Origin of the sequence: Promicromonospora sp. MEB111 (assembly GCF_030209445.1) — a bacterium.
In the GTDB taxonomy this organism is placed as follows: domain Bacteria; phylum Actinomycetota; class Actinomycetes; order Actinomycetales; family Cellulomonadaceae; genus Promicromonospora.
On the sequence record NZ_JARVSD010000027.1, the window covers coordinates 1 to 46,438 of the forward strand.

At 74.9% G+C, this 46,438-nt stretch carries 43 protein-coding genes and 1 pseudogene; 21 read left to right on the forward strand and 23 right to left on the reverse strand.

Annotation, left to right across the window (positions count from 1 at the left end; genetic code table 11):
- Window positions 1-884: pseudogene (locus QRN56_RS25695) on the forward strand (hypothetical protein); the annotation flags it as partial.
- A gap of 35 nt (window positions 885-919) precedes the next feature.
- On the opposite strand, the gene QRN56_RS25700 reads toward QRN56_RS25695, so the two are convergent.
- Window positions 920-2,227, reverse strand: coding sequence for a glycosyltransferase (locus QRN56_RS25700; RefSeq protein ID WP_285108101.1), 1,308 nt, complete (start codon window positions 2,225-2,227; stop codon window positions 920-922).
- Between the two features lie 53 nt (window positions 2,228-2,280).
- Here QRN56_RS25700 and QRN56_RS25705 point away from each other — a divergent pair, with 53 nt between their 5' ends.
- A complete protein-coding gene (locus tag QRN56_RS25705) occupies window positions 2,281-3,747 on the forward strand; it encodes a non-ribosomal peptide synthetase (protein WP_285108102.1) in 1,467 nt (488 codons plus the stop codon).
- An 18-nt stretch (window positions 3,748-3,765) separates the two neighbouring features.
- Here the strand turns inward: QRN56_RS25705 and QRN56_RS25710 are convergent, their stop codons facing one another.
- From QRN56_RS25710 to QRN56_RS25730, 5 genes are all read right to left on the reverse strand, one after another.
- A complete protein-coding gene (locus tag QRN56_RS25710) occupies window positions 3,766-4,659 on the reverse strand; it encodes a ketopantoate reductase family protein (protein ID WP_285108103.1) in 894 nt (297 codons plus the stop codon).
- Window positions 4,656-5,066 carry a hypothetical protein gene (locus QRN56_RS25715; protein WP_285108105.1) on the reverse strand — a complete coding sequence of 137 codons (411 nt, stop codon included), beginning with the start codon at window positions 5,064-5,066 and terminating at the stop codon, window positions 4,656-4,658. Before QRN56_RS25715 ends, QRN56_RS25710 begins: the two co-directional genes overlap by 4 nt.
- A 174-nt stretch (window positions 5,067-5,240) precedes the next feature.
- Window positions 5,241-6,677, reverse strand: coding sequence for a Re/Si-specific NAD(P)(+) transhydrogenase subunit beta (gene pntB, locus QRN56_RS25720; RefSeq protein ID WP_285108107.1), 1,437 nt, complete (start codon window positions 6,675-6,677; stop codon window positions 5,241-5,243).
- Window positions 6,674-8,269: a Re/Si-specific NAD(P)(+) transhydrogenase subunit alpha gene (locus QRN56_RS25725; protein ID WP_285108108.1), complete on the reverse strand. Its 1,596-nt coding sequence runs from the start codon at window positions 8,267-8,269 to the stop codon at window positions 6,674-6,676. The genes pntB and QRN56_RS25725 overlap by 4 nt, the downstream gene beginning before the upstream one ends.
- Window positions 8,270-8,348: 79 nt before the next feature.
- Complete coding sequence (locus QRN56_RS25730) at window positions 8,349-9,647, reverse strand: cytochrome P450 family protein (RefSeq protein ID WP_285108110.1); 1,299 nt, start codon at window positions 9,645-9,647, stop codon at window positions 8,349-8,351.
- 336 nt (window positions 9,648-9,983) lie between these two features.
- Between QRN56_RS25730 and QRN56_RS25735 the strand changes: the two genes are divergently transcribed.
- On the forward strand, window positions 9,984-10,745 hold the full coding sequence (locus QRN56_RS25735) for an IclR family transcriptional regulator (protein ID WP_285108112.1): 762 nt from the start codon (window positions 9,984-9,986) through the stop codon (window positions 10,743-10,745).
- A gap of 14 nt (window positions 10,746-10,759) precedes the next feature.
- Here the strand turns inward: QRN56_RS25735 and sigJ are convergent, their stop codons facing one another.
- The 4 genes from sigJ to QRN56_RS25755 all read right to left on the reverse strand — a co-directional run bounded on the left by sigJ (window position 10,760) and on the right by QRN56_RS25755 (window position 15,192).
- Entirely contained in the window at window positions 10,760-11,647 is an 888-nt protein-coding gene (gene sigJ / locus QRN56_RS25740) for an RNA polymerase sigma factor SigJ (protein ID WP_285108113.1), read from the reverse strand.
- On the reverse strand, window positions 11,647-12,282 hold the full coding sequence (locus tag QRN56_RS25745) for a carboxymuconolactone decarboxylase family protein (RefSeq protein ID WP_285108115.1): 636 nt from the start codon (window positions 12,280-12,282) through the stop codon (window positions 11,647-11,649). Before QRN56_RS25745 ends, sigJ begins: the two co-directional genes overlap by 1 nt.
- Before the next feature lie 297 nt (window positions 12,283-12,579).
- Window positions 12,580-13,551, reverse strand: coding sequence for a diacylglycerol kinase family protein (locus QRN56_RS25750; RefSeq protein ID WP_285108117.1), 972 nt, complete (start codon window positions 13,549-13,551; stop codon window positions 12,580-12,582).
- 9 nt (window positions 13,552-13,560) lie between these two features.
- Window positions 13,561-15,192, reverse strand: coding sequence for an FAD-binding oxidoreductase (locus QRN56_RS25755; RefSeq protein ID WP_285108120.1), 1,632 nt, complete (start codon window positions 15,190-15,192; stop codon window positions 13,561-13,563).
- A 90-nt stretch (window positions 15,193-15,282) separates the two neighbouring features.
- Here QRN56_RS25755 and QRN56_RS25760 point away from each other — a divergent pair, with 90 nt between their 5' ends.
- Both QRN56_RS25760 and QRN56_RS25765 read left to right on the forward strand, forming a co-directional pair.
- Window positions 15,283-15,927: a TetR/AcrR family transcriptional regulator gene (locus QRN56_RS25760; RefSeq protein ID WP_285108122.1), complete on the forward strand. Its 645-nt coding sequence runs from the start codon at window positions 15,283-15,285 to the stop codon at window positions 15,925-15,927.
- 59 nt (window positions 15,928-15,986) lie between these two features.
- Window positions 15,987-17,603 carry a glycerol-3-phosphate dehydrogenase/oxidase gene (locus QRN56_RS25765; RefSeq protein WP_285108124.1) on the forward strand — a complete coding sequence of 539 codons (1,617 nt, stop codon included), beginning with the start codon at window positions 15,987-15,989 and terminating at the stop codon, window positions 17,601-17,603.
- Between the two features lie 44 nt (window positions 17,604-17,647).
- Here QRN56_RS25765 and QRN56_RS25770 read toward each other — a convergent pair whose 3' ends face one another.
- Together QRN56_RS25770 and QRN56_RS25775 are read right to left on the reverse strand one after the other, a co-directional pair.
- Window positions 17,648-18,406 carry a phosphatase PAP2 family protein gene (locus tag QRN56_RS25770; protein WP_285108126.1) on the reverse strand — a complete coding sequence of 253 codons (759 nt, stop codon included), beginning with the start codon at window positions 18,404-18,406 and terminating at the stop codon, window positions 17,648-17,650.
- 292 nt (window positions 18,407-18,698) lie between these two features.
- Entirely contained in the window at window positions 18,699-19,736 is a 1,038-nt protein-coding gene (locus tag QRN56_RS25775; protein ID WP_285108127.1) for a LacI family DNA-binding transcriptional regulator, read from the reverse strand.
- A 97-nt stretch (window positions 19,737-19,833) separates the two neighbouring features.
- Here QRN56_RS25775 and QRN56_RS25780 point away from each other — a divergent pair, with 97 nt between their 5' ends.
- The 4 genes from QRN56_RS25780 to QRN56_RS25795 all read left to right on the forward strand — a co-directional run bounded on the left by QRN56_RS25780 (window position 19,834) and on the right by QRN56_RS25795 (window position 25,074).
- On the forward strand, window positions 19,834-20,784 hold the full coding sequence (locus QRN56_RS25780) for a carbohydrate ABC transporter permease (RefSeq protein ID WP_502928840.1): 951 nt from the start codon (window positions 19,834-19,836) through the stop codon (window positions 20,782-20,784).
- Window positions 20,785-20,787: 3 nt separating this feature from the next.
- Complete coding sequence (locus QRN56_RS25785; protein WP_285108132.1) at window positions 20,788-21,717, forward strand: carbohydrate ABC transporter permease; 930 nt, start codon at window positions 20,788-20,790, stop codon at window positions 21,715-21,717.
- Window positions 21,718-21,803: 86 nt separating this feature from the next.
- Entirely contained in the window at window positions 21,804-23,144 is a 1,341-nt protein-coding gene (locus tag QRN56_RS25790) for an ABC transporter substrate-binding protein (RefSeq protein ID WP_285108134.1), read from the forward strand.
- A 121-nt stretch (window positions 23,145-23,265) separates the two neighbouring features.
- Window positions 23,266-25,074 carry a glycoside hydrolase family 35 protein gene (locus QRN56_RS25795; protein ID WP_285108136.1) on the forward strand — a complete coding sequence of 603 codons (1,809 nt, stop codon included), beginning with the start codon at window positions 23,266-23,268 and terminating at the stop codon, window positions 25,072-25,074.
- 201 nt (window positions 25,075-25,275) lie between these two features.
- Here the strand turns inward: QRN56_RS25795 and hutI are convergent, their stop codons facing one another.
- The 5 genes from hutI to hutH all read right to left on the reverse strand — a co-directional run bounded on the left by hutI (window position 25,276) and on the right by hutH (window position 33,173).
- Window positions 25,276-26,538 (reverse strand): imidazolonepropionase, encoded by a 1,263-nt coding sequence (gene hutI / locus QRN56_RS25800; RefSeq protein WP_285108138.1) that lies wholly within the window; start codon window positions 26,536-26,538, stop codon window positions 25,276-25,278.
- On the reverse strand, window positions 26,535-28,133 hold the full coding sequence (locus tag QRN56_RS25805; protein WP_285108140.1) for a formimidoylglutamate deiminase: 1,599 nt from the start codon (window positions 28,131-28,133) through the stop codon (window positions 26,535-26,537). Before QRN56_RS25805 ends, hutI begins: the two co-directional genes overlap by 4 nt.
- A gap of 135 nt (window positions 28,134-28,268) precedes the next feature.
- Window positions 28,269-29,849 carry an allantoate amidohydrolase gene (locus QRN56_RS25810; RefSeq protein WP_285108142.1) on the reverse strand — a complete coding sequence of 527 codons (1,581 nt, stop codon included), beginning with the start codon at window positions 29,847-29,849 and terminating at the stop codon, window positions 28,269-28,271.
- Window positions 29,846-31,522, reverse strand: coding sequence for a urocanate hydratase (gene hutU, locus QRN56_RS25815; RefSeq protein WP_285108144.1), 1,677 nt, complete (start codon window positions 31,520-31,522; stop codon window positions 29,846-29,848). Before hutU ends, QRN56_RS25810 begins: the two co-directional genes overlap by 4 nt.
- Before the next feature lie 40 nt (window positions 31,523-31,562).
- Window positions 31,563-33,173, reverse strand: a complete 1,611-nt coding sequence (gene hutH, locus QRN56_RS25820) for a histidine ammonia-lyase (RefSeq protein ID WP_285108146.1) — start codon at window positions 33,171-33,173, stop codon at window positions 31,563-31,565.
- Between the two features lie 90 nt (window positions 33,174-33,263).
- On the opposite strand from hutH, the gene QRN56_RS25825 reads away from it, so the two are divergent.
- Complete coding sequence (locus tag QRN56_RS25825; protein WP_285108148.1) at window positions 33,264-34,031, forward strand: IclR family transcriptional regulator; 768 nt, start codon at window positions 33,264-33,266, stop codon at window positions 34,029-34,031.
- On the opposite strand, the gene QRN56_RS25830 is transcribed toward QRN56_RS25825, so the two are convergent.
- Complete coding sequence (locus QRN56_RS25830) at window positions 34,006-34,479, reverse strand: hypothetical protein (protein ID WP_285108149.1); 474 nt, start codon at window positions 34,477-34,479, stop codon at window positions 34,006-34,008. The two genes, QRN56_RS25825 and QRN56_RS25830, sit on opposite strands and share 26 nt — an antisense overlap.
- Window positions 34,480-34,861: 382 nt before the next feature.
- Between QRN56_RS25830 and QRN56_RS25835 the strand changes: the two genes are divergently transcribed.
- A complete protein-coding gene (locus tag QRN56_RS25835) occupies window positions 34,862-36,034 on the forward strand; it encodes a UDP-N-acetylglucosamine--N-acetylmuramyl-(pentapeptide) pyrophosphoryl-undecaprenol N-acetylglucosamine transferase (protein ID WP_285108151.1) in 1,173 nt (390 codons plus the stop codon).
- Window positions 36,035-36,063: 29 nt separating this feature from the next.
- On the opposite strand, the gene QRN56_RS25840 is transcribed toward QRN56_RS25835, so the two are convergent.
- Complete coding sequence (locus QRN56_RS25840; RefSeq protein ID WP_285108153.1) at window positions 36,064-36,516, reverse strand: MarR family winged helix-turn-helix transcriptional regulator; 453 nt, start codon at window positions 36,514-36,516, stop codon at window positions 36,064-36,066.
- Between the two features lie 92 nt (window positions 36,517-36,608).
- Between QRN56_RS25840 and QRN56_RS25845 the strand changes: the two genes are divergently transcribed.
- Window positions 36,609-37,418, forward strand: a complete 810-nt coding sequence (locus QRN56_RS25845; RefSeq protein ID WP_285108155.1) for an SDR family NAD(P)-dependent oxidoreductase — start codon at window positions 36,609-36,611, stop codon at window positions 37,416-37,418.
- Between the two features lie 40 nt (window positions 37,419-37,458).
- Here the strand turns inward: QRN56_RS25845 and QRN56_RS25850 are convergent, their stop codons facing one another.
- The gene (locus QRN56_RS25850) at window positions 37,459-38,289 is read right to left on the reverse strand and encodes a phosphotransferase (protein WP_285108157.1); all 831 of its coding nucleotides are present in this window, start codon (window positions 38,287-38,289) and stop codon (window positions 37,459-37,461) included.
- Between the two features lie 104 nt (window positions 38,290-38,393).
- On the opposite strand from QRN56_RS25850, the gene def reads away from it, so the two are divergent.
- Window positions 38,394-38,960: a peptide deformylase gene (gene def, locus QRN56_RS25855; RefSeq protein ID WP_285108158.1), complete on the forward strand. Its 567-nt coding sequence runs from the start codon at window positions 38,394-38,396 to the stop codon at window positions 38,958-38,960.
- A gap of 7 nt (window positions 38,961-38,967) precedes the next feature.
- Here the strand turns inward: def and QRN56_RS25860 are convergent, their stop codons facing one another.
- Entirely contained in the window at window positions 38,968-39,645 is a 678-nt protein-coding gene (locus QRN56_RS25860; RefSeq protein WP_285108159.1) for a DUF429 domain-containing protein, read from the reverse strand.
- A gap of 128 nt (window positions 39,646-39,773) precedes the next feature.
- Between QRN56_RS25860 and QRN56_RS25865 the strand changes: the two genes are divergently transcribed.
- On the forward strand, window positions 39,774-40,349 hold the full coding sequence (locus QRN56_RS25865) for a shikimate kinase (RefSeq protein ID WP_285108161.1): 576 nt from the start codon (window positions 39,774-39,776) through the stop codon (window positions 40,347-40,349).
- 70 nt (window positions 40,350-40,419) lie between these two features.
- Here QRN56_RS25865 and QRN56_RS25870 read toward each other — a convergent pair whose 3' ends face one another.
- On the reverse strand, window positions 40,420-41,331 hold the full coding sequence (locus QRN56_RS25870; RefSeq protein WP_285108162.1) for an aminoglycoside phosphotransferase family protein: 912 nt from the start codon (window positions 41,329-41,331) through the stop codon (window positions 40,420-40,422).
- A gap of 56 nt (window positions 41,332-41,387) precedes the next feature.
- Here QRN56_RS25870 and QRN56_RS25875 point away from each other — a divergent pair, with 56 nt between their 5' ends.
- From QRN56_RS25875 to QRN56_RS25890, 4 genes are all read left to right on the forward strand, one after another.
- Entirely contained in the window at window positions 41,388-41,807 is a 420-nt protein-coding gene (locus QRN56_RS25875; RefSeq protein WP_285108163.1) for a GNAT family N-acetyltransferase, read from the forward strand.
- Window positions 41,808-41,885: 78 nt separating this feature from the next.
- On the forward strand, window positions 41,886-42,230 hold the full coding sequence (locus QRN56_RS25880) for a hypothetical protein (RefSeq protein ID WP_285108165.1): 345 nt from the start codon (window positions 41,886-41,888) through the stop codon (window positions 42,228-42,230).
- Window positions 42,227-42,772 (forward strand): cysteine hydrolase family protein, encoded by a 546-nt coding sequence (locus QRN56_RS25885; RefSeq protein WP_285108166.1) that lies wholly within the window; start codon window positions 42,227-42,229, stop codon window positions 42,770-42,772. Before QRN56_RS25880 ends, QRN56_RS25885 begins: the two co-directional genes overlap by 4 nt.
- A gap of 203 nt (window positions 42,773-42,975) precedes the next feature.
- Window positions 42,976-44,175: an MFS transporter gene (locus QRN56_RS25890; protein ID WP_285108167.1), complete on the forward strand. Its 1,200-nt coding sequence runs from the start codon at window positions 42,976-42,978 to the stop codon at window positions 44,173-44,175.
- Between the two features lie 17 nt (window positions 44,176-44,192).
- Here QRN56_RS25890 and QRN56_RS25895 read toward each other — a convergent pair whose 3' ends face one another.
- On the reverse strand, window positions 44,193-44,669 hold the full coding sequence (locus QRN56_RS25895) for an SRPBCC family protein (RefSeq protein ID WP_285108168.1): 477 nt from the start codon (window positions 44,667-44,669) through the stop codon (window positions 44,193-44,195).
- A 231-nt stretch (window positions 44,670-44,900) separates the two neighbouring features.
- Here QRN56_RS25895 and QRN56_RS25900 point away from each other — a divergent pair, with 231 nt between their 5' ends.
- The 3 genes from QRN56_RS25900 to QRN56_RS25910 all read left to right on the forward strand — a co-directional run.
- The gene (locus QRN56_RS25900; protein WP_285108169.1) at window positions 44,901-45,584 is read left to right on the forward strand and encodes a YceI family protein; all 684 of its coding nucleotides are present in this window, start codon (window positions 44,901-44,903) and stop codon (window positions 45,582-45,584) included.
- A 49-nt stretch (window positions 45,585-45,633) separates the two neighbouring features.
- Window positions 45,634-46,137, forward strand: coding sequence for a sigma-70 family RNA polymerase sigma factor (locus QRN56_RS25905; protein ID WP_285108170.1), 504 nt, complete (start codon window positions 45,634-45,636; stop codon window positions 46,135-46,137).
- Window positions 46,134-46,438: anti-sigma factor family protein (locus tag QRN56_RS25910; RefSeq protein ID WP_285108172.1), on the forward strand; the 305-nt coding region annotated here is incomplete at its 3' end. The genes QRN56_RS25905 and QRN56_RS25910, both read left to right, overlap by 4 nt.

Sequence of the window (46,438 nt, forward strand, 5' to 3'; positions counted from 1 at the left end):
AGGCCGCCGCCGTCGCGCGCTGGGCCCGGGACAAGGCCCGGGCGAAGGCGCAGGCCGCCGCGCAGGAGGCCGCCCCGCAGATCGAGGCCGGGGCGCCGGGCACGCGGCACGAGCCCGTGCCGCCCCCGCCGGACGAGCCCGCTCCCGGCGTTCCCGCCGGGGTGCCGGACCCGGCACGCCCGGCTCCCGCGCCCGCCGACGACGCCGGCTGGCGCGTGCCCGTGCTGCACGTCGAGCTCCCGGCCGACCAGGTGACCCAGGCCGCCGCCGCCCACGGCGGCACGCCCAACACCTGGTTCGTCGCGTTCCTCGCCCGCCTGGTGCACGCCACCGGCCGGTTCCCGGGCGAGCCCGTGCCCGTGGCGCTGCCGGTCTCGACCCGCGGCGCCGACGACCCGCGGGCCAACTCGACCAAGATCGCACGCGTCACCATCCCCGCCGACGTGCTGGCCCACCGCGACCTCGGCTGGGTCCGGGCGGCGGCCAAGGAGGCGTACACCGCCGTCGGGCAGGCGGAGCCCGGGGTGGCCCCGGTGCCGCTCGAGCTGGTGCAGATGCTGCCGGACACCCTGGTCAGCCGCCTGCCGCAGCCGCCGGTCGCCGCCGCGCTGGCGTCCAACCTGGGCCGCCCGCCCGAGGGCTACACGCAGGCGGCGGGCGGCCCGGTCCGCGCCGTCGCCACGCTGTCGCACTACCAGGGCGCGTCCGCCGCCGAGCTGCGCGCCGCGGGTGGCGGGCTGGTCGCCTTCTGCACCACGGCGGGCCGCACGACGACGCTCAGCGTCGCCGCACTCGACCCCGACCGCGTGGCCGACGCCGACACCCTGCGCCGCCTGGTGCTGGCCGAGGCCGAGGCCTGGAAGCTGCCGGCGGCCCCGTGGTGAGAGGCCGCACGTGGCGCTGCGGGGACGACGCCGGCTCAGGCCCGGTCGTCCGACAGCCGGGTCAACGCGTCCGCCGCCGCCGCGACCGCCCGGTCCGCGGGCACCAGCCGCGCCCCGAGCGCGGCGGCGCGGGCCGCGGTGGCGTCGTCGAGCACCTCGGCCAGCGCGCCCGCGAGCACGCCGGGCCGCGTCAGCGTGCTCGCGCGGCGGGCCACGCCGACGCCCGCGCCGCGCAGCAGGTCGCCCCACATCGGCTGGTCCGCGGAGTACCAGCCGACGACGGCGGGCAGGCCCGCCCGCAGCGCCGCCGCCGTCGTCCCGGCACCGCCGTGGTGCACGGCCGCCCGACAGCGGGGCAGCACCGCCGCGTGGTCGACGGCGCCGACCACGCGCACGCGCTTCGCGTCGGGCCCGGGGCCGGCAGCCCCCGAGAAGTCGTTCCAGCCCGCGCTGACCAGCGCCCGCACCCCGAGGTCGGCGCACGCGGCGTCGACGGCGGCGACCAGCGCGGCCGGGTCCGCCACCGGCATGGAGCCGAAGCCCACGTAGACGGGCGGCTCGCCGTCGTCCAGCCACCCGTCGAGCCCCGCGTCGAGGCCGCCGCCCGACCCCGCGCCGGCCTCCCCGAGCCGGGCGCGGGCGTCGTCGTCCAGGGCGAGGAAGCCCGTCAGCGGGCGGCCCGACCCCCACTCGTCGGCGAGCCCGGGCGCGAGCGCCGGGTCGTAGGCCTGGACCTCCACCGCCCCGGCGTCGCGCAGCCGGGTGGGCAGGTGCACGCGCGTGCCGCCGAGCCCGAGCTCGGCGCGCTGGGCGTTCTCCGCCCGGCGGGTCAGGCCCCAGCGCACCCGCTCCCCCAGCGCCCAGACGGCGCGGGTCGCGCCCGGTCCGCGCACGCCGCTCACGGGCGACACCACGCCGTTGGCCCGCACCGGGCAGTAGTGCAGCGCCGCCATGGCCAGGCCCCGCCGCTCGGCCACCGCGGCGGCCACCTCCTGGCCCAGCAGGCCCGTCACCACGGTGTCCGCGCCGCCGACGTCGTCGAGCAGTGCCAGCAGGCCGGTGCGGAGCTCGTCCCAGCCGGCCGACGCCACGGCACGCAGCGCCCGCACCCGGCGCACCGGGTGCGCGGACCGCATGTCGCGCCGCACCAGGTCGGACCCCAGGAGGGCCGCGGAGTCGATGCCGAGCGGCACCGGGTCCAGGCCCAGCCGGCCGGCCAGCGGCACGAGGTTCGGCGCCACGCCGGTGACCACCTCGTGCCCGCGCCGGCGCAGCTCCAGGGCGACCGCGAGAGCCGGCTGGACATCTCCTCGACTGCCCACCAGGGCCATGACATGACGCACGCGCGCAACCTACACGCCCGCCGACCACCCGCCCGCCCGGCACCGGAGAACCAGTGACCAGCCCTGTGACCAGCCCGCCCGCCATCCCGCCCGCCATCCCGCCGACCACGAGCTCCCCCGCCGCGAGCAACCGCCTGACCTACGACGACGACCTGTTCCTGCGCACCCGCCGGGTGCTCGGCGTGGCCGTGGTCAACCAGACCGTCTGGCGGCTGCCCGCGCCGCTCGACCTCGACGCGCTGCGCGCCCTGCACCGCGGGCTGGCCGAGGGTCCGCTGCAGCGCGTGGTGCGGCCCGGCCGGCTCCCGGGCGCCCGCGCGCGGTGGTCGGCGTCCACCAGGCTGCCCGACCTGCTCATCGGGTCCGCGCCGGTGCCCGAGGCCTACGTGCTCGCCTGGGCGGACGAGCAGGCCCAGGTGAGCCTGGACCCGGAGCACGGTCCCACCTGGGCGCTGTCCGCCGCGCCGACGACGAGCGGCGGGAGCCTGCTCAGCCTCGTCACCTCGCACGTGGTGGCCGACGGCGGGATGCACGTGGGCGCCCTGGAGGCGGCCGTCGCGGCAGCCGCGGCGCGGGGTGCCTTCGCGGGCGGGTACGCCGAGGGCGCGCCGTCGTCCGACAGCCGGCGCCTGCCCAAGGAGGGCGAGCGGATCCGCACGGGCCTCGTGGCCGACCTGCGCGACGCGACCTACCAGGCGCGCGCCGCCGTGGGCGGCCTGCGCCGGATGGCGCGGCAGGGACCGGTACCGCCGCTCATGGCGCAGCAGTCCGGGGACCGGCCCCGGCCCGCCCCGCGGCCCGACGACGCCGAGCTCGCCCACCCACCGATCGTCGTCGTGGACACGGACGCCTCCACCTGGCACCGCGCGGCCCATGCCGCGGGGGGCACGGCGAACAGCCTGCTCATCGCGGTGTGCACGGAGATCCTGCTCGCCGCGGGCGCCGCGAGCGCGGGCATGCCGGTGCGCGTGTCGCTGCCCGTGAGCCTGCGGCAGCCGGGCGACCTGCGGTCCAACGCGACGTCCGGGGTGTCCATCGCCGTGGACACCACCGTGACGCCGGCACCCGAGCGGGCCGGCGTGGTGGCCGACATGGCGCAGATCCGGGCCCGCTCCAAGGCCGAGTTCGCGGCACTGACCTCCGGCACGCGGGTGGACACCCTGGGCCCGCTCAAGCCGCTCATGCAGATGGTGCCGGACGCCGTCGCGAAGCTGGCGGCGCGCGACGGCACCGCGCCGCTGTGCCTGGCCTCGAACCTGGGCCGGCTGCCGACGGCGTTCGCCGCGCCGCTCGGCACGCCCGCCTCCGGCGTGCTCATGCGCGGCGTGACGCAGGGGCTCACGCGCGGGCGGCTGCGGCAGATGCGCGGTGGCCTGGACTCCTGGTGGTCCGAGCACAACGGCATCGCGACGCTGGCGGTGCTCGGGCTGGACGACGAGCGGCTGGGCACCCCCGCGCAGGTGCGCGCGGCGGTCGAGAGCGTGTACGCGCGGCACCGGCTGCCGGTCCGGTTCTGGTGAGCCCCTTCGAGGCCGGGCCTAGCGGCCGACCGATGCCGCCAGCTTGTCCACCGTCGCGGTGAGCACCGGCATCACGATCCCGCGGCGTGCGCCCGCGCGCAGGATCGCTCCCCCGATCGCGTCGAGCTCGCCGGGCCGCCCCGCCGACAGGTCGGCCTCCAGCGAGCCGACGGTCAGCGGCGGCATCCCGGCCAGCAGGCCGCGCAGGTCCGCACCCGTGGAGGGCACGCCCTCGGCGGAGGCGACGGCGGCGATCTCGTCCAGGAGCCCGGCGGTGAGCGCCGGGTCGCGGTCCAGCGCGTCGGCGATCCCGGTCTTCCACGTGGAGGTCAGCAGCGACAGGGCGGCGAGGAACCGCAGCTTCTTCCAGAGCACCTCGGCCTCGGTGCCGCCGGTCTGCAGCACGGCCCCGGTGTCCCGGAGGGCGGCGGTCAGGCCGAGGTCGGCGGCGGCGTCGGGCACCACGACCGTGAGCAGGTCGAACGAGTGGGTGACGGTCGCCGGGCCGGGGCCCTCGGCGGGCGTGCGTCGCGTCTGGCCCGCGATCGTCGCGCCGAACACGGCCGCACCCGGAGCCGCCGCACGCAGCGGCACCATGTGCTCGACGCCGTTGAGCAGCGCGATCACCTCGACCGGGTCGGCCGCACGCAGCAGGTCCGCCGCGGCGGCCACGCCGTCCGACTTGACCGCGACGAGCACGCGCGCGCCCGGCGGCACCGTGGTGGACGCCGCCAGGGGCGCGTGCCAGCTCCCGAAGAGGTCGGAGACGACGTCGAGCCCGTGCTCGGCGATGTGCGCGGCGGTCCGCTCGCGCGCGACGACCGTGACGTCGTGCCCCGCGCGCTGCATGAGGGCGGCCATGAGACCGCCGATCGCGCCGGGGCCGACCACCGCGACCGGCGCGTCGCTCACGCGGCCATCCGCACCGGAGGGTGCCCCTTCGACCCGGGGATCGCGGTGGGGCGGGCCGCCTTGCGACGGCGGATCGTCACCAGCACGCCCGCGGACGCCGCCGCGAACGCCAGCACACCGAAGCCGGTGGACCACGCGTCCAGGTCGACCGAGAGGGTGAAGGCGATGATCGCGCCGACCGGGGCCACCATGCCCACGAGCACGGAGATGCGGGCCAGGCGCAGGGCGCGGGCGATCCGGGCGACGGACCAGCCGACGACCGCCCAGGTGAGGACGGTGAGGGTGGCACCGCCGACGGAGGCGAAGATCTCGCCGGCGTTGTGCGCGCCGGACGGAGGCCCGAACCAGAAGAGCTCGGTGGTCGCCACAAGCACCAGGAACCCCACGATCGCGGCCGTTCCGGTCACGAGAGAGCGTGTCAACACTCGGCCTCCGCACTGAGGGAACTACGCCGGACTTTCCTGGCGCGCCCCTTTATACCAACTCGTTACCGCGCGGTGTGAGCGCGTCACCCTCAATTCACCCACACATGACCACCGGAATGCAAAAGGCGCAGGCCGGAACCAGGGTGCCCGACGCCGTCAGAGGGCCTGGACGATCAGCTCCACCTGGTCCTTCGCGTCCCCGAACAGCATCGCGGTGTTCTCGCGGAAGAACAACGGGTTCTGCACGCCCGCGTAGCCCGTGGCCATCGACCGCTTGAAGACCACCACCTCCCGAGCCTGCCACACCTCCAGGACGGGCATGCCCGCGATGGGCGAGGCCGGGTCGTCCTGGGCGGCCGGGTTCACGGTGTCGTTGGCCCCGATCACCAGCACGACGTCGGTCGTGGCGAAGTCGTCGTTGATCTCGTCCATGCCCAGCACCTGGTCGTAGGGCACCTTCGCCTCGGCGAGCAGCACGTTCATGTGGCCCGGCAGCCGGCCGGCCACGGGGTGGATGCCGAACCGCACGGTGGTGCCGCGCGCCGTGAGCCGGGCGACGAGGTCCGCGACCGGGTACTGGGCCTTCGCCACCGCCATGCCGTAGCCCGGCACCACGATCACCGACCGGGCGGCGGTCAGGCGGTCGGCGACCTCCAGCGCCGTCGTCTCCCGGTAGGTGCCCTGCTCGGCCGGGGCGCCCTGCGCGACGACCCCGGGCTCGGCGCCGAACCCGCCCAGGATCACGCTCACGAACGACCGGTTCATCGCGCGGCACATGAGGTAGCTGAGGATCGCACCCGAGGACCCGACCAGCGCGCCCGTGATGATGAGCAGGTCGTTGCCCAGCATGAACCCCGCCGCGGCGGCCGCCCACCCGGAGTAGGAGTTGAGCATCGAGACGACGACGGGCATGTCGCCGCCGCCGATCGCCGCCACCAGGTGCCAGCCGAGAGCCAGCGCGACCACGGTCATGAGCAGCAGCGGCACCAGGCCGGACTCCCCCGCCGTGAGGAACCACCAGAGCAGTCCCCCGCAGGCCAGGAGGGCGGCGAGGTTGAGCCAGTTGCGGCCCGGCAGCAGCAGGGGCGAGGAGCGGAGCCGGGCCGACAGCTTGCCGAAGGCCACCACGGAACCCGTGAACGTCACGGCGCCGATCAGCACGCCCAGGAACACCTCGACCAGGTGCACGGTGGCCCCGGCGCCGTCCGCCCCGGCCGTGCCATCGGACCCGGCCGACCCGGGGTCGGTCAGGTAGGAGCCGAAACCCACCAGCACGGCTGCCGCGCCGACGAACGAGTGCAGCAGCGCGATGAGCTCGGGCATCTGGGTCATCTCGACGGTCCGCGCCCGCCAGGTGCCGACCGCCGCGCCCACCAGGAGCACGAGCAGGATCAGCCCGGCCGTCACGCCCACCGGCCGCTCGGACCGGTCCAGGGCCAGCGCGACGGTCGCCACCAGCGCGAGCCCCATGCCGGTCATGCCGAGCAGCACACCGCGCCGCGCCGTCTCCTGCTTCGACAGCCCGGCGAGCGACAGCACGAACAGCACCGCCGCGACCAGGTACACGGCCTGGACCACCGACTCGACGCTCATCGGCGGTCCCCCTCGCCCGGGCTGTGGTGGAACATGCCGAGCATGCGGTGGGTCACGAGGAACCCGCCGAAGATGTTGATGCTCGCGACCGCCGAGGCCAGCACGGCCAGCGTGGTCACCACCGGGTCCGCCGAGCCGATCTGGAGCATCCCGCCCACGAGGATGATCCCGGAGATCGCGTTGGTCTGGGACATGAGCGGAGTGTGCAGGGCGTGGCTGACGTGCGAGATCACGTAGAACCCGACCACCACGGCCAGCGCCAGCACGGTGAAGTGGGCCGCCTGGTCCGGCGGGGAGGCCGCCACGGCCAGCGCCGCCAGCACGGCGCCGAGGGCGACCAGCACCCAGCGCGCGAACGACGGCGCGGGGCGCGCCCCGCCGGCCGCCCGAGCCCCGCCCGCCGCCCGGGCCGGGGTCCCGGCGGGCTCGCCCGGCTCCTCGGCCGACGGCACGGGCGCGGCGGGCGCCGACACCGCCACCGGGGGCGGCGGCCACAGCACCTCGCCGCCGGCGGCGACGGTCATGCCGCGCACGACGACGTCGTCCGGGTCGAGCGCGAGGCGGCCGTCGCGTTCCGGCGTGCCGAGCTGGACGAGGTTGGCGACGGCCGTGCCGAGCAGCTCCGAGGTGTGCCGGGGCATGCGGTCGGGCAGGTCGGTGTATCCCAGGACCACGACGCCGTTGTCGCTGACCACGCGCTCCCCCGGCACGGTCAGCTCGCAGTTGCCGCCGCCGGGCGCGGCGAGGTCGACGACCACGCCGCCGGGCCGCATCCGCGCGACCATCTCGGCCGTGATCGTGGTGGGCGCGGTCCCGCGCACCAGCGCGGTGGTGACGACGATGTCGGCCCGCGCCGTCTCGACGGCGTACGCCCGCAGGGCCGCCGCCTCCTGGTCGGCCGTCAGGGCCTGGGCGTACCCGTCGGCGCTGACCTGCTGCGCGGCGTCGTCGGCCCGGACCACCGTGGCGCCCATGGACTCGATCTGCTCCGCCACCTCGGGGCGCACGTCGAAGGCGCGCACCTGCGCGCCGAGGCTGCCGGCCGCGCCGATGGCCGCGAGGCCGGCCACGCCGGCGCCGATGACGAAGACGTTCGCGGGCGGGGTGGTGCCCGCCGCCGTGACCTGGCCGGAGAACATGCCGCCGAACTCGGCGGCGGCCTCGACGACGGCCCGGTACCCCGCGACGTTCGACAGCGCGCTCAGCACGTCGAGCGACTGCGCGCGGGAGATGCGCGGCACGGCGTCGAGCGCCAGGGCGGTGACGCCGCGGGCCGCGAGCTCGCGCACCAGGTCCGGCCGGGCGGCGGGCGCGATCTGGGCGATCAGCACCGCCCCGGGCCGCAGCGCCGCCGGGCCGGGCGCGGTGAGGTGCTCCGGCGCCCGGGTGACCGCCACGACGTCGGCGGCCCACGCCTCGCCGCCGGGCACCACGGCGGCTCCCGCGGCCGCGTAGGCGGCGTCGGGGAAGCCCGCCCCCGCGCCCGCTCCCGCCGCCACGACCACGTCGTAGCCCAGGCCGACCAGCCGGCCGGCGGTCGCGGGGGTGGCGGGCACGAGCGGCCCGCCGTCGTCCGGTATGCCGATGCGCATGTGACCCTCCTTGCTCACAGGCGCAACCTACCTCCGCGACGCCCGGCCCGGGCACTACCACCTGCGCAGGGGTCGCGTGCTATGCCTGCTCGGCGGGGGTGGCCTTCTCGACCCGCACCGGGAAGGTGACCGGGATGCTCACCGGCTGGCGCATCCACAGCGACCGGTCCCACGTGACGTCGGCGGCGGGGATCCGCAGCACGACCTCCAGGCGGCGCAGCACCGTCTCGACGGCGATCCGCGCGATCACGCGCGCCGTGCGGGGCGCCGGGCACGCGTGCGGGCCGGTGCCGAAGGAGACGTGGGCCCGGCTGCCCACGTGGTCCCACGGGTCGCCGGTGTCCATGCGCGGGTCCGTGTTCGCCGCGTGGATCGCCAGGACGAGCGGGTCGCCCGCCGCGACGAGCTTGTCGTCGAGCACGACGTCCTGCCGGGCGAAGCGGGGCAGGCTGTGGATCGTCGGCGTGGAGCGCCACAGCACCTCGTCCATCGCGCTGTCCAGGTCGATGCGGCCGCCGTGCAGCCGCCCCGAGAACCGCGCGTCCGCCAGGGTCAGCAGCAGGGTCTGCGCCACCCAGGCGGTCAGCGTCAGGTTGCCCGAGTAGGCCACGGCGAGCAGGGTGTGGGTGACCTCGACGTCGTCCCGCATGTTCGGGTGGGCCACCAGCGAGCTCGCCAGGTCGCGCCGCGGGTGCTCCCGGCGCACCGCCACGAGGTCGCCGAGCATCCGGTCCATCTCGTGCACGGCGTCGGCGGAGTCGGTGCCACCCCCGGCCATCCGGCGCGTCAGGTCGAACAGGCGCTGCCCGTCCTCCGGGTCGAGGCCGATCATGTCGGCGACCACGAGGAGCGGGATCACCGACGCGTACTCCAGCATCAGGTCCGCGCGGCCGCGGTCCTCGAAGCGGTCGATGAGCAGGTTGCAGAAGGACCGCACCTTCGCCGCCGTGAGCGGCTCGGAGAGCTGCTCGAACGCGTCGTCGAGGGGCACGCGCAGGCGCTGCCGGAGGGCGCCGTCGGCGTGGTTGGCGGAGAACCGCTGGTGCGACGTGAGCACGGGGCGCAGGCCCGACGTCCGCGACAGACCGCCGCGCGCGTGCCCGTTCCAGAGCTGCGGGTCGGTGGCGAACACGTGCTCGTTGCGCATGATGTCGTAGACGAGCCGCTGCCCCATGACCAGCCACGCGGGCACCCCGGGCTCCAGCTCGACCGGGGCCACCTCGCCCCACTGCGCCTCGAGCTCGTCGTAGAGCTCGCGCGGGTCGGCCAGCCCCGACGCCCGGACCAGCGGCGTCAGGTGCGTGACGGCGTCGAGCCGCAGCGGCCGCGTGCCTCGCCAGGGGCGGTGGTCCTGGGTGTCGGACAGGTCGTCGAGCACGGTTGCGGGCCTCTCGCGGGACGGCTCCGGCCCGCGCGGACGGCTCGGATGCCTCGGGGGGACTTGTCGGATATCACCCAGTTCGTGTATTTTCATTGATTCACCGTATCTGTGCAGTCGTCCTCGATCGCCCAGGGTGAACCCACCCACGTTGCCGTCTTGTACCGTGACCTCGGCCACACCCGTGGCTACCATGTCTGCGAGGGCAGACAAACTGTTGCACCCTCGAACCACCCTGTCGAGTCTTCCCGGACCACGTTCACCCTCGACAGAGCACAGTCGAAAGGCAGCGTCACACAGGTACCGTCGGCCTCCTCCGACGAGCAAGGGGGACACGTGACACTGGACTCCGAGCGGGAGCGCCCGGACGACCTGGTACAGAGCGTTGCCCGCGCCTTCCGTGTCCTCGAGGTCGTCACCCGCTTTCCGGGCCTGCCCGTCAAGGCGATCGCACGCCGCAGCGGCCTCAACCTCTCCACGACGTACCACCTCGTGCGCACGCTCGCCTACGAGGGCTACGTGACCCGGCTCAAGGACGGCACCTACGACGTCGGCGAGCAGGTGAGCCACCGGTTCTACGAGCAGCTCGGCTCGCTCGGCCGCGGCCCCGACACCCGCGAGGTGCTGCGCCACCTCGCGCAGAGCAGCGGCTACAGCGCGTACCTGGGCCGCATCAGCGCGGGCCGGGTGGTCGTGGTCGACTACGCGGAGGCCCCCGGCTCCCCGTACATCGAGGACCTGGAGCGCGGGCTCGACGTCTCGGCGCACGCCACCGCGCTCGGCAAGGCGCTGCTGCTGGGCATGTCCCGCCGCGAGCGCCACGAGCTGGTGGTCGACGCCGGGATGCGCAAGTTCACGCCGCGGACCGCGGCCGACATGACGGCGCTCGACGCCCAGCTCGCCCGCCTGCGCCCCGACGCCGTCGTCGAGGAGCACGGGGAGTTCCGCAACGACATCGCCTGCGCCGCCCATCTCGTCCCCCGCCGTGCGGGTGACGACACGACGTGGGCCGTCGGGCTGAGCATCCCGGGCGAGGTGGTGCCGCCGCACGCCCGCCGGGAGCTGAGCCTGGTGGCGGGAGACCTCGCGGGGGCCTGACCCCCGCGGGCTACTCAGCCCGGCTGCCGGCGTAGGCCGGCCAGGCGCTCCGGATTGCGGAACACCATGACGCGCGCCAGCAGGCCGTCCTGGTCGCCGGTGCCGTACTCGGCGACGGTCGCCATGGCGGGCGCGCCGTCGAGCAGCGCGAGCATGCCCGACGCCCCGTTGATCTCCACGGGGACCCACTCCATGCACCCCACGGTCGTGTCACCGGCGAAGGCGACCAGGGCGCGCGAGACCTTGTCGGCTCCGCGGATGATCCGGCGCGCGGCGCGGACGACGCCGCCGCCGTCGGTCACGAGCTCCACCTCGGGGGCGAGCGCCGCGAGCACGCCCGCGACGTCGCCGGTGAAGCACGCCGTGAGAAACCGTTCGGTCGCCTCGGCGTGCTGGGGTCCCGCGGGCGTGTACCGCGGCCGCCGGGCGCGCACGTGCTCGCGGGCCCGGTGGGCGGTCTGCCGCACGGTGGCGACCTCGCGGTCGAGCGCCCCGGCGATCTCCTGGTAGGGCAGGTCGAACACCTCGCGCAGCACGAACACCGCGCGCTCCACGGGCGACAGCGTCTCCAGCACCACGAGCAGCGCCAGCGACACCTCCTCGGCGCGCTCGACCGGCAGGGCGGCGTCGGGCGTGGTGAGGATCGGGTCGGGCAGCCACGGCCCCACGTACGTCTCGCGCACCCGGCGCAGCGTGCGCAGCCGGTTCAGCGCGAGGCGCGTGGTGATCCGCACCAGATAGGCCCGCGGGTCGAGGACGTCGGAGCGGTCCTTCGCCGACCAGCGCAGCCAGGCCTCCTGCACCACGTCCTCGGCGTCGGCGGCCGCGCCGAGCATCTCGTAGGCGACGGTGAACAGGAGACGGCGGTTGTCGGTGAAGGCCAGGGTGGCGTCGTCCCCCACTAGCCCTCACCCACCTGGGCGAGCGGACCGCCCATCGGCACCTCGCACCGGTCGCTGAAGCCCTGCGCGCTCAGCCCCATCGCGGCGTTGATCCGGCTGCGCAGGTTCTCCACGGCCACGATCGCGACGAGCTCGGTGAACGCCTCCTGCCCGAGGGCGTCGGTCAGGCGCGCGGCCAGCTCGTCGTCGACGGTGGGCGGCGTGGCCGTCTCGGCCTCCGCGAGCGCCAGCACGTCGCGCTCCAGGTCGGTGAAGCGCTCGCTCGTCCGCCAGACGGGGACGTCGTGCAGCTTCGAGGGGTCCATGTGCTGATGCTGCGCCTCCCAGTACCCGAAGTCCACGCACCACGTGCAGCCGATCTGGACGGACGTGGCCATGACGGCCAGTGACTTCAGGCCCGGGTCGAGCGCCTTCCAGCCGCCCACGCCGAGCTCGGTCAGGGCGTACGTGTGGGTCACCTTCCCGTGGTGCCCGACGGCGACCAGCGGGTCGAGCACCGCGCCGTACCGCAGGCGGGAGAACGCGGCCATGGCCCGGTTGGTCAGGGTGCGCGGCAGGACGCCGCCGACCCGGGTACTGATGCTGCGCCCGGTGCTGTCGGCGCTGCGCCCGGTGCTCCTCGGCGTGCTGGACATGATCGGCTCCGTTCGACGGCTCGGCTAGGACCCATCCAGACACCGCCCGAGCGGCGGACGTGACATCGCCGGACGGTGACCCAGGTCACAGCCCGCCGCCGGCCCGCAGGCCGGCCGCTGTCGGCCCACTGTCGGCCCGCCGTCGCCCCGCCGTCGCCCCGCCGTCGGAGGTTCTCTTCGAGGCCCGACTTTCTTCGCTTTGAGCTGCCTCAAAGCGAAGAAACTTAGGCCTCAAAGAGGAGCTGCGAGGGCAGCCCGACCGGAACGACGTCGGCGGGCAGGCCGGACGGCACCGCGTCAGGCCGGGACGCAGAGGGTCAGCGACTCGCGGTGGGCCGCCACCGTCACCGGGACCGGGCCCATGGGCTCGCCGTCCGCGTACGTGACCAGGCCCTCGGGAGCCGTCAGGCGGACGGCGGTCGCGCGCAGCGTCGTGACCTCCGGCCGCTCGACGTGCGTGCCGGCCTTGATCAGCGAGTCGAACGCGAGGAGCCGGAACCGGCCCATCGCCTGGACGAGCGTGACGTCGAGCAGGCCGTCGGCCGGGTCCGCGCCGGGGCAGATCGGCACGCCGCCGCCGTAGGTCCTGGTCAGACCGATCGCGAGCATGTACCCGTCCTGCTCCAGCACCCGCAGGCCGGACGCCGGTGCCCCGCCCGGCGCGGGCAGGTCCGGCGCGGCCGCACCAGGGCCCGGCTCCCCCGTCAGCTCCAGCCGGTACCCGAACCGCCGCAGCCGTAGCCACTCGATGTAGACGGCGGCCAGGTACCGGGCGGGCCCCCGGGGCCACGTCATCCGGTTGGTGCGCTCGTTGGTGCGCGAGTCCAGGCCCGCGCACAGCACGGTGACGAAGTGCCGCACCGTGCCGTCGGCGGCCGTGACGGTGCCCGTGTCGACGCGGCGGCGGGCGCCGTCGAGCGCGAGGTCGGCGGCGGCCGCGGCGTCGTCCAGCGGGATGCCGTGCTCGCGGGCCAGGTCGTTGCCCGTGCCGCCGGGGATCACGGCCAGCGGGATGCCCGAGGCCAGCACAGGCCCCAGCACCGACGAGACCGTGCCGTCGCCGCCGACCACGACGACGACGTCGGGCCGCTCGTCGACGGCCTGCCGCCCGAGCTCGACGGTCTCGCGCTCGTCCGCGCCCTGGTAGACCTTGACGTGTGCGCCCCGGGCCCGCAGCCGGTCGACGGCGACGTGCCCGCTGTCCGCCCCGACACCGTGGCCCGAGGCGGGGTTCACGAGCACCGCGATGTGCCCGACCTGCTCAGTCATGGCCGCAACCTATCCGAGGGTGTCTCCGAGCAGGGCGCCCGGGTTCATGATCCCGGCCGGGTCCAGCTCGGCCCGCACCGCACGGAGCATGCGCAGGCCCGTCGCCCCGATCTCCTGCTCCAGCCAGGGCGCGTGGTCGGCGCCGACGCCGTGGTGGTGGCTGATGGTGCCGCCCGCCGCCATGATCGCGTCGTTCACGCCGGACTTGACCCGGTCCCACGGCTCCAGCGGGTCGGTACCCAGCCCGGCGATCACCGTGAAGTACAGCGAGGCGCCCGTCGGGTAGACGTGCGAGATGTGGCACAGGATGCGGTGCTTCGCGTGCTCCCGGTCGAACCCCTCGGCCAGCGCCGCGGTGACGGCCGCCTTGAGCGCGCGCAGGTTCGACCAGGTGGTGGCGGTCTCCAGCGTCTCGCAGAAGACGCCGGCGGCGAGCAGCGCGTCGCGCAGGTACGGCGCCCGGAACCGGCCGTGGTCCCAGGACGCGGCGAGCTTCTCGGCGGCGGGCCGGCCGCCCGCCTCGCGCAGCACGCGCGTGGTGGCCTCCCGGCGCGCGGCGGCGAGGTCCGCGGGCCCCTCGTGCAGCACGACGGCGGAGCAGCCCCGGGTCAGCGCCTTGCCGATGTTGCCGACCTGGGCCAGGGAGACGGCGGTCTCCTCCTCGTCGGACAGGCGGATCACCGTGGGGCCCGTGCCGAGCTGCGCCACGCGGCGCAGGCCGTCGGCGCCCGCGGCGAAGTCGCGGAAGGTCCAGGCGTCGAAGAGGCGCGCCTCGGGCGCGGGGTGCACCCGCAGGCGCACCCGGGTGATCACGCCGAACGTGCCCTCCGAGCCGAGGAACCAGCGCACCAGGTCGGGCCCGGCCGCCGAGCCGGGCGCCCGGCCCAGGTCGAGCGTGCCCGTGGGCGTGACCACGCGCAGGCCGGTCACCATGGCGTCGAACCGCCCGTACCCGGCGGAGTTCTGGCCGGAGGAGCGCATGGCGGCGAACCCGCCGAGGGTCGCGAACTCGAAGCTCTGCGGAAAGTGCCCCAGCTCGAAGCCCCGGCGGGCCAGCGCGGCCTCGGCGGCGGGCGCCGTCGTGCCGGCGTGGAAGGTCGCCTCGTGGGAGACGTCGTCCAGGGCGACCAGGCCGGTGAGCCGGCGCAGGTCGAGGCTGACCACGCCCCGGTGCGTCCCGGCGTCCGGCGTCAGGCCGCCGGTCACGGCGGTGCCGCCGCCGAACGGCACGACGGCGAGGCCGCGCCCCACCGCGACGGCCAGCACGGCGGCGACGTCGTCCTCCGAGCCGGGCCGCACCACGGCGCCCGGCGCCGCCTGCTCCGCGTGCCGGCGCCGCAGCAGGTCCGGCGTGGACTTGCCGCCCGCGTGCAGCAGCCGTACGTCGTGGCCGGTGTCCACGTGCTCGGCGCCGACGACCGCGGCGAGCGCCGCGACGTCGTCCCCGGGCAGGGGCGGGGTGCTGATCGTGACGTCGGCGAGGTCCGGGCCGGGCGGCGGGGCGGGCGTGCGGCCGAGCACGGCCGTGAGCAGGAGCTTCACGCCGCCCGGCAGCCCGTGGGCGCGGGCCGGGTCGCCCCAGCCGTCCCACCGCATGTCGATGCGCTCGTCCTGCGGCGGCTTCTCCGGCAGCGTGCTCACGCGTCCTCCGTGTCGTGTCGACGGCCATGTCGTGGTCGACGGCGTCCGGTGTTGGCCACCGACCGGCGTCGCGTTACAGTGTTACACAAGATGACAATTCGTAATGCACTCCCCGAGGGGATCTCGCCCGCACCGGACGCGTTCGGCGACGGCCCGGGCGGCGACCCCGACGCCGCCCCCGACCGCACCGAGGCGCGCCTGCTGGAGGCCGCCGCCCGGCTCGTCGCCACGCGCGGCACCCGCGGCCTGTCCGTCACGGAGCTCGCCCGCGCGGCCGGCGTCTCGCGGCCCACGGTCTACCGCCGGTGGGAGTCCGCCGACGACGTGCTGCGCGCCCTGCTCGCGCACCGCGCCCAGCTCGTGATCACCGCCGTCGGTCCCCGGGCCGCCGACCGCGCGACGATCGTCGACAAGGTGGTGCGGTTCGGCGAGCTGCTGCGGGCCGACCCGGTCTACGGGCACCTCCTGACCGAGGAGCCCGAGGTCTTCACGCGGTACGCCTTCGAGCGGATCGGCCGGTCGCAGCGCGTGATCCTCGAGTGGCTCGCCGCCGCGGTCGCGGCGGCCCAGCGGGGCGGCACGGTCCGGGCCGGGTCCGCCACGGACATGGCGGTCATGGTCCTGCTGATCTCCCAGTCGGCGGTGCTCTCGCACCGGACCGTCACCACCGTGATCGACGACGCCGCCCTGCGGGCCGAGCTCGCGCACTCCCTGGACGGGTACCTCCGCCCCTGACCGGCGCGCCGGCCCGGCGTCCGCCACCCCAGAAGCCGACCCGACCAGGGAGCAGAACGATGCAGCGCACCGCCCTCACCGCCCGGCGCCGCGAGCGCGAGCTCGACGAGCTCGCCTCCGAGCCGGTGGACCTGCTCGTGGTCGGCGGCGGGGTGACCGGCGCCGGCGTGGCGCTGGACGCCGCGGCGCGCGGCCTGTCGGTCGCCCTCGTCGAGGCGCGGGACCTGGCGTGGGGCACCTCCCGGTGGAGCTCCAAGCTGGCGCACGGAGGCCTGCGGTACCTGGCCACGGGCGACGTCGGCGTGGCCCGCGAGAGCGCGCGCGAACGGCACGTGCTGATGACCCGCACCGCGCCGCACCTGGTCCGGGCGCTGCCGCAGGTGCTGCCGCTCACCCAGGGCGTGGGGCCGCGGCAGGGCCTCACGGCGGGCATCGGGTTCGGGCTGGGCGACCTGCTGCGGCGCGACGCCGGGACGTCGTCGGACGTGCTGCCCGCGCCGCGCCTGGCCCGGCCGGGCGAGGCCGCCCGGCTCGTGCCGGCGGTCGCGCGCGAGCACCTGCACGGGGCGTGGGTGGCGCACGACGGCCAGCTCGTCGACGACGCGCGGCTCGTCGTCGCCCTGGCGCGCACTGCCGCCGGGCGCGGGGCGCGGATCCTGACGCGCGTCCGGGCCACGGAGCTGCACGGGGACGGCGCGACCCTCCAGGACACGCTGACCGGCGCCGGTCTGCGGGTGCGGGCCCGCGTCGTCGTGAACGCCACGGGCGTGTGGGCCGGGACCGTGGACCCGTCGGTGCGCCTGCGGCCGAGCCGCGGCACGCACGTCGTGGTGCCCGCCGCGCGGCTGGGCGACCCGGCGGGCGCCCTCATGGTGCCGGTGCCCGGGTCCGCCTCCCGGTTCGTGTTCGCGCTGCCGGCCCAGCTCGGGCGCGTGATCATCGGCCTCACCGACGAGGAGGCCCCCGGCCCCGTCCCGGACGTGCCCGTGCCCACACGGCCCGAGATCGACTTCCTGCTGGCCACGGTCTCCCGCGTGCTGGACCACCCCCTGCTGCCCGACGACGTCGTGGGCGCCTTCGCCGGGCTGCGGCCCCTCGTGGACTCCGCCGGGCCGGGCGACGGCCCGGGGCTCGGCTCGTCCGACGTCTCCCGCAGGCACCTCGTGGCGGTCTCCTCCGCGACGGGCGCGGTGAACGTGCTGGGCGGCAAGCTGACGACCTACCGGACCATGGCCGAGGACGCCGTCGACCTGGCCGTCAAGCACGCCGGGCTCACCGCGGGGCCGTGCTGGACGGCGGACCTGCCCCTGGTCGGCGCGCCGCCGCGGGCGGTGCCGCCGGCCGATGCCCTGGCGCGGGCGGGGGCGCGGGCCACGCAGGTCGCGCCCCCGCCCCTCGCCCCCGCCCTCGTCGCGCGCTACGGCGCCGAGGCCCCCGACGTGCTGGCCGCCGCCGCGCTGCCGGGCGCGTCGGACGTCGTCGGGCAGGGCATCCCGGGCACCGGGCACCTGGACGTCACGCGCGCCGAGATCGAGTGGGCGGTCACCCACGAGGGCGCGCTCGACGCGGACGACGTGCTGGACCGTCGGACCCGGATCGGGCTGGTGCCGGCGGACCGGGCCGCGGTGGGCGACGTCGTCGGGGAGCTGGTCGAGGACGCGCTGAAGCGGATCTGAGCCGCCCCGCCGCGAAGGCGCGGCCCCGACCGACAGGCGCGGTCCTAGGCCGGGGGCGCGGGCGCACCCGGCGGCGCGGGCGCGGGTTCTCGTTCCCGGCGCGGGGCGCGCAGCACGGAGAGCGCCACCATGCAGGCGATGAACCCGAGCAGCCAGCCGCCCGGGATGTCGCTCAGCCAGTGGTAGTCCAGCCAGGACATGAGGGCGCCCGCGATCATCACGATCACGGCGACCACGGGGATCATCTTGCGCAGCCGGGACACGCTCGGATACAGGCCGTTCTGGGTGAACAGCAGGCACAGGATGAAGAAGCCGGTGAAGAACGTGTTCGCCGCGTGCCCCGACGGGAACGCCTGGCCACCGGCGTGCAGCACGTCCATGTTGTGGTGGGGGCCGGTCCGCCCCAGGCCGAACTTGGTGCCGTAGCCGATCAGCGCGATGGTCGCGAGGCCCGCCACCACGGCGAGCACCGGGCGGCGCGTGCCGATCTCCCGGAGCGAGCCCGGGCCGCCCTGCTTGCGGGCCACGTACAGGGCCGTGCCGCCCACCATCGGGATGGTGAACATGCGCTCGCCCGTGATGCTCGCGACGATGTCGAGGAAGATCTTCTCCCAGCCCACGGGGTGGTGGGAGTCCACGTAGTAGTGGAACTGCCAGTCCCAGGCGATGAACGGCCCGCGGACGACGACCTGCCAGATGCAGAGGGCGAAGACCAGCACGGCGATGACGGCGGCGACCACGGAGCTGCGCCAGGTCGGACGGGTCGACGGGTCGAGCAGAGCCCCTGTCGTGTGTGACTCCACTCGGGTAACACCCCTGCCCTCTGATTGCGCCATCGAGCCGATCCTACGGGTTTCGGGGTGAATGTTCGGTGCCGGATACGTGTCCGGCAGGGGCTCCGGGTAACGATCCCGGCACGGTCACACCGACCCAGGGGTGACCGTATACCGTCCGCCTGGGACAGCGTCCCAGGCCAGGCGCACGCGGCCCGACGACGCCGGCCCGCCGGGGCCCGTCACGACCGCTCGTCCCGCCGCGTCGCGGACACGACGGACGTGCTCAGCGTCACCTCGACGTTCACCCGCCGGCGCCGGCTCACGCCCGCGGCGGCGCCGTGCTCTCGCGGATCTTGAGCTCCACCGGGACCACCTCGTGCAGGTCGGCATCCTCGCCGTGACCGTCGGCACCACCCGCACCGGCCCGGACCTCGCTCACCAGCCGGGCCACCAGGCGCCGGCCGATCTCGCCGAAGTCCTGCACCACCGTCGTCAGCGGCGGCCAGAGGTACTCGGCCAGCAGGATGCCGTCGAACCCCACCACGGACACGTCGCCCGGCACCGAGCGGCCGGCCTCGTGCAGCGCGCGGAGCACGCCCGCGGCCATCTCGTCGTTGGCGCAGAACACCGCGGTGACCCCGGGGTCCGCGGCGAGGCGGCGTCCGGCGTCGTACCCGGAACCCGCCGTCCAGTCCCCCGGCACCACCTCGGGGACGGGGCGGCCGGCCGCGACGAGCGTGGCGCGCCAGGACTCCTCACGGAGCTGCGCGGGAGCCGACCCGGCCGGCCCGCGCACGTGGTGCACCGTGCGGTGCCCCAGGTCCAGGAGGTGCTGGGTGGCCTGCCGGGCGCCGTCGACCTGGTCCGCGCCGACGGCGGGGTGGTGGCCCACGAACCGCGAGTCCGACACCACCACGGGCAGCCGGGACGGCAGCGCGAGCCGGTCAGGAGTGACGGTCTCGGCCCGGACGATCACCAGCCCGTCGATGGCCTGGTGGGAGAGCCGGGTCGCCGCGGCGGAGACGACGTCGGACGACGGGTTCTCGACGTCGATCAGCGTGACCGTGTAGCCCTCGTTGCGCGCCGCCTCGACCACCGCCTCGATGGTGCGCGACTCGCCGGTCCGGGCGAGCCCGTGCGCGATCATGCCGATGGTCCGGAAGCTCCCGTACCGCAGCGCCCGGGCCGCGGTGTTCGGGGCGTAGCCGAGCTGCGCCATCGCGGCGAGCACCTTGTCCCGCGTCGCGGGACGCACGTTGTCGAGCCCCATCGACACCCGGGACACGGTCTGGGTCGACACTCCCGCCAGCACCGCGACATCGCCCAGGGACGGACCTCTGCCCTCCACGGCATCCACCTCCTCGTGATGTGCCTCGCACCGGTGTGCGCTTGACACCTCCGGTAACTCACGAGCACCCTAGTCCGCGTCACCATGTTTACGTCAACACGACGACATGCTGACCTCACTCGTGAAGGAGCGACTTCCCTTGACCACGCTCGCATCGCCGCCGGCCGTGCCCAAGACCCTGGGGCGTGCACGACGCCGCTCCCGCTGGACCGGATGGGGGTTCGTCGGACCCTTCATGGCCGTGTTCGCCCTGGTCTTCCTCGCGCCGATCGTCTACTCGCTCTGGTTGAGCCTGTTCCAGACGCAGCTCGTGGGCGGCACGTCGTTCGTAGGATTCGACAACTACGCCCGGGTGCTCAGCGACCCGCAGTTCTGGGACGGCGCCGGCCGCGTGACGCTGTTCCTGCTGGTCCAGGTACCGGTGATGCTCGGCATCTCGCTGCTGGTCGCCCTCGCGATCGACAGCGGCCGCCTGTACGGGCGCGACTTCTTCCGCCTGACGATCTTCCTGCCGTACGCCGTGCCCGGCGTCGTCGCCGCCCTGATGTGGGGCTTCATGTACGGCGAGCGGTTCGGCCTGGTCGGCAACATCAACGACCTGTTCGGCACGAGCATCCCCGACCCGCTGGCGTCCGCACTGGTGCTCCCCGCGATCGGCAACATCGTGACCTGGGAGTTCGTCGGCTACAACATGCTGATCTTCTACTCGGCGCTGCGCGTGGTCCCCGCCTCGCTGTACGAGGCCGCGGAGATCGACGGCGCCGGCCCGTGGCGGGTGATCTCGGCGATCAAGCTGCCCGCGATCCGCGGCGCCCTGGTGGTCGCGACGATCTTCTCGATCATCGGCTCGTTCCAGCTCTTCAACGAGCCGAGCATCCTGCAGCCGCTGTCGCCCAACTACATCTCGACGCACTACACCCCGAACCTGTACGCCTACTCGCTGTCCTTCTCCGGCCAGCAGTACAACTACTCGGCCACGGTGGCGATCATCATGGGCGTGCTCACGATGCTCGTGGCCTACGTGGTGCAGCTGCGCGGCATGCGCAAGGAGGCCTGAGCCATGACGAACGTCCTGATGACCGCGCCCACCGTGCGCCCCCGCAAGTCCCCTCCGCGCCTGCGCAACAACCGCCGCACCTCGCACGCCCGGCCCACGCGCAGCGTCCTGCTGACGGTGCTGACCGCCCTGATCGGCCTGTACGCGCTGATCCCGCTGGTGTGGCTGCTGATCAACGCGACCAAGACGCAGCCCGACCTGTTCAGCTCGTTCGGCCTGTGGTTCAGCGGCGACTTCGCCCTGTGGGACAACATCACCGGCGTCCTGACCTACGACGGCGGCGTCTTCGGGCGCTGGTTCCTCAACACGCTGCTCTACGTGGTGGTCGGTGCGGGCGGTGCCACGCTGCTGGCCCTGCTCGGGGGCTACGGCCTGGCCAAGTTCGACTTCCCCGGCAAGCGCGCCGTGTTCGCCGTCGTCATCGGCGCCGTGGCCGTGCCCGGCACCGCCCTGGCGGTGCCCACGTTCCTCATGTTCGCCAACCTCGGCCTGACCAACACGCCCTGGTCGGTGATCATCCCGTCGCTCATCTCGCCGTTCGGGCTCTACCTCATGTGGACCTTCGCGGCCGACGCCGTGCCCGACGAGATCATGGAGGCCGCCCGGATCGACGGCGCCAGCGAGGCCCGCACCTTCTTCCAGGTGTGCCTGCCGATGATGGCCCCCGGCATCGTCACGGTGCTGCTGTTCACCGTGGTGGCGACGTGGAACAACTACTTCCTGCCGCTGATCATGCTGCGCGACCCGGACTGGTACCCGCTGACGCTGGGCCTGAACGCGTGGAACGCCCAGGCGACGACGGCGGGCGGCGAGGCCATCTTCAACCTCGTCATCGCCGGCTCGCTCCTGACGATCCTGCCGCTGATCGTGGCCTTCCTGCTCCTGCAGCGCTACTGGCAGTCGGGTCTGGCCGCCGGCAGCGTCAAGGAGTGACCCGAGCCGGGCGGCTCGTGCCGCCCGGCTCCCCAGAGCCTTCCCCCCAGACAGATCCGACTGACGATGAAGTGAGAGGAACCACCATGACCATCCGCCACCACCGCGCCCTGGGCGTGCTCGCCGCGGCGAGCGCCCTGGCGCTCACCCTGACCGCGTGCGGTTCAGGGTCCGACGGCGGCGACGCCGCGGAGACCGTCTCCCCCGAGGACGTCTCCGCGGCCCTCGAGGAGGGCGGCGACCTGCTGGTCTGGGCCTGGGAGCCCACGCTGGACCAGGTCGTCAAGGACTTCGAGGCCGAGTACCCCAACGTGAACGTCGAGCTGGCGAACGTCGGTACCGGCAACGACCACTACGTGGCCCTGCAGAACGCGATCAGCGCGGGCTCGGGCGTGCCCGACGTCGCGCAGATGGAGTACTACGCCCTGCCGCAGTTCTCCATCGGCGAGTCGCTGGCCGACCTCGCGCCGTACGGTGCGAGCGAGCTCGACGGCACCTACTCCCCCGGCCCGTGGGGCGCCGTGACCAGCGGTGACGCCGTGTACGGCCTGCCGATGGACTCCGGCCCGATGGCCCTGTTCTACAACGCGAAGACGTTCGAGAAGGCCGGCGTCGAGGTGCCGGCGACGTGGGACGAGTTCGTCGACGCCGCCAAGAAGCTCCACGAGTCCGACCCGAACACGTACATCACCGCGGACAACGGCGACGCCGGCTTCGCGACGTCGATGATCTGGCAGGCCGGCGGCCACCCCTTCGCGGTGGACGGCACGGACGTGACCGTGGACCTGGCCGACGAGGGCTCGACCAAGTTCGCCGAGATGTGGCAGCAGCTGCTCGACGACGACCTCGTCGCCGACGTGCCGGCCTGGTCCGACGAGTGGTTCCAGGGCCTGGGCAGCGGCGAGATCGCGGCCCTGGTGACGGGCGCCTGGATGCCCGCGAACCTGGAGTCCGGCGCCGCCCCGGCGTCCGGCGACTGGCGCGTCGCGCCCATGCCGCAGTGGACGGCGGGCGCCACCGAGACCGCCGAGAACGGCGGCTCCGCGCTGTCGATCACCCAGGCGAGCGAGAAGAAGGCGCTGGCCTACGGGTTCCTCCAGTACGCGAACGCCGGTGACGGCGTCGCCACCCGCCTGGAGGGCGGCAACTTCCCGGCGACGCTCGCCGACCTCACCGACGAGAAGTTCCTCGCCGAGGAGTCCGAGTACTTCGGCGGGCAGAAGATCAACGAGGTGCTCTCGGCGTCGGCCACCGGCGTCGTCCCCGGCTGGCAGTACCTGCCCTACCAGGTCTACGCCAACAGCATCTTCCCCGACACCGTGGGCCAGGCCTACACGGGCTCGACGCCGCTGACCGACGGCCTGGGCGCCTGGCAGGAGTCGATCGTCAAGTACGGCAACGAGCAGGGCTTCACCGTCTCCGAGTGAGCCGCGGCTGAGCTGACCGGACGACGGCGGGGGGCCTTCCCCCCGCCGTCGTCCCGTGTCCCCACCCAACCCCCACGCCTCGTGCCTCTGCCGCACGACCGCACCCCCCGAGGAACCACACATGGCCACGTTCGAGATCGGACCCGAGGACTTTCTGCTCGACGGCGAGCGGATGCAGGTCGTCAGCGGCGCGCTGCACTACTTCCGCGTGCACCCCGACCAGTGGGCCGACCGGATCCGCAAGGCCCGGCTCATGGGCCTGAACACCATCGAGACGTACGTGCCGTGGAACTTCCACGCGCCCGACCCGGACACGTTCGACCTGACGGGACGACGCGACCTCGGCCGGTTCCTCGACCTGGTGGCCGCCGAGGGCCTGCACGCCATCGTGCGGCCGGGTCCCTACATCTGCGCGGAGTGGGACGGCGGCGGGCTGCCCGGCTGGCTGTTCGCCGACCGGGCCGTGGGCGTGCGCCGGCACGAGCCGCGGTTCCTCGCGGCGATCGGCACGTACTTCGCCAACCTGCTGCCGCTGGTGGCCGAGCGTCAGGTGACGCGCGGCGGGCCCGTGCTCATGGTGCAGGTGGAGAACGAGTACGGGGCCTACGGGAACGACCCGGTGCCGGAGCGCCAGAAGTACCTGCGCGCGCTCGTGGACCTCACGCGCGAGCAGGGCATCGACGTGCCGCTGTTCACCTGCGACCAGGCGGACGACGAGATGCTCGCCCGCGGCGGCCTGCCGGAGCTGCACAAGACCGCGACGTTCGGCTCGCGCAGCACGGAACGGCTGGAGATCCTGCGGCGGCACCAGCCGACCGGCCCGCTGATGTGCATGGAGTTCTGGAACGGCTGGTTCGACTCCTGGGGCCTGGAGCACCACATCGCCCCGGCCGAGGCGAACGCCGCCGACCTGGACGACCTGCTCGCGGCCGGCGGGTCCGTGAACCTCTACATGTTCCACGGCGGCACCAACTTCGGGCTGACCAGCGGCGCCAACGACAAGGGCATCTACCGGCCCATCACGACGTCCTACGACTACGACGCGCCGCTCGCCGAGGACGGCACGCCCACCGCCAAGTACCACGCGATGCGCGAGGTCATCGCCCGGCACCTGCCGGTCCCGGACGCCGGGACGCCGGATGCCGACGGGCCGGCCGCGGCGCCGGTGCTGGACGTCGACCTGTCCGCCCAGGTGCCGCTGACCCACGCGCTGCCGAGCCTGCTGCGCGAGGACCTTGCTGCGTTCACGTCGACGCCCACCACCGACGACCTGCGGCTGTGGTCGGGTTTCGCCGTCTACCGCACCCGGATCCAGGCCGACGACCTCGTGCTGACCGTCACCGAGGTGCGCGACCGCGCCGTCGTGCTGGTCGACGACGAGCAGGTGGGGGTGCTCGACCGCGCGTCCCACACCTTCGCCGTCGCGCTGCCCGCCCGCGCGGGCGACCTCACGCTCCTGGTGGAGGACCAGGGCCGGGTCAACTACGGGCCCCGGATCGGCGAGCCCAAGGGCCTCGTCGGCCCGGTGCGCACGGCGACCCGCACCCTGGACGAGTGGGAGGCCGGTGCGCTGCGCGTCGAGGACGCCCCGGAGCTGCTGCGCGCGGCGCTCGACGCGCCGGGGCGTGCGCTGCCGGTCGCGGCTCGTGGTGTGCGGCCGGTCGGGGCCGGGCTCTACCGCGCCACGTTCGACTCGGTCGGCGGGGCCGACCACTTCCTCCGGCTCGACGGCTGGACCAAGGGCCTGGCCTGGGTCAACGGCGAGCTGCTGGGCCGGTACTGGAGCCTCGGCCCCACGCACACGCTGTACGTGCCGGGCCCGGTGGTGCGCGACGCCGGCAACGAGCTGGTGCTCCTGGAGCTCCACGGCGCGGCCGACGCGCGGGCAGGCTTCGTGGCGGCGCCGGCCCTGGGCATCACGGAGCAGTAGGCCGCGCCGCCGGCCGTTCCGGCGGCCGGCGTCGACCAGCCCCCGCAGGTCGGCATCCTCTTCGAGACCTAAGTTTCTTCGCTTTCGGGTCGCCCAAAGCCAAGAAACTTAGGTCTCGAAGGGGAGTATCCCCGCGGCAGATCGGACAAGTCCGTCGGCCGAGTCAGCCCGTCAGGTGGTCGGCCTGGACCGGCTGCTTCGTCAGACGGCGCGGGCGCCCGCCTGCCAGACCTGGTGGATCAGCGGGACGCCCGGGCGGTACGCGAGGTAGGTGTGGCTCGGGGCGTCCAGCACGGTCAGGTCGGCGCGGGCGCCCACGCCCAGGTGTCCGACGTCGTCCCGGCGGAGCGCCAGGGCCCCGCCCGCCGTCGCCGACCAGAGGGCTTCTGCCGGGCTCATCCGCATCTCGCGCACCGCGAGCGCCACCACGAACGGCATGGACGACGAGTAGCCGGAGCCCGGGTTGCAGTCCGTGGCCAGGGCGACGGGCACGCCCGCGGCGAGCAGCCGGCGGGCGTCGGGGTACGGGGACCGGGTGGAGAACTCGATCGCGGGCAGCAGGGTCGCGACGGTGCCGTGCCCGGTGCCCGGCCCGCCGTCCGCCGGGCTCCACGAGTCCGCCAGCGCGGCGACGTCGGCGTCGGTCAGGTGGGTGCAGTGGTCCACGCTCGCCGCCCCGACCTCGACCGCGAGCCGCACCCCCGGACCGGCCGAGAGCTGGTTGCCGTGCACCCGCGCGCCCAGCCCCGCGCGCAGCCCGGCCTGGAGGACGGCGCGCGCCTCGTCCTCGTCGAACGCCGTGGGCGCGGCGGGCTCGCAGAACACGTCGACCCAGCGGGCGTGCGGCGCGCAGGCGGCGAGCATCGGGCCGGTCACGAGGCCGACGTACCCGGCGCGGTCGGCGGTGTACTCGGCGGGGACGGTGTGGGCGCCGAGGTACGTCGTCTCGGGCGTGAGCTCGCGGGCGATCCGCAGCGTGCGAGCCTCGGTGGCGACGTCCTGGCCGTAGCCGCTCTTGATCTCGACGGTCGTGGTGCCCTGCGCGAGCATCTCGCGCACGAGCGCCCGGCCGCGCGCCCGGAGCTCGTCCTCGCTCGCGGCGCGGGTCGCGGCCACCGTCGTCGCGATGCCGCCGCCGGTGTAGGGCTCGCCGGTCATGCGCGCGGCGAACTCGGCGGCCCGGTCTCCCGCGAACACGGTGTGCGAGTGCGAGTCCACGAACCCGGGCAGCACGCAGCGCCCCTCGAGGTCGACGACGACGTCCGCCGCCGGGGCCGACGCCGCCGGCCCCGTCCACGCGATGCGCCCGTCCTCGACGATCACGGCGGCGTCCGGCACGACGCCGATCCCGTCGGCCGCGGTTCCCCGCCCGCCCGGCACGGTCCCGCCCTCGGCCGGCCCCGACCCGTCGTGCGCCGGGTCGTTGGTGACCAGCTCGCCGATGTTCGTCAGCAGCACGCTCATGCGTCGCTCCCCCTGGTGATGTCGTGTGCGGTGTTCCTCGCGGTGTCGCGCCCGCGTACGGGTGCCCCCGCGGGCCGACCCGCGCCGTGCCCCCGCTCCGCCGCGGCCCAGATCTCGTCGACCGCCTCGGCGAGCATCCGTGCCACGTCGCCGGCCCGGTGCGCGCCGTCGCGCACCACCAGCTCGCCGCCCGCCACGACGTCCGACACGTCCGCCGCGCCCGCGACCAGGGCGACCTGCGCGGGGTCGGTCCCGGCCGTGCGGGCCGTGTCGAGGCGCACCGCGACGAGGTCGGCGGGCGCGCCCACCGCGATCCGGCCCGCGTCGGGCCGGCCGAGCGCCGCGTGCCCGGCCGACGTCGCCATCCCGATCAGGGTCGCCGGGTCGAACGCGCCGCGCCGGCCGCCCGCGAGGCGCTCGTGCTCCTCGACGCCGCGCGCCTCCGCGAGCACGTCGGCGCCCACGTGCTGGTCCGTGCCGACCGACAGCGGGCTGCCCGCGCGCAGCAGCCGGAGACCGGGGGCGATGCCGTCGGCGAGGTCGCGCTCCGTCGTCGGGCAGAGGCAGACGCCCGTGCCCGAGGCGCCGAGCAGCGCGACGTCGTCGTCGGTCAGGTGCACCGCGTGCACCGCGGTGGTGCCCGGACCGAGCGCCCCGGCGTCGTGCAGCAGCCGCGTCGGGGTGACGCCGAAGGCCGCGAGCGCCGCCTCGTTCTCCCCGGGCTGCTCGGACAGGTGGACGTGCAGCGGCGCGCCGGCGTCCCGGGACCAGCGGGCGACCGCGGCGAGCTCGGCCGGCGCGACGGCGCGCACGGAGTGGGCGGCGGCGCCGACGAGCACGCGGTCGTCGTCGGCCCAGGCGGCGCGCAGCGCGTCCACGCGCCCCGCCCACCGCTCGACCGTACCGTCGCCGAACCGGGCCTGCTCCGGCGCGAGCGGTTCGTGCCCGCGGGGGCCGAGACCGCCGTGCAGGTAGCAGGTGTCGAGCAGCGTGAGGTGCACGCCGGCGTCGCGGGCCCCTCGACGCAGGGCCTCGGCCATGGCGTTCGGGCCGCCCTGCGCCGCGGAGTACGGCGCCCCGTCAGGGCGGTGGTGCACGTAGTGGAACTCGCCGACGGCGGTGGTCCCGCCGAGCGCCAGCTCCGCGAGGACGGCGCGGGCCAGGCGTTCGTACCGGTCGGGCGTCAGGGCCGCGGCCAGGGCGTACATGCCCTGGCGCCACGTCCAGAACGATCCGCCGTCGGCGTGGGTGCGACCGCGCAGCGCGCGGTGGAAGGCGTGCGAGTGGGCGTCCGCGAGCCCAGGGAGCACGATGCCGCGCAGCAGCACGTCGCCGTCCGACGCCGGGGCACCGGGCTCGACCGCGACGATCCGCCCGCCGGCGGTCTCGACCCGAACGGACCCGACGACGTGGCCGGGGGCGCCGGACCCGGCCGACACGGCGCCGGTTCCGTCGCCGGGACCGCCGCCGGTGACGCCGTCGGGCGCACCGCCGGGCGCGCCGCCCGGTGCACCGCAGGGCGCCTCGCCCGGTGCACCGCCGGGCGCCTCGCCCGGCGCCGGCAGCCAGGCCCGCTCGCACCAGAAGCTCGTCACGGCTCTCCTCTCACGTTCCACGCTCTCTCGCTGTTCGGTGATCCTCTTCGAGGCCTATGTTTCTTCGCTTTCGGCCCTGTCAAAGCGAAGAAACTCAGGCCTCGAAGGGGATCATGGCGGGCCCGGTCGGCCTGGTCAGCCCGGTCGGCCCGGCGGGGCGACTCGGCCCGGCGGCAGGGCCGGGTCCGTCAGCAGGTCCGGGTCCGTCAGCAGGTCCGGGTCCGTCAGCAGGTCCGGGTCCGTCAGCGGGTCCGGGTCCGTCAGCAGGTCCGGGTCCGTCAGCAGGTCCGCCAGGACGGCGGTCAGGGCCTCGACCCCGGCGTCGCAGTCGGCCTGCTCGGCGTACTCCACCGGAGAGTGGGACACCCCCGTCGGGTTGCGCACGAACAGCATCGCGGTGGGTACGCCGGCCGCGGCGAGGATGCCGGCGTCGTGCCCGGCGCCCGTGCCGATCACCGGCGCGGGGAGGGCGGAGCCCGGCCTCCCGACGACGTCGGCGAGCCGCGCCGCGAGCGCCGGGTCGAATACCGTGGCCGGCGTCCAGGACTCCTCGACGGGCCGCCACCCGGCCAGCCCCCGCCCGCCAACGCGGGTCCAGCCCCTCTCACCGACCCCAGCCCCGCCGTCGGCCGTCGAACGTAGGGTTGCTCGCTCCGTGAGCCCTGATGCGCCGACGACTCCTACGCTCGGCGGCTCGCTGCCCGACAGCTCGCCGCCCGACAGCTCGCTGCTCGGCGGATCACCGATCACCGAACGGACGGCCCGTTCCGTTTCCGCGCGGGCGTCGATCCAGGCGCGCACCCGGGACGGGATCGCGTTGACGCCGTTCGGCTCGACCTCGACCTTGGCCAGCGTCGCGAGCGCCCCGGCCGGCTCGGCGGCGGCGCGGACGTCGGTGATCAGGCGCGCGAGGTCGAGCATCGGGTCGTGCCGGTGGGCCAGCGGTGTGGTGCCGGCGTGGTTGGCCTCGCCCGCGAGGTCGACGCGCCAGCGGCCGTGCGGCCAGATCGCGGCGCCGACGGCGACCGGTGCCGCCTCGTCGGCGGGCAGGTCGGCGAGGTACCGACCCTGTTCCACGTGCAGCTCGACGAAGACGCCGATCCGCGCCAGGGCCTCGTCGTCGCGGCCGTAGTGGTCGAGCCGCGCACCGCCGTCCGAAGCCCCGCTCGTCCGGCCCACCCCGCCCGTCCGGCCCACCCCGCCGGTCGGGCCGACCCGTCCGAGCACGTCCGCGAGGCTGTCCCCCGCCCGGTCCCGCAGCGCGAGCAGCCGGTCGGCCCCGACGGTGCCGGTGACCGCCCGCGAGCCGAGGCAGGCGAGCCCGAACCGGGCGCCCTCCTCGTCGGAGAAGTTCACGATCCCGAGCGGCCGAGCGGGCACGACGCCGTCGGCCCGCAGCGCGTCGAGCGCCGCGAACGCGCTCGCCACGCCCAGCGGGCCGTCGAACGCGCCGCCGCCGGGCACCGAGTCGAGGTGGCTGCCGGTCACGACGCCGGGCCCCTCGGCGTCCGGGTCGCCCCACCACGCCCACTGGTTCCCGGCCCGGTCCACGGTCACGTCCAGCCCCCGCGCCGCGGCCTCGGCGGCGAACCACTCGCGCAGGGCCAGGTCGTGCACGGTCCAGGCGAACCGCTCGTACCCGCCGGACGGCGCCCGCCCGACGTCGGCGATCGCCTCCAGCAGCCCGCCGACGCGGATCAAGCCCGGACCCGTCACGCCCCCTCCCGCATCGGCACCCGCAGCCCGCCGCGCTCGGCGGCGGCGACGGCGTCGTCGTACCCGGCATCCACGTGCCGCAGCACGCCCGTCGCCGGGTCGTTCGCGAGCACCCGCGCGAGCTTCTGCGCGGCGAGCGCCGTCCCGTCCGCGACGGACACCTGTCCGGCGTGGATCGAGCGCCCCATGCCCACGCCGCCGCCGTGGTGCAGCGACACCCACGTCGCACCCGACGCGGTGTTGACCAGGGCGTTCAGCAGCGGCCAGTCCGCGATGGCGTCGGAGCCGTCGGCCATCGACTCCGTCTCCCGGTACGGCGAGGCCACCGAACCGGAGTCCAGGTGGTCACGCCCGATCGCGAGCGGTGCGGAGATCTCCCCCGAGGCGACGAGCTCGTTGAACCGCAGCCCCGCGACGTCGCGCTCCCCGTGCCCGAGCCAGCAGATGCGGGCGGGCAGCCCCTGGAAGGCGACCCGGTCCTGGGCGGCGCGGATCCAGCGGCCGAGGTGGTCGTCGTCCGGGAACAGGTCGAGCACGGCCTGGTCGGTCACGGCGATGTCCCGCGAGTCCCCGGACAGCGCAGCCCAGCGGAACGGGCCCTTGCCCTCCGCGAACAGCGGCCGGATGTACGCGGGCACGAAGCCCGGGAAGTCGAACGCCCGGCCGTAGCCGCCCTGGCGCGCCTCGTCGCGGATCGAGTTGCCGTAGTCGAACACCTCGGCGCCCGCGTCCTGGAAGCCCACCATGCCCTCGACGTGCCGGGCCATCGACTCGCGCGCCCGCTCGGTGAACCCCTCCGGGTCCTTCTCGGCCTCTGCGGCCCAGTCCGCCAGCTCCACCCCCGACGGCAGGTAGGACAGCGGGTCGTGCGCCGAGGTCTGGTCCGTCACGACGTCCACCTCGACGCCGCGGCGCAGCAGCTCCGGCACGACGTCGGCGGAGTTGCCGACCACGCCCACCGACAGCGCGCGCCGGTCCTTCTTCGCGGCCAGCGCCAGCTCGACCCCTTCGTCGAGCGAGGACGCGACGACGTCGAGGTAGCGCGTCTCGACGCGCCGGTGCAGGCGGGCCGGGTCGACGTCGACCACGAGGCACACGCCGCCGTTGAGCGTGACCGCCAGGGGCTGGGCGCCGCCCATCCCGCCGCAGCCGCCGGTCAGGGTGAGGGTCCCGGCCAGCGTGCCGCCGAACCTCTTGGCGGCCACCGCGGCGAACGTCTCGTACGTGCCCTGGAGGATCCCCTGGGTGCCGATGTAGATCCAGGACCCGGCCGTCATCTGCCCGTACATGGTCAGGCCGAGCTGCTCCAGACGCCGGTGCTCGGGCCACGTGGCCCAGTCGCCCACGAGGTTGGAGTTGGCGATGAGCACGCGCGGCGCCCACTCGTGGGTACGCAGCACGCCCACGGGCCGTCCGGACTGGACCAGAAGGGTCTCGTCCTCGCGCAGGTCCGTGAGGGAGCGGACGATCGCGTGGTAGCTCGGCCAGTCCCGCGCCGCCCGGCCGGTGCCGCCGTAGACCACCAGGTCGTCGGGCCGCTCGGCCACCTCGGGGTCGAGGTTGTTCATGAGCATGCGCAGCGGCGCCTCGGTCTGCCAGCTCCGGGCGGTCAGGGTGGTGCCGCGCGCGGCGCGGACGGGTACGGGGGTCCCCCGGTCGTACGGCTGGTTCACTTGGGTCTCCTTCGGCTCGGGTCGGCAGGTCGGGGCGGGTTCAGTGGAGGTGTCCGACGGCGCCCGCGGCGGCCGCCACGACCTGTCCGCCGGCCACGAGCCCCACCACGTGCTCGATCTCGGGGGCGAGGTAGCGGTCCGGTCCGGGACCGGGCACGACGGCGCGGACGACGTCGTGCACCGCCGCCGTACCCGCCGCGGGGGCTTCTTCCCGCAGGTCCAGGGCGCGCGTGGCCGTGAGCACCTCGATCGCGAGCACCCGGGTGAGACCGTCCACGGAGCGGCGCAGCTTGCGGGCGCCGGCCCAGCCCATGGACACGTGGTCCTCCTGCATGGCGGAGCTCGGGATGGAGTCCACGCTCGCGGGCACCGCGAGGCGCTTGAGCTCGGAGACGATCCCGGCGGCCGTGTACTGGGCGATCATGTGCCCGGAGTCGACGCCGGGGTCGTGCGCGAGGAACGCGGGCAGCCCCTCGGAGCGCGCGACGTCGAGGAACCGGTCGGTGCGCCGCTCGCTCATGCTCGCCAGGTCGGCGGCCGCGATGGCGAGGAAGTCGAGCACGTAGGCCACGGGCGCGCCGTGGAAGTTGCCGTTGGACTCGACCCGCCCGTCGGCGGTCACGACCGGGTTGTCGATCGCCGAGGCCAGCTCCCGGCCCGCGACGGTGGCGGCGTGGTCCAGGGTGTCGCGGGCGGCGCCGTGCACCTGGGGTGCGCACCGCAGGGAGTAGGCGTCCTGCACGCGGGTGCACGCGGGATTTCCGGCGTCGTCCAGCTCGCGGTGGCTCGCCATGAGCGGCGAACCCGCCAGGAGGCGCCGCATGTTCGACGCGGACGCCGCCTGCCCGGGGTGCGGGCGCAGGCCGACCAGGTCCTCGGCGAAGGGCGCGTCCGACCCGAGCAGGGCCTCGACGGACAGGGACGCCGCGACGTCGGCCGTGGTGAGCAGGCGCCGCAGGTCGTGGAGCGCGAGGCAGAGCATGCCGAGCATGCCGTCGGTGCCGTTGATGAGAGCCAGACCCTCCTTCTCGGCGAGCACCAGCGGCTCGATCCCGGCGTCGGCGAGGGCCCGGGCGGCGTCGACCTCGTGTGCCCCGACCCGCATGCACCCCTCACCCATCGCGGCGAGCGCCACGTGCGCGAGCGGCGCGAGGTCGCCGGAGCAGCCGAGCGACCCGTACTCGTGCACGACGGGCGTGATGCCCGCGTTCAGCATCCCGGCGTAGGTCTGCGCCGTGACCGGACGCGCGCCGGTGTGGCCGGTGACCAGGGTCGCGAGCCGCAGGAGCTGCAGCGCCCGCACCACCTCGGTCTCGACCTGCGGCCCAGACCCCGCAGCGTGCGAGCGCACGAGGCTGACCTGGAGCTGCGCCCGCATCTCGGCGGGGATGTGCCGACGCGCGAGCGCGCCGAAGCCGGTGGAGACGCCGTAGTGCGGCGCGGCGTCGTGGGCGAGGTCGTCGATGACGGCGCGGGTCTGCGCCATGCGAGCCAGCGCGCTCGCGTGGATCTCGACGGTCGCGCCGTGGCGGGCCACGGCGACGACCTGCTCGACGGTCAGCGGGGTGCCGTCGAGCACGACGTGCGTGGTTTCCTCGGTGCCGGCCGCGCCGGAGGCGGGCGTCGTTGCCGCGTCGTGCAGGGTGCTCATGCGCTCATCGAACCTCGCCCCGGCCCCTCCGGCGCGGGCGGAGGCATCGATAGAGTCTGGGATACGAGACAACGCACCCGGGAGGAAACAGTGGCCGGCAGCAGTGCCGTTCCCGCCGCGCGGAGCACAGCGCGGCTGCTCTCGTTCCTCGCGGCGCAGCCCGGGCCGGTGCCCGCGGGCGCGATCGCGCACGGCCTCGGGGTGCCCCGGTCCAGCGTCTACCACCTGCTGTCGGTGCTGGGCGACGAGGGCTTCGTGCGGCACTTCCCCGACGAGCGCCGCTACGGCCTGGGTGTGGCGGCCCTCGGCCTGGGCAGCGCGTACACCCGGCAGGCGCCGCTCACCCGCCTGGCCGCGCCCGTCGTCGCCCGCCTGGTGGAGGCCGCGGGCGAGAACGGGCACCTCGCCGTCCTCAACGGGCGGGAGGTGCTGTACCTGGTGGAGCAGCGGGCGGCGGGGCGCCCGCCCCTGGTCACCGACGTCGACGTGCACCTCCCGAGCCACCTCACCGCCAGCGGCCGAGCGGTCCTCGCGCTGCTGCCGCCCGCGCAGGTGCGCGCCCTGTACCCGACGCCGGGGTCGTTCACCGACCTGACCGGCGCCGGACCGCACACCCTGCGCGAGCTGCGCGACGTGCTGCGGCTGGCGCGGGCACGCGGCTTCGCGGTGGAGGACGGCGAGGTGACGGCGGGCTTCGCGTCGGTGGCCGCTGCCGTCGTCGACCACACGGGCCGCCCGGTCGCCGGGCTCGCGATCACCTTCCGCTCGGAGGCGTACGACGACGACGCGCGGGCCGGCCTCGCGGAGCAGGCGACCCGGGCGGCGCGCGAGGTCAGCCGGCGGCTCGGGGCGCGGTGACGTGCGGGTTGCCGGGCAGTTCGTGCAGGATCCCGTCGGTGCCGCGCCTCCACCACAGGCCGGCGGCGTCGCGGAACGTCAGCTCGAGCTGGACGTCCTGGTCGTCCGCGAAGTGGACGACCTCCGGCTCCCCGACGACCCGCGGCCTGTCCGTCGGGGTGAGCATGCCCCACGGTTCCAGGCGGGGAGCGTCACCCATGAAGCCCGCCGGGATCGAGACGACCACCTCGTACACGGGCGCCGCCGAGGCGTTGTGGATCCTGTACTCCGCGAGCAGCTCGGGTGGATCCGGCTCGATGTGCACCTCGAGCCAGGCGTTCACGAGCGTGGCCTGTGCGCGCCGGCGCTCGGTTGCCTGCTCTCTCCGGTCGGCCGTACCCCGGTAGTACTCGACCCCGCCGAACACGAGCGCGACGAGCACAGCGGCGAGGGTTCCGATCGCGATCATCCAGTCGACCGCCGACGGCCCGCCGTTCAGAACGACCGCAAGAGGCGGAAGCGGCGACACAGTTGAATCGTATGAGGCCCGGGCGGAACCACACCTCGTGCGGACGGTCGTCGGCGCACCTGCCGACCCACGCGGGCGGCCAGCCGGAGGTTGGAGGCGCGGTGATCTACGTCTCACCGCGGGCCGTCGGAGGGCTCCCCGCACTCCCCTTCGAGGCCAGAGTTTCTCCGCTTTGCGGGCGCTGAAAGAGGAGAAACTCTGACCTTCGAGGAGGGCCGCTGAACTGCGACTATCCGTACCTCACTGGCGAAGCGGACGACCGCCGTCGACCCCCTAGAGTTGGGATCACGCCCCCTTCCGCTGCCGTCCAGGGAGATGTCTCGTGAGTTCACAGCCGTCCGAGTTCCGACTGCTCGTCACCGGTGGCGGGACCGGCGGCCACACGTATCCGGCGCTCACGACGCTGCGCGCGCTGCAGGCCCGGCTGGCCGAGTCGGGCACCGCCGTCAGCGTCCTGTGGGCGGGCACGGCCGACGGGCTGGAGGCCCGGGTCACGGCGTCCGAGGGCATCCGGTTCCTGCCGGTGGCCACGGGCAAGCTGCGCCGGTCGGCCAACCCGCTGGGCATGCTGTCGGCCAGCAACATGAAGGACATGGCGCGGGTGCCGCTCGGCGTGGCGCAGGCCCGGTCGATCGTGGCCGAGTTCAAGCCGGACGTGATCCTGTCGACCGGCGGCTACGTCGCCGTCCCGGTCGGCATCGCGGCGGGCCTGGCCCGCCGTCCGCTCGTGGTGCACGAGCAGACCGTGCGGCTCGGGCTGGCCAACCGCCTGCTGGCCAAGCGGGCCACACGCGTCGCGGTGTCGTCGCCGTCCACCATCGAGCTGCTGCCGGAGGCCGTGCGCGAGCGGGCCGTCGTGACGGGCAACCCGGTGCGCGCCGAGGTGCTGACCGGCGAGCCGCTCAAGGCCGTCGACGCGCTGGGCCTCGACTCGTTCGACCCCGACCTGCCCGTCCTGTACGTCACGGGCGGCGCGCAGGGGTCGGTGCAGATCAACGAGCTGGTCGCCGAGACGCTGCCCTGGATGCTCCAGCGCGCGAACGTGATCCACCAGTGCGGCCCGAACAACCTCAAGGAGATGTTCGAGCGCACCGCCACGCTCCCGGCGGAGCTGGCCGCGCGGTACCGCGTGCTCGGGTTCGTCGGGGCGGAGCTGCCGGACGTGCTCGCCCTGGCCGACGTCGTCATCTCCCGCAGCGGGGCCGGGACCATCGCCGAGCTGACGGCGCTGGGCAAGCCCGCGGTGCTGATCCCCCTGGCGTCGTCCGCCGGGAACGAGCAGGCGCACAACGCCCGCAGGCTGCAGGACCTGGGCGCGGCCGTCGCCCTGGAGGGCGACCTCACGTTCTCGGACCTCCGCGGGGCGCTGGCCGGGCTCCTGGACGACGCCGGACGGCGCGAACGCATGGCCGACGCCGCCCGCAAGATCGGGGTGCCCGACGCCGCCGAGCGGCTCGTGGACCTGCTGCTGGAGGTCGCAGGCCCGCGGAAGTGAGCGGCTCGCATTCCTGAGCCGCCCGGACGCTAGCCCGCGGCCTGCTCGGGGGCGGCCGTGTCGTCCCGCGCCACGAGCGCCTTCGCCAGGAGCCCGGCCAGCTCCCGCAGGTCGTCCGCGTCCAAGCCGGCGAACGGGGTTCGGTCCAGCGTCCCGGCGATGATCTCGGTGCGCACGCGCCTGCCCTCAGCGGTCAGGACGACGACGCGCGACCGGCGGTCGTGCGGGTCGGTGGCGCGCTCGACCAGGCCCCGCTCGACGAGCTGGTTGGTCACGAAGCTCAGGTTCGGCGCGTTGCAGTGCAGGCGTTCGCTCATCACCTTCATCGACGGCGGCGCCTCCTCCGGGTCGATGACCCACAGCGCCTGCGCCGTCTGGAGCGTGAGCCGGTGCCGTGCGACCACGCCGGCCGCCCGGTCGCCCGTGACCATGAAGAGCTCGTGGTTCGCCCGGACGACGGCTTCGAGATCGGTCTGGCTCATCCGGCGATCCTAGCCTCTGTTAGTTCGAGACTCGAAGGTGTTAGGGTCCGAACTACTTCGAGACTCGAAGCATTCACGGACGAAGGCGGACCATGTACAGCTACCGCGGCACCACCACCCTCGTGACCGGGGCCTCCCGCGGGCTCGGCGCGGCCTACGCGACCGAGCTCGCCCGGCGAGGCTCGGACCTCGTGCTCGTCGCACGCTCGGCTCCGGCGCTCGACGAGCTGGCCACCCGGATCCGCGCCGGGCACGACGTCGCGGTGACCACCCACGCTGCGGACCTGACGGACCGTGACCAGGTCGCCGCGCTCCTGCGCGACCTCGACTCGGTACCCGTCGACCTGCTCGTCAACAACGCGGGCATGGGGCCGGCCGGCCCCTTCCTGGACCGCCCGTTCGCGCCCGCCCAGACGGCGGTGGACCTCAACGTCTGGGCGCTCATGGCACTGACCCACGGGCTCGGCACCCCGATGACGGCCCGGGGCCACGGCGGGATCATCAACGTCGCCTCGACAGCAGCCTTCCAGCCGATGCCCTTCCAGGCCGGCTACGCCGCGACCAAGGCGTTCGTGCTGTCGTTCACGGAGGCGGTGGCCGAGGAGCTGCGCGGTACGGGCGTCCGCGTCATGGCGGCGCACCCCGGCGGGACGGACACCGCGTTCTTCGAGGGCACCTCGCACACCGTCAACCCGCGGTTCCTCGATTCCCCCGAGGATGTGGCCCGCCGAACCCTCGACGACTTCGCACGGGGCAGGAGCTCGTCGTACCCGGGCCGGCGGCTGAACCAGGTCGCGTCCTGGCTCCCGCGGTTCCTCCCGCGCACCGCGACCACACGGATCACCGGGAAGCTCAACCGCACCCTGGGGCTCGACGCCGTTCGCGCGGTGCCCGCTGCCTGACGGCGCCCACCGCGCGACCAGCCCACACGCGCGCGTCCGGTCAGCCGAGCCGGTCCCGGATGACGGCGTCCGCCTGACGCCGGACCGGGACGGCGATCTCGGGGTGCGCGCCGATGCCGACCAGCCGCAGGTACTTGTCGGCGGCGGCGAGCTGGGCGACGGCGCCGGAGTAGGTGTCGAGCACGTCGGCGAACTCGGCGCGGACGCGGGCGGCGATGTCGGGCTGGAGGATCGCCGAGCAGGCGAGGACGGCGGCGTCGTACCCGGCAGGCGCCGAGCCCCAGTACTCCCAGTCCAGGATCGTCAGGCCCGGGGCCGTGAGGTTGCCGAAGTGCAGGTCGCCGTGGGAGACCTCCCACTCGACGCGGCCGAGGTCGATCTCCACGCCGAACAGGGCCAGGATCGAGGACCGGACGGCGTCGGGGTCCAGGACCCGGCGTTCGGTCGCGACCCGGCGCAGGGTGTCGAGCCCGGCCCGGAGCCGGGCCCACCAGGTGTCGGGCAGGTCGACCGGGTGCTCCAGCACCAGGCCGGTGCCCACGGCCGGCTGGTCCACGAAGGTCATGAGGTCCGCCCGGACGACCTGGTCGACGTCGTCCCACCGCGCGGCCCACTCCGCGGACCGCAGGTGCCGGGGCATCGGGATGTCGCCGAACGGCTCGCCCGTGGCGGTGGCGATGCCGTCCCAGATCTCGCCCCGGGCCCACTCCGGTGGCTGGGCCGTGACCCGCAGCCATGCCGGGCCCGACGTCCGGACGGCGAGGGTCCGGTCGTAGGCCCCGCGGACCGGCTCGCCGTCGAGCGTCACGCCAAACCGGGTGGCGGCCTCGGCGAGGAGCCCGGCGAGCCGGTCCCGGCGTGCGTCCGACATGTGTCTCCCCTGGTGATGAGGCCTGAGCCGCGCGTGGATGCGCCCCACGGAACCATGCCGCGGGTACGGTGGCGCGGAACCACGCCCGGCCCGGAAGGAATCGAGTGACCCAGCACCGCAGCGACGACGCCTGGATCAAGGGTGTCGCCGACGACGACCTCGTCACGATCGGCGACCCCCGGCTGAAGGCCCCCACGTCGGAGATCGACGCCGACGACGACGCACGCGACCTCCTGGCGACCCTCACCACCCGGCTGCGCGAGCTGAACGGTGCCGGGCTGGCCGCCCCGCAGATCGGCGTACCGGTGCGGGCCGCGATCGTCGAGGTACGCCGGACCGACGTCTTCCCCGACCGGCCCGAGACCGGCCTCATCCAGATCCTGAACCCGACCGTCCTGGAGCGCTCCGCCGAGACGGTGCTCGACTGGGAGGGCTGCTTCAGCGTTCCCGGGTACCTGGGCCAGGTGCCCCGGTCCGAGAGCATCACGGTCCGGTACACCGACGAGACCGGGCAGACGATCACGACCGAGGTGAGCGGGTACGCGGCGCGCGTCTTCCAGCACGAGATCGACCACCTCGACGGCCTGGTGTACCTCGACCGCATGCCCGACATGACCAGCCTCACGACCACGCAGAACTACCTCGACCACCACCGGCCCGGATCGAGCTAGCGGCCGGTCAGGCCCGGATGCAGGCGTCGATCCCGTCGAGCCGTTCCGGCGGGTCGGGATACACCCGCGCGATGCCGTCGGCCACGCGGCGAGCGGTCCAGCACGCCACGGCGGCGTCGAGCACGTCGTCCGGTCCGGACACCTGCCCCGGACGTCCGAGGTCGGCAGGCAGCGCGAACCCGGCCCCGGCGAGCAGGGCCCGCCGGTCCTCCAGCCCGGCCCACGTCGACTTGGGCGCCGAGAGGTGACGCCCGGCCAGGGTGGCGAACGACAGCTCGGGATGCACCTCCACGATGCGCCGGCCGGCCGATCGCACCACGTCGTCCACCTCGAGGATCCGCGGCCTGAGCGCCCACGCCTGGCGGCTGAGGCCCCTGCCCGTCACCCGCCGGGTCGTCTCCAGCGCCGCGGCGTAGGTGTCCGCCGTCAGTGCCGCGGACGGCGGCGTCATGAACACCGACGGCCACCGCGGCCCGACAGCCTGACGGGCCTGCACGTCGGCACGGCGGTATCCGATGCCGGCGGGCAGGCCGATCGGCATGTCGACGCCCACCACCTCGACCCGACCGTCCACGTCGGCCTGCGCGAGCACGCCGGTGAACGTCAGGTCCGCGTACACGTGCAGGTCGCTCGCGACCGCGACCCAGTACTTCTTCGCGACGTCGACGCCCAGCACGCGGACCATCGCTCCATCGTCGCCGACATCGCGCCGCGGGGCACGGGCACGCGGCCGGAGCCCCGGAGCGCCTCCAGGAGCTGAGACCGACCTATGGGTGATACTGGGATATTTCACCCAGATACGGGAGGCTCTCGATGATCCTGGTCGGCCCGCTCGCGGCAGGGAAGTCCACGCTCGGCGCCCTCGTCGCCGAGCGGATCGGGCTCCCGTTCGTGGACATCGACGACATCGCCTGGACCTACTGCGCCGAGGTCGGCTGGGACCTGGGCCGCCTGCTCGAACGGGACGACGCCGTCGGCTGGGCCGCCGCCGAACGCGAGTGGGAGCCGGCCCGCGCCCACGCCGTGCGGCGCGTCGTCGAGGACCACCCGGAGACGGTCATCGCGTTCGGCGCCGGCTACACCAGCTTCACCGGCCCGGAGCACGCCGACCAGGTGCGGCGGGCGCTGGCACCGGTCCCCGACGTCGTCCACCTGCTGCCCAGCCGCGACCCCGAGCGGTCGGTGACCGTGCTGCGCGAGCGCGCGATCGCCGGCCGGGGCAAGGACTGGATCATCGAGGGGCGCGACTGGATCGCCGCCTGGGTCGCGGACCCGCTGGCCGGCGAGGTCGCTGCCGCCACCGTCTACACCGACGGCGTCGGCCCCGCCGAGTCGGCCGACCAGCTCGTGCGGCTGCGTGAGCGCCTGCTGGCGGAGCTCGCCGCCTGACGACGGCGGGCGGCCGGCAGCCGGGGCGGGCGGCCGGCAGTCGGGTGGCGCCGCGCGCCGGCGCCCCGCGTCAGGCCGTCGCCAGCAGCCGCTCCAGCGCCGCGCGTCCCGGCGGCCCCCACGACGCCTTGCCGCCCGGCCGCCCGTGCACGCCGGCCTCCCCGATGAGCAGCCCGACGAGTGCCTTCGCTGCGGCCACGCCCCGGGCGCGACGGAGCGTCGCGGCGTCGACACCCGGCCGGTAGGAGTCGTGGAAGGCGTCGACCCCGCCGTCCGGCAGGAGCAGCCACGGCGCGGAGAGGTCGTAGGCCGGGTCACCGGCGCACAGGTCGCCGAAGTCGATGACTCCGCAGAACGTCCCGTCCGCCGTCAGCACGTTGGCCGGGTGCAGGTCAGCGTGCAGCCACACCGGCGGTCCGGCCCACTCGGGCGCGGCCACGGCATCGTCCCAGACGGCGCGGACGGCGTTCGGGTCGGCGACGAGCCCTCGCTCCGCCGCCTCGGCAAGCTGCCCCGCGAACCCCGCGGTGTGCTGGGCGAGCGGCCCGCCCCGACCGCGGCCCGACGGCGCCCCCTCCGGCGCAGGCTGATGGAGCGCGGTCAGGAACGAGCCCAGCACCCGCGCCGCCTCGGCACCCCGCGTGACCGGGGCCCGGTCGGCGGGCGCACCCGGCACCCAGGTGGTGACGATCCACGGCCGCGGGAACCGCTCGGCCGGCTCGCCGAGGCGCTGCGGCACCGGGACCGGCAGCGGGAGTCCCGGCGCCAGGCCGGGCACCCAGGCGTGCTCCTTGCGCAGCAGCTCGTCCGCCGAGTCCGTCGCCCACGGCAGCCGGACGGCGAGGTCGTCCCCGAGGCGCCAGAGCTGGTTGTCCCAGCCGCGCGCCCCGAGCTCCAGCGGGAGCTCCGCCAGGTCGGGGTGCTGCTCACGAAGCAGCTCCCGGATCAGGTCGGCGTCGATCTCGGTGTCGGCATGCGTCATGCGCAGCCACGGTAGCGGGCGGCCCCGTCACCGCAGCGCGCGCTTAGGGTGCTTTCATGAGCGACGACCCGTACCTCCTGGTCCCCACCGCGCCCAGCGTCGACGAGTACCTGCACCTGCGCGCCGCCTCCGGCCTCTCGCCCAAGAACGCCGAGCAGGCCGCGCCCGCGCTGACGTCGAGCTGGGCCTTCTGCCACGTCCGCGAGGCGGCGACGGACCAGGCCGTCGCGATGGGCCGCACGCTCGGCGACGGCGGCTGGTACTTCCACATCGCCGACGTCGCGACGCTGCCCCAGCACCAGAGCCGAGGCCTCGGCCGCCGGGTGATGTACTGGCTCCTGGACCAGATCGCGGACCGCGCGCCCGCCGACCCGTACGTCACGCTCAACGCGGACGAGCCCGGCCGGCAGCTGTACCGCAGCCTCGGGTTCGTCGAGACGGCGCCCGCGAGCATCGCGATGCGCCTGGCCCGGTAGCACCGTGTCGGACCGCGCGCTCCGTGAACGGCACCGTGCTCGCCCTGGCCGGCCCGCTCACCTGGCACGATACGACCCATGACGCCCCCGAGGCCTCGCCACCGCGCGGGCTGGATCGTGGCGGCCGTGCTCACCGCGGCCGTCGTCCTGCTCGTCGCGATCGGCACGGCCGCGTTCGACACCGCCCAGGACCGGTGGGCCTGGCGCCTCGCCGACCTGGACCGCAACGAGCTGCACCTGCGGGCCGTGCCGGAGTCGATCGAGGACGGGACGGTCGTGGAGGAGTCGTCGGGCCACGTGGTGGTCAGGTACTCCCGCGAGATCACGAACTGGATGGGCGGCTACACCGGCGAGGTCGAGTCCATCTGCTACCAGTTCTCCTTCGCCGATCCCGACGACTTCTACGAGGTTGCCTGCCCATGACCACCGCCGTCCTCGTCATCGACCTCCAGGCCGACGTCGTCCACGGTTGCTTCGACGCCGACGGCGTCGTCACCCGCTCCGCCGCCCTCGTGGAGCGGGCCCGCGACGCCGGGACGCCCGTCGTCTGGGTGCAGCACCACGAGCCGGGACTGGATCGGGACACACCGGGCTGGGCCCTCGCGGACGGCCTGTCCCGCCGCCCCGACGAGGCGCTCGTGCACAAGGCCTACCGCGACTCGTTCGCCGACACCGACCTTCGCGACGTCCTCGACGCGCTCGGCGCCACGCGGCTGGTCGTCACGGGCGCGCAGTCCGACTTCTGCGTCCGCACGACGACGCAGCGGGCCGCCGCGCTCGGCTACGACGTGACCCTCGTGAGCGACGCGCACACCACCCGCGACACCGAGTGGGACGGCGTGCCGATCACCGGCGAGCAGATCGTGGCCCACACCAACATGTACTTCTCCGGTCTGCGATACCCCGGCAGCACGTTCGGCGTGGCCCGGCACGACGAGGTTCCGCTGACCAGCCAGGCCTGCTAACGTCCCTGGCAGTCGCCCGGGTCCGCATCGGCCCGGGCACCACGTTGTGTACCGCCCGGTGTCGGGGGCGGCGGCAGGGGCGCGTGTCCCGTCCCACCGCAGTCCTGGATGTCCCCTGGCGGGCCACGGGTCGCACCCGAAGCAGCATCAGGCGCCGGCGACCCCGGGTGGCCCCTCCCGCCGGGCGGCGACGAAGGACATCCATGTCTGCTGCCGCCTCCGGCTACCGCTCCCTGCTGCGCGCGCCCGGCGCCGCCGCCTTCTTCCTTGCCGCCACCACCGGCCGTGTCGGCATCGCCATGACGGGCCTCGGCCTGGTGTGGCTGCTGCACGACCGCACCGGCTCGTACGCCACGGCCGGCCTCGCCGCCGCGGTCTTCGCCCTGGCCGAGGCGGTTGTCGGCCCGCAGCTCGCCCGTCTGGTCGACCGATTCGGCCAGACCCGTGTGCTCCCGCTGTACCTCGTCGCCCGCGGCGCCGCCGTCGTGGGCGTGCTCGTGTCGACGACGCCCGCCGTGGCCGTCGTCGCCGCGGGCTGTGCGGGTGCGGCCGTCCCCCAGCTCGGCGCCCTGTCCGCCGCCCGCTGGGCGCACCTGCTGCGCGGCGACGCCGACGACCTGCCCAGCGCGTTCTCGCTGGAGTCGCTGGCCAACGCCACCAGCTTTCTGCTCGGGCCGGTGCTGGTCACCGCGCTGGGCGCGGCGGGCCGCACGACGGCGGCCAGCCTGCTGGCGGCGGGGCTGATCCTCGCCGGCGGCACGGCCCTGGCCCTGCAGCGCCGCACCGCACCCCCGCCGCGGCGGGGCGCCGGGCGGGTCCGCGGCGAACGGCCCGCCCTGCTGGCGCCGGCGTTCCTGATCCTGGCGCTGCTGAACCTGGCCATCGGCCTGTACTTCGGCACGATGGGGGTGGCGGTCACCGCCTTCGCCGTCGGCCACGGGATACCCGGGGCGGCGACGCCGCTCATCGCCGCCGGGAGCGTGGCCGGCCTCCTGTCGGGCTGGCTCTACGGCCTGCGCCGCCGCCGCACGCCGGCCCGCCTCCAGCTCGTGCTCGCCACCGGGTGGCTGACGGCGACCGCCGCGCTGCTGCCGCTCGCGCCGTCCGCCGTCTGGCTGGGCGTCGCCCTGGTGCTCACGGAGGCCGCCGTGCCGCCGACCCTGGTGCTGCTCACCGTGCTGACGGAGCGCTCGGTCCGCCCGTCCGTGCTGACGCAGGCGTTCACCTGGAACAACTCCGCCAGCGCGGCCGGATCAGCGCTGGCGGCGTCGCTCGCGGGCCGGGCCGCCGACACCTGGGGCGCGTCGGCCGCGCTCGCGCAGGCGCCGGCGGCGGGCCTGCTGCTCGTGGCCTTCGCCCTGGTCCTGCTCCGCGCGCCGCGCCGCCGACCTGTACAGCCATGACCGGCGGCCGCGACGGGTCAGCCCGCCACGTACCGCGCCATCTTGTCGAGGCACGCCTCCAGCCCCTGCCGCGACATGTCGCGGGCCGCGGTGCTGGTGTACCCGTGCTCGACCATGTGGATGCGGCTGCGCCCGTCGCCCAGGCCGGTGATCTCGACCTCGTGGTGCCCCTCGGCAGGCACGTCGTCCATCGGCGGGGCCTGCGGCACGCCGTCGGCGTCGCTGAACCGGAACGTGTACTCGATGCGCCGCACCGGCTCGACGACCGTGAAGTCCCAGGTGGACCACGTATCCCCGCCGCCGTACTCGGCGGGGGCACGCATCGCGAGCAGCGCGCGGCCGCCCACCCGGAGGTCGACCTCGGCGGCGGGGCAGGTGAACGGGCCGGGCCCCCACCAGGCGCGCAGGCCGTCAGGGGTGCTCCATGCGGCCCAGGCCGCCTCGACGGGTCCGTCGAGGTCGCGGGTCACGTCGACGTCGAAGGTGTCGGTCATGATGCCTCCAGGTCTGCTCGGGCAAGGCGTGCTCGGGCGGAGTGTGCTCGGGCGAGATGTGCCCGGGCGGACCGCGCGACGCACGATCCCGCCAGTATCGACCGGACCGGGGCCGCAGGCTCATCGGAACCCGTGCCCCTCTTCGCCGTCCGATTGAACCGGTACGCCCTTTCACCCGTAGTAGGGGCAGAGGCCGATATCCGGTCGGCCTGCGAACGAGAGGGGCGGAGCGTGCGCACTGGGGCAAAGGTAGGCATCGGCGTCGGAGCGGCCGTGGTCGTGATCGGCGGGGCGGCGGCGGTCTTCGGGCCGGGCCTGTACGCGGACTGGGCCAACGAGGCCGCCGCGGACGTGCCGAGCCTGGCGGCGTCGGCGGCACCGCTGCCCGACGCCGAGGCTGCGGCCGGGACCTGGACCGTGACGGACGGGTCGTTCGCCGGCTACCGCGTCGAGGAGGTGCTGCAGGGCGAGGACGTGACCGTGACCGGGCGCACCGAGGACGTCACCGGGTCGGTGACCGTCGCGGACGGCGCGATCACCGCCGCCGACATCGAGGTGGACATCGCGAGCGTGGCCACCGACGAGGCCAACCGCGACGGGTACTTCCGCGACACCGCGATGGAGGTGGGCCAGTTCCCGACCGCGACGTTCGTGCTGACCGAGCCGGCGCCCATCGAGGAGGGCGCCACGTCGGTGGAGCTGACCGGCGACCTCACCGTGCACGGCGTCACGCAGCCGGCCACGGTCGACGCCGAGGTCGCGGGTGACGCGACCAGCGGTGACCCGGTGCAGGTGGTGGGCAGCGTGCCGATCACGTTCGAGGACTTCGGCGTCGAGGCGCCGGACCTGGGGTTCGTGACGGTGGAGGATGAGGGCAGCATCGAGTTCTCGCTGCAGCTGGCCCCTGGCCAGTGATGCGGTAACGACCGGACCGGGTAGCCGACACACACGGAAGGAGCCGCTCGTGGGTGCCGAGGACGAGCTCCTCGAGGCGGTACACGACACGCACGCCGACGCGCTGTACCGGTACGTCGTGCGCCGCACGGGCGACGAGGAGGAGGCGCGCGACGTGGTGCAGGAGACCCTGCTGCGCGCGTGGCGCCACCCCGAGGTGCTGGAACGCTCGGAGGACTCCGTGCGCGCCTGGCTGTTCACGGTGGCGCGGAACCTCTCCGTCGACCACCTCCGCAGCGCCCGCCGCACCCGCGAGCGCTCCACCGGGCACCTGCCCGACCGCGAGGAGCGCGACACCACCCAGTCCGTGCTGGACTCGTGGCTGGTGGCCGACGCGCTGCTGTCGCTCTCGCCGTCGCACCGGGCGGTGGTGGTCGGCGCGTACTACGGGGGCCGCTCGGTGGCCGAGCTCTCGACCGAGCTGGGTGTCCCCGCCGGGACGGTCAAGTCGCGGCTGCACTACGGGCTGCGCGCGCTGCGCCTGGCGCTGCAGGAGAAAGGAGTCACGGCATGATCCCCGCGGCAGAGTCAGGGGGTGGCGGCGACCGCTACGCCGAGTGGGACGCGGCCTACGTGATCGGCGCCCTGAGCCCGAGCGACCGGCGCACCTACGAGCGGCACCTGGCCGAGTGCGCCGCGTGCCGCGCGGCGGTGGCGGAGCTCGCGGGCCTGCCGGGCCTGCTCGGCACCATCAGCCCGGCGCACGCGGAGGCGCTCGTCGCCGAGGCACCCGGGCCGGCCGGGCTGCCCGACGGCGGAGCGCCGCCCGGCGAGCCCGCCCCCGGGCGGCCGGCGGACGTCGTCCCGCTCACGGG

Coding starts and splice junctions, on each gene's coding strand:
- QRN56_RS25850 (WP_285108157.1), bottom strand. CDS start 38,289: ATGTCGGACGCACGCCGGGACCGGCTCGCCGGGCTCCTCGCCGAGGCC.
- QRN56_RS25840 (WP_285108153.1), bottom strand. CDS start 36,516: ATGAGCCAGACCGATCTCGAAGCCGTCGTCCGGGCGAACCACGAGCTC.
- QRN56_RS25785 (WP_285108132.1), top strand. CDS start 20,788: ATGACGAACGTCCTGATGACCGCGCCCACCGTGCGCCCCCGCAAGTCC.
- QRN56_RS25760 (WP_285108122.1), top strand. CDS start 15,283: ATGACAATTCGTAATGCACTCCCCGAGGGGATCTCGCCCGCACCGGAC.
- hutH (WP_285108146.1), bottom strand. CDS start 33,173: ATGAGCACCCTGCACGACGCGGCAACGACGCCCGCCTCCGGCGCGGCC.
- QRN56_RS25780 (WP_502928840.1), top strand. CDS start 19,834: ATGCTGACCTCACTCGTGAAGGAGCGACTTCCCTTGACCACGCTCGCA.
- QRN56_RS25865 (WP_285108161.1), top strand. CDS start 39,774: ATGATCCTGGTCGGCCCGCTCGCGGCAGGGAAGTCCACGCTCGGCGCC.
- QRN56_RS25765 (WP_285108124.1), top strand. CDS start 15,987: ATGCAGCGCACCGCCCTCACCGCCCGGCGCCGCGAGCGCGAGCTCGAC.
- QRN56_RS25895 (WP_285108168.1), bottom strand. CDS start 44,669: ATGACCGACACCTTCGACGTCGACGTGACCCGCGACCTCGACGGACCC.
- QRN56_RS25870 (WP_285108162.1), bottom strand. CDS start 41,331: ATGACGCATGCCGACACCGAGATCGACGCCGACCTGATCCGGGAGCTG.
- pntB (WP_285108107.1), bottom strand. CDS start 6,677: ATGAGCGTCGAGTCGGTGGTCCAGGCCGTGTACCTGGTCGCGGCGGTG.
- QRN56_RS25845 (WP_285108155.1), top strand. CDS start 36,609: ATGTACAGCTACCGCGGCACCACCACCCTCGTGACCGGGGCCTCCCGC.
- QRN56_RS25725 (WP_285108108.1), bottom strand. CDS start 8,269: ATGCGCATCGGCATACCGGACGACGGCGGGCCGCTCGTGCCCGCCACC.
- QRN56_RS25880 (WP_285108165.1), top strand. CDS start 41,886: ATGACGCCCCCGAGGCCTCGCCACCGCGCGGGCTGGATCGTGGCGGCC.
- hutI (WP_285108138.1), bottom strand. CDS start 26,538: ATGAGCGTGCTGCTGACGAACATCGGCGAGCTGGTCACCAACGACCCG.
- QRN56_RS25790 (WP_285108134.1), top strand. CDS start 21,804: ATGACCATCCGCCACCACCGCGCCCTGGGCGTGCTCGCCGCGGCGAGC.
- QRN56_RS25795 (WP_285108136.1), top strand. CDS start 23,266: ATGGCCACGTTCGAGATCGGACCCGAGGACTTTCTGCTCGACGGCGAG.
- QRN56_RS25875 (WP_285108163.1), top strand. CDS start 41,388: ATGAGCGACGACCCGTACCTCCTGGTCCCCACCGCGCCCAGCGTCGAC.
- QRN56_RS25890 (WP_285108167.1), top strand. CDS start 42,976: ATGTCTGCTGCCGCCTCCGGCTACCGCTCCCTGCTGCGCGCGCCCGGC.
- QRN56_RS25745 (WP_285108115.1), bottom strand. CDS start 12,282: ATGTCCAGCACGCCGAGGAGCACCGGGCGCAGCGCCGACAGCACCGGG.
- QRN56_RS25750 (WP_285108117.1), bottom strand. CDS start 13,551: ATGACTGAGCAGGTCGGGCACATCGCGGTGCTCGTGAACCCCGCCTCG.
- QRN56_RS25860 (WP_285108159.1), bottom strand. CDS start 39,645: ATGGTCCGCGTGCTGGGCGTCGACGTCGCGAAGAAGTACTGGGTCGCG.
- QRN56_RS25830 (WP_285108149.1), bottom strand. CDS start 34,479: ATGATCGCGATCGGAACCCTCGCCGCTGTGCTCGTCGCGCTCGTGTTC.
- QRN56_RS25885 (WP_285108166.1), top strand. CDS start 42,227: ATGACCACCGCCGTCCTCGTCATCGACCTCCAGGCCGACGTCGTCCAC.